Annotated in this window: 56 protein-coding genes (1 of these 56 only partly in view); 22 read left to right on the top strand and 34 right to left on the bottom strand. The window is 63.4% G+C overall.

All coding sequences use genetic code 11. The features are described from left to right. A protein-coding gene (locus tag DL237_RS05435; RefSeq protein ID WP_233544879.1) for a DUF6456 domain-containing protein crosses the window boundary here: on the top strand, positions 1–92 show its 3' portion. 991 nt of this gene lie to the left of the window's left edge; only the last 92 of its 1083 coding nucleotides appear in the window; the start codon falls outside the window, past its left edge; the stop codon is at positions 90–92. A gap of 156 nt (positions 93–248) precedes the next feature. On the opposite strand, the gene DL237_RS05430 is transcribed toward DL237_RS05435, so the two are convergent. After that, positions 249–974 (bottom strand): VIT1/CCC1 transporter family protein, encoded by a 726-nt coding sequence (locus DL237_RS05430; RefSeq protein WP_119398034.1) that lies wholly within the window; start codon positions 972–974, stop codon positions 249–251. Between the two features lie 79 nt (positions 975–1053). Then, entirely contained in the window at positions 1054–2556 is a 1503-nt protein-coding gene (locus DL237_RS05425; RefSeq protein WP_119398033.1) for a catalase, read from the bottom strand. 94 nt (positions 2557–2650) lie between these two features. On the opposite strand from DL237_RS05425, the gene DL237_RS05420 reads away from it, so the two are divergent. Continuing rightward, positions 2651–3583, top strand: a complete 933-nt coding sequence (locus tag DL237_RS05420) for a LysR substrate-binding domain-containing protein (RefSeq protein WP_119398032.1) — start codon at positions 2651–2653, stop codon at positions 3581–3583. A 261-nt stretch (positions 3584–3844) separates the two neighbouring features. Here the strand turns inward: DL237_RS05420 and DL237_RS05415 are convergent, their stop codons facing one another. After that, on the bottom strand, positions 3845–4390 hold the full coding sequence (locus tag DL237_RS05415; protein WP_119398031.1) for a peroxiredoxin: 546 nt from the start codon (positions 4388–4390) through the stop codon (positions 3845–3847). A 259-nt stretch (positions 4391–4649) separates the two neighbouring features. Between DL237_RS05415 and lipA the strand changes: the two genes are divergently transcribed. Next, positions 4650–5600: a lipoyl synthase gene (lipA, locus tag DL237_RS05410; protein WP_119398030.1), complete on the top strand. Its 951-nt coding sequence runs from the start codon at positions 4650–4652 to the stop codon at positions 5598–5600. An 89-nt stretch (positions 5601–5689) separates the two neighbouring features. On the opposite strand, the gene DL237_RS05405 is transcribed toward lipA, so the two are convergent. The 3 genes from DL237_RS05405 to hpt all read right to left on the bottom strand — a co-directional run bounded on the left by DL237_RS05405 (position 5690) and on the right by hpt (position 7431). Beyond that, positions 5690–6583 carry a cytochrome c gene (locus DL237_RS05405; protein WP_119398029.1) on the bottom strand — a complete coding sequence of 298 codons (894 nt, stop codon included), beginning with the start codon at positions 6581–6583 and terminating at the stop codon, positions 5690–5692. Positions 6584–6715: 132 nt separating this feature from the next. Then, positions 6716–6892 (bottom strand): hypothetical protein, encoded by a 177-nt coding sequence (locus tag DL237_RS20700; RefSeq protein WP_199671986.1) that lies wholly within the window; start codon positions 6890–6892, stop codon positions 6716–6718. After that, a complete protein-coding gene (hpt, locus tag DL237_RS05400; protein WP_119398028.1) occupies positions 6889–7431 on the bottom strand; it encodes a hypoxanthine phosphoribosyltransferase in 543 nt (180 codons plus the stop codon). The genes DL237_RS20700 and hpt overlap by 4 nt, the downstream gene beginning before the upstream one ends. Positions 7432–7512: 81 nt before the next feature. On the opposite strand from hpt, the gene DL237_RS05395 reads away from it, so the two are divergent. After that, positions 7513–7956: a type II toxin-antitoxin system RatA family toxin gene (locus tag DL237_RS05395; RefSeq protein WP_119398027.1), complete on the top strand. Its 444-nt coding sequence runs from the start codon at positions 7513–7515 to the stop codon at positions 7954–7956. Between the two features lie 11 nt (positions 7957–7967). Here DL237_RS05395 and DL237_RS05390 read toward each other — a convergent pair whose 3' ends face one another. Genes DL237_RS05390 through DL237_RS05380 form a run of 3 tightly spaced genes read right to left on the bottom strand, consistent with a single transcriptional unit; the run spans position 7968 to position 10107 of the window. Beyond that, positions 7968–8477 carry a CinA family protein gene (locus DL237_RS05390; RefSeq protein WP_233544878.1) on the bottom strand — a complete coding sequence of 170 codons (510 nt, stop codon included), beginning with the start codon at positions 8475–8477 and terminating at the stop codon, positions 7968–7970. After that, positions 8474–8968 carry a phosphatidylglycerophosphatase A family protein gene (locus DL237_RS05385; RefSeq protein WP_119398026.1) on the bottom strand — a complete coding sequence of 165 codons (495 nt, stop codon included), beginning with the start codon at positions 8966–8968 and terminating at the stop codon, positions 8474–8476. The genes DL237_RS05390 and DL237_RS05385 overlap by 4 nt, the downstream gene beginning before the upstream one ends. After that, on the bottom strand, positions 8965–10107 hold the full coding sequence (locus tag DL237_RS05380) for a bifunctional 2-C-methyl-D-erythritol 4-phosphate cytidylyltransferase/2-C-methyl-D-erythritol 2,4-cyclodiphosphate synthase (RefSeq protein WP_119398025.1): 1143 nt from the start codon (positions 10105–10107) through the stop codon (positions 8965–8967). Before DL237_RS05380 ends, DL237_RS05385 begins: the two co-directional genes overlap by 4 nt. 186 nt (positions 10108–10293) lie before the next feature. Between DL237_RS05380 and dusB the strand changes: the two genes are divergently transcribed. From dusB to ntrX, 5 genes are all read left to right on the top strand, one after another. Beyond that, entirely contained in the window at positions 10294–11322 is a 1029-nt protein-coding gene (gene dusB / locus DL237_RS05375; RefSeq protein ID WP_119398024.1) for a tRNA dihydrouridine synthase DusB, read from the top strand. 32 nt (positions 11323–11354) lie between these two features. Further along, a complete protein-coding gene (locus DL237_RS05370) occupies positions 11355–12455 on the top strand; it encodes a two-component system sensor histidine kinase NtrB (RefSeq protein ID WP_119398225.1) in 1101 nt (366 codons plus the stop codon). Further along, positions 12455–13828, top strand: coding sequence for a response regulator (locus DL237_RS05365; protein ID WP_119398023.1), 1374 nt, complete (start codon positions 12455–12457; stop codon positions 13826–13828). The genes DL237_RS05370 and DL237_RS05365 overlap by 1 nt, the downstream gene beginning before the upstream one ends. Positions 13829–13981: 153 nt before the next feature. Beyond that, on the top strand, positions 13982–16201 hold the full coding sequence (locus tag DL237_RS05360) for a sensor histidine kinase NtrY-like (protein WP_119398022.1): 2220 nt from the start codon (positions 13982–13984) through the stop codon (positions 16199–16201). Between the two features lie 7 nt (positions 16202–16208). Continuing rightward, a complete protein-coding gene (ntrX, locus tag DL237_RS05355; RefSeq protein WP_119398021.1) occupies positions 16209–17636 on the top strand; it encodes a nitrogen assimilation response regulator NtrX in 1428 nt (475 codons plus the stop codon). Between the two features lie 31 nt (positions 17637–17667). Here the strand turns inward: ntrX and DL237_RS05350 are convergent, their stop codons facing one another. From DL237_RS05350 to DL237_RS05340, 3 genes are all read right to left on the bottom strand, one after another. Continuing rightward, positions 17668–18249, bottom strand: a complete 582-nt coding sequence (locus DL237_RS05350; protein WP_119398020.1) for a retropepsin-like aspartic protease family protein — start codon at positions 18247–18249, stop codon at positions 17668–17670. A 77-nt stretch (positions 18250–18326) separates the two neighbouring features. Then, entirely contained in the window at positions 18327–18944 is a 618-nt protein-coding gene (locus DL237_RS05345) for a MarC family protein (protein ID WP_119398019.1), read from the bottom strand. Positions 18945–19008: 64 nt separating this feature from the next. Beyond that, positions 19009–20868: an ABC-F family ATP-binding cassette domain-containing protein gene (locus tag DL237_RS05340; protein ID WP_119398224.1), complete on the bottom strand. Its 1860-nt coding sequence runs from the start codon at positions 20866–20868 to the stop codon at positions 19009–19011. A gap of 434 nt (positions 20869–21302) precedes the next feature. Between DL237_RS05340 and ndk the strand changes: the two genes are divergently transcribed. Then, the gene (ndk, locus tag DL237_RS05335; protein WP_119398018.1) at positions 21303–21725 is read left to right on the top strand and encodes a nucleoside-diphosphate kinase; all 423 of its coding nucleotides are present in this window, start codon (positions 21303–21305) and stop codon (positions 21723–21725) included. 530 nt (positions 21726–22255) lie between these two features. On the opposite strand, the gene DL237_RS05330 is transcribed toward ndk, so the two are convergent. From DL237_RS05330 to DL237_RS05320, 3 genes are all read right to left on the bottom strand, one after another. Further along, on the bottom strand, positions 22256–22738 hold the full coding sequence (locus tag DL237_RS05330; protein WP_233544877.1) for a DUF4112 domain-containing protein: 483 nt from the start codon (positions 22736–22738) through the stop codon (positions 22256–22258). Positions 22739–22913: 175 nt separating this feature from the next. After that, entirely contained in the window at positions 22914–23099 is a 186-nt protein-coding gene (locus DL237_RS05325; RefSeq protein WP_119398016.1) for a YqaE/Pmp3 family membrane protein, read from the bottom strand. Positions 23100–23208: 109 nt separating this feature from the next. Next, the gene (locus tag DL237_RS05320) at positions 23209–23667 is read right to left on the bottom strand and encodes a TfoX/Sxy family protein (protein WP_325048629.1); all 459 of its coding nucleotides are present in this window, start codon (positions 23665–23667) and stop codon (positions 23209–23211) included. Between the two features lie 251 nt (positions 23668–23918). On the opposite strand from DL237_RS05320, the gene hydA reads away from it, so the two are divergent. From hydA to DL237_RS05305, 3 genes are read left to right on the top strand one after another with little or no spacing between them, the layout of a single operon-like run. Then, positions 23919–25373, top strand: a complete 1455-nt coding sequence (gene hydA / locus DL237_RS05315) for a dihydropyrimidinase (protein ID WP_119398015.1) — start codon at positions 23919–23921, stop codon at positions 25371–25373. Next, positions 25370–26011 carry an aspartate/glutamate racemase family protein gene (locus tag DL237_RS05310; protein ID WP_119398014.1) on the top strand — a complete coding sequence of 214 codons (642 nt, stop codon included), beginning with the start codon at positions 25370–25372 and terminating at the stop codon, positions 26009–26011. The genes hydA and DL237_RS05310 overlap by 4 nt, the downstream gene beginning before the upstream one ends. Beyond that, on the top strand, positions 26008–26934 hold the full coding sequence (locus DL237_RS05305; RefSeq protein WP_233544876.1) for a LysR family transcriptional regulator: 927 nt from the start codon (positions 26008–26010) through the stop codon (positions 26932–26934). Before DL237_RS05310 ends, DL237_RS05305 begins: the two co-directional genes overlap by 4 nt. A 23-nt stretch (positions 26935–26957) precedes the next feature. Here the strand turns inward: DL237_RS05305 and DL237_RS05300 are convergent, their stop codons facing one another. From DL237_RS05300 to DL237_RS05290, 3 genes are all read right to left on the bottom strand, one after another. Then, complete coding sequence (locus tag DL237_RS05300; RefSeq protein ID WP_119398013.1) at positions 26958–27419, bottom strand: RidA family protein; 462 nt, start codon at positions 27417–27419, stop codon at positions 26958–26960. Beyond that, a complete protein-coding gene (locus DL237_RS05295; RefSeq protein ID WP_119398012.1) occupies positions 27416–28030 on the bottom strand; it encodes an NIPSNAP family protein in 615 nt (204 codons plus the stop codon). The genes DL237_RS05300 and DL237_RS05295 overlap by 4 nt, the downstream gene beginning before the upstream one ends. A 363-nt stretch (positions 28031–28393) precedes the next feature. Beyond that, a complete protein-coding gene (locus tag DL237_RS05290; RefSeq protein WP_119398011.1) occupies positions 28394–29071 on the bottom strand; it encodes a GntR family transcriptional regulator in 678 nt (225 codons plus the stop codon). Between the two features lie 272 nt (positions 29072–29343). Here DL237_RS05290 and DL237_RS05285 point away from each other — a divergent pair, with 272 nt between their 5' ends. From DL237_RS05285 to DL237_RS05275, 3 genes are read left to right on the top strand one after another with little or no spacing between them, the layout of a single operon-like run. After that, positions 29344–30411 carry a nitrilase-related carbon-nitrogen hydrolase gene (locus DL237_RS05285; RefSeq protein WP_119398010.1) on the top strand — a complete coding sequence of 356 codons (1068 nt, stop codon included), beginning with the start codon at positions 29344–29346 and terminating at the stop codon, positions 30409–30411. Positions 30412–30420: 9 nt separating this feature from the next. Further along, the gene (locus DL237_RS05280) at positions 30421–31755 is read left to right on the top strand and encodes a Rieske 2Fe-2S domain-containing protein (RefSeq protein WP_119398009.1); all 1335 of its coding nucleotides are present in this window, start codon (positions 30421–30423) and stop codon (positions 31753–31755) included. Then, positions 31752–32783, top strand: coding sequence for a PDR/VanB family oxidoreductase (locus DL237_RS05275; RefSeq protein WP_119398008.1), 1032 nt, complete (start codon positions 31752–31754; stop codon positions 32781–32783). Before DL237_RS05280 ends, DL237_RS05275 begins: the two co-directional genes overlap by 4 nt. Positions 32784–33036: 253 nt before the next feature. On the opposite strand, the gene DL237_RS05270 is transcribed toward DL237_RS05275, so the two are convergent. The 5 genes from DL237_RS05270 to DL237_RS05250 all read right to left on the bottom strand — a co-directional run bounded on the left by DL237_RS05270 (position 33037) and on the right by DL237_RS05250 (position 38210). Then, the gene (locus DL237_RS05270; RefSeq protein ID WP_119398007.1) at positions 33037–33864 is read right to left on the bottom strand and encodes an ABC transporter permease; all 828 of its coding nucleotides are present in this window, start codon (positions 33862–33864) and stop codon (positions 33037–33039) included. A 3-nt stretch (positions 33865–33867) separates the two neighbouring features. Continuing rightward, positions 33868–34722 (bottom strand): ABC transporter ATP-binding protein, encoded by an 855-nt coding sequence (locus DL237_RS05265; RefSeq protein WP_199671985.1) that lies wholly within the window; start codon positions 34720–34722, stop codon positions 33868–33870. 64 nt (positions 34723–34786) lie between these two features. Then, entirely contained in the window at positions 34787–35575 is a 789-nt protein-coding gene (locus DL237_RS05260; RefSeq protein WP_119398006.1) for an SDR family oxidoreductase, read from the bottom strand. A gap of 162 nt (positions 35576–35737) precedes the next feature. Then, positions 35738–36745: an ABC transporter substrate-binding protein gene (locus DL237_RS05255; RefSeq protein ID WP_158585588.1), complete on the bottom strand. Its 1008-nt coding sequence runs from the start codon at positions 36743–36745 to the stop codon at positions 35738–35740. 445 nt (positions 36746–37190) lie between these two features. After that, entirely contained in the window at positions 37191–38210 is a 1020-nt protein-coding gene (locus tag DL237_RS05250) for a nitrilase-related carbon-nitrogen hydrolase (protein WP_119398004.1), read from the bottom strand. Between the two features lie 248 nt (positions 38211–38458). On the opposite strand from DL237_RS05250, the gene DL237_RS05245 reads away from it, so the two are divergent. Together DL237_RS05245 and DL237_RS05240 are read left to right on the top strand one after the other, a co-directional pair. Further along, entirely contained in the window at positions 38459–39157 is a 699-nt protein-coding gene (locus tag DL237_RS05245) for a GntR family transcriptional regulator (RefSeq protein ID WP_158585587.1), read from the top strand. A gap of 73 nt (positions 39158–39230) precedes the next feature. Further along, on the top strand, positions 39231–40706 hold the full coding sequence (locus tag DL237_RS05240) for an MFS transporter (protein WP_119398002.1): 1476 nt from the start codon (positions 39231–39233) through the stop codon (positions 40704–40706). A gap of 45 nt (positions 40707–40751) precedes the next feature. Here DL237_RS05240 and DL237_RS05235 read toward each other — a convergent pair whose 3' ends face one another. Then, positions 40752–41678: a dihydrodipicolinate synthase family protein gene (locus DL237_RS05235; protein ID WP_119398001.1), complete on the bottom strand. Its 927-nt coding sequence runs from the start codon at positions 41676–41678 to the stop codon at positions 40752–40754. Positions 41679–41744: 66 nt separating this feature from the next. Beyond that, the gene (locus DL237_RS05230) at positions 41745–42737 is read right to left on the bottom strand and encodes an ABC transporter substrate-binding protein (RefSeq protein WP_233544875.1); all 993 of its coding nucleotides are present in this window, start codon (positions 42735–42737) and stop codon (positions 41745–41747) included. Between the two features lie 142 nt (positions 42738–42879). On the opposite strand from DL237_RS05230, the gene DL237_RS05225 reads away from it, so the two are divergent. Next, a complete protein-coding gene (locus tag DL237_RS05225) occupies positions 42880–44085 on the top strand; it encodes a M20 aminoacylase family protein (protein ID WP_119397999.1) in 1206 nt (401 codons plus the stop codon). A 71-nt stretch (positions 44086–44156) separates the two neighbouring features. On the opposite strand, the gene DL237_RS05220 is transcribed toward DL237_RS05225, so the two are convergent. Together DL237_RS05220 and DL237_RS05215 are read right to left on the bottom strand one after the other, a co-directional pair. Beyond that, positions 44157–44924 carry an ABC transporter permease gene (locus DL237_RS05220; RefSeq protein WP_119397998.1) on the bottom strand — a complete coding sequence of 256 codons (768 nt, stop codon included), beginning with the start codon at positions 44922–44924 and terminating at the stop codon, positions 44157–44159. Beyond that, positions 44921–45802 carry an ABC transporter ATP-binding protein gene (locus DL237_RS05215; protein ID WP_233544874.1) on the bottom strand — a complete coding sequence of 294 codons (882 nt, stop codon included), beginning with the start codon at positions 45800–45802 and terminating at the stop codon, positions 44921–44923. Before DL237_RS05215 ends, DL237_RS05220 begins: the two co-directional genes overlap by 4 nt. Before the next feature lie 270 nt (positions 45803–46072). Between DL237_RS05215 and DL237_RS05210 the strand changes: the two genes are divergently transcribed. Both DL237_RS05210 and DL237_RS05205 read left to right on the top strand, forming a co-directional pair. Further along, a complete protein-coding gene (locus tag DL237_RS05210; protein WP_119397996.1) occupies positions 46073–46747 on the top strand; it encodes an SDR family oxidoreductase in 675 nt (224 codons plus the stop codon). A gap of 32 nt (positions 46748–46779) precedes the next feature. Next, positions 46780–47457 (top strand): SDR family NAD(P)-dependent oxidoreductase, encoded by a 678-nt coding sequence (locus tag DL237_RS05205; RefSeq protein WP_158585586.1) that lies wholly within the window; start codon positions 46780–46782, stop codon positions 47455–47457. A gap of 27 nt (positions 47458–47484) precedes the next feature. Here the strand turns inward: DL237_RS05205 and DL237_RS05200 are convergent, their stop codons facing one another. Then, a complete protein-coding gene (locus tag DL237_RS05200; RefSeq protein ID WP_119398220.1) occupies positions 47485–48135 on the bottom strand; it encodes a phosphoribosyltransferase in 651 nt (216 codons plus the stop codon). A gap of 84 nt (positions 48136–48219) precedes the next feature. On the opposite strand from DL237_RS05200, the gene DL237_RS05195 reads away from it, so the two are divergent. Further along, entirely contained in the window at positions 48220–49392 is a 1173-nt protein-coding gene (locus tag DL237_RS05195; protein ID WP_119397994.1) for an amidohydrolase, read from the top strand. On the opposite strand, the gene DL237_RS05190 is transcribed toward DL237_RS05195, so the two are convergent. The 6 genes from DL237_RS05190 to DL237_RS05165 all read right to left on the bottom strand — a co-directional run bounded on the left by DL237_RS05190 (position 49389) and on the right by DL237_RS05165 (position 55416). Then, entirely contained in the window at positions 49389–50273 is an 885-nt protein-coding gene (locus DL237_RS05190) for a nucleoside hydrolase (protein ID WP_119397993.1), read from the bottom strand. The genes DL237_RS05195 and DL237_RS05190 overlap by 4 nt on opposite strands. A gap of 24 nt (positions 50274–50297) precedes the next feature. Further along, on the bottom strand, positions 50298–51614 hold the full coding sequence (locus DL237_RS05185) for an amidohydrolase family protein (protein ID WP_119397992.1): 1317 nt from the start codon (positions 51612–51614) through the stop codon (positions 50298–50300). Then, positions 51611–52672 (bottom strand): ABC transporter ATP-binding protein, encoded by a 1062-nt coding sequence (locus DL237_RS05180; protein WP_119397991.1) that lies wholly within the window; start codon positions 52670–52672, stop codon positions 51611–51613. The genes DL237_RS05185 and DL237_RS05180 overlap by 4 nt, the downstream gene beginning before the upstream one ends. Before the next feature lie 12 nt (positions 52673–52684). Continuing rightward, on the bottom strand, positions 52685–53473 hold the full coding sequence (locus tag DL237_RS05175) for an ABC transporter permease (RefSeq protein WP_119397990.1): 789 nt from the start codon (positions 53471–53473) through the stop codon (positions 52685–52687). A 4-nt stretch (positions 53474–53477) separates the two neighbouring features. Then, complete coding sequence (locus DL237_RS05170; RefSeq protein ID WP_119397989.1) at positions 53478–54305, bottom strand: ABC transporter permease; 828 nt, start codon at positions 54303–54305, stop codon at positions 53478–53480. A gap of 94 nt (positions 54306–54399) precedes the next feature. Continuing rightward, positions 54400–55416 carry an ABC transporter substrate-binding protein gene (locus DL237_RS05165; RefSeq protein WP_119397988.1) on the bottom strand — a complete coding sequence of 339 codons (1017 nt, stop codon included), beginning with the start codon at positions 55414–55416 and terminating at the stop codon, positions 54400–54402. Positions 55417–55674 lie beyond the last annotated feature (258 nt).

Raw genomic sequence — 55674 nt, 5'->3', positions numbered from 1 at the left:
CACGCTCGGCCAAGATCGTCCTGCGCATCGCACTGCAACGGCTGCACCGCCACTATGGCAGCCTGCCGGGCGACAGCGGCCTGCTGGGCTGAAGTAGCGCTAATTTTAGTAAAATTGCGCGGACCGGTCCAAGCCTCCGGTACGCGTCAAATCTCCGTCCGACCCCGCCGCGGAACTGGTTAACGGGTGGCAGGGCACGTCTATCGTCGGGCCGGGTACTGTTTCGCAGCGATGCACAATGCTCGGCCTCAGCCGCTGACCAGCACCCCCACACCATAGGCGACAACCGCGCAGATCGCCCCCACCGTGACGGTTTCGCCCACGGCGCGCCAGACGTTTTCGCGCGTTGTACGCCAGCGCAGCAGACCAAGCGCACTCAGCGCGCCGAACGTGCAGGCCACCGAAGACCAGAACACCCCGTCCGACGGCGCAAACAGGAAATACGGCACCAGAGGCACCGCCCCGAAGGTCACGAAGCTGGCAAATGTGAACAGCCCGTTGATCGCCGGATTGTCCTCGGCCGGGTCGTGCATCCCGAATTCATAGGTCATCATCAGGTCGGCCATGATCGAGGGGTGATGCACCATGATATCGGCGGTGGCGCGTGCATCCGCATTGCCCAGACCGCGCTGCTTCAGAATCACTTCCAGCTCGTCACGCTCATGATCGGGGTTCACCGCGATCTCGTTCAGCTCCATCTGGCGGCGGGCGTGGTACAGATCGTGCTGTGCGCGTCCCGACAGGAATTCGCCCAGCCCCATCGACACCGCGTCGGCAAACAGGTTGGCCAGCCCGAACACCAGAACCGCCACGCCCCCGATGGCCGCAACACCATCGGCGGCGGCGCCGGCGAATCCGGCAACGATGGCAAAGGTGGTGACGATACCGTCGTTGCCACCATAGACGATCTGCTTCAGAAACTCCTGCATCCGCCCCAAGGCATGTGCTTCGCGCCGGTGTTGCGCCCAATCCATGGCAGACCCTTTCAAACCAAAACGCCCCGAACCTAACGGCCCGGGGCGGTCTGCGAAACGCGATAATTGGCGCTCTGGTTTACTCGGCGGCTTCGACGGGCGTGTCGTCGGTGACGGAAATGGCGTTCACGTCATCCTCGACCGCGCGGCGGACCCCCGCTTCGTAGTCGGGGTGCACGCGGCCCAGGACGGCATACCACCGCTCCTTCACCGGATCCGAGCATGGCCCCATGGCCGAGGCCATGTTGGAATGCAGGCGCGCACGTTCCTCGTCGTTCAGAACCTCGGCATACAGCGCGCGGGGCTGGACGTAATCGGCATCCGGGTCCGCCGGGTCATAGCGGGCCGCGTCACCGTCGATCCGCAGCGGCGGCTCGGCCACGCTGGGGTCTGCCTTGGCCGATTCCGCGTATTGGTTCGGCTCGTAATAGGCATCGACATGGCCGGTTTTCGGCGGAAAGAACCGCATCGACCCGTCTTTGTGATAGAAATTCACATCGGCATTCTTCGCGTGGTTTGCCGGCAGCTGCTCATAGTGGGTGCCCAGGCGATAGCGGTGCGCATCGGCATAGGAAAACAGCCGACCCTGCAACATCTTGTCCGGGCTGAACCCGATCCCCGGCACAACGTTCGACGGGCTGTAGGCCGCGTTTTCGATGTACATGAAGTAGTTCTCGGGGTTCTCGTTCATCTCCAGCTCACCGACCTCGATCAGCGGGAAGTCACCGTGCGGCCAGACCTTGGTCAGGTCGAAGGGGTTGAACGGCTGGTTCATCGCCTCTTCCTCGGGCATGACCTGGATCATCATCTTCCACTTGGGGAAATTGCCCTCGTCGATCGCGTTGAACAGGTCCTCCTGATAGCTTTCTCGGGTCTTCCCGATCAGCTTTTCGGCCTCTGCGTTGGTATAATGCTTGTGGCCCTGCTGAACCTTGAAGTGGAACTTGACCCAGAACCGTTCACCGGCTGCATTCCACAGGCTGAAGGTGTGGCTGCCGTAGCCGTTCATGTGCATCGGGTTGGTCGGGATGCCGCGATCGGACATCAGGATGGTGACCTGGTGGACGGATTCGGGCTGGGCCGCCCAGAAATCGAACATCGCCTCGGGGCTGCGCAGGTTGGTGACCGGGTGACGCTTCTGCGTCCGGATAAAGTCGGGAAATTTGTAGGGGTCGCGCACGAAAAAGATCGGCGTGTTGTTCCCGACCAGATCCCAGTTGCCTTCCTCGGTGTAGAATTTCAGCGAAAAACCACGCACGTCGCGCTCGGCGTCCGCTGCGCCCTGTTCCCCGGCCACGGTGGACCAACGGCTCAGCACTTCGGTTTTCTTGCCGACTTCGGAAAAGATCTTGGCGCAGGAATACTGCGAAATATCGTTGGTAATGGTCAGCGTGCCCTTGGCACCCCAGCCCTTGGCATGCACCACCCGTTCGGGGATGCGTTCGCGGTTCTGGTGCGCCAGCTTTTCGATCAGCTGGTAATCCTGCATCAACACCGGACCGCGCTTGCCTGCGGTCAGGGAAAATTCATTTGTCGGCATCGGTGCGCCGGCGGTTGTCGTCAGTCGCTTCTTGTCACTCATCAGTGGCTCCCTCCAAGGCTTTGCTGGAACACTATGTAGAAGAAATGCGATAAGATCCAATTGCAGTTTCTTGTCGTTTCTATAATCTGCCCCTATGGCTTTGACCCTCAAACAGCTCGGTTACTTTAAATCTCTGGCCCAGCAGCGCAATTTTGGCCGCGCGGCCGAGGCGGTGCATGTGTCGCAGCCTGCTCTTTCGGTGCAGATCCGCGATATGGAACAGACTCTCGGCGCGCCCCTGGTCGAACGCCGCAGCCGTGACGTGGTGCTGACGCCCTTTGGCCGGCTGGTGTTGGCGCAGGCGGAAAAGGTGCTTGAGGAAATGCAGGTGCTGGGCGAAATCGCCCGCTGGAACCAGGGGCTGTCCGGCGAATTGCGCCTGGGGCTGATCCCGACCATCGCGCCCTACCTGTTGCCCGCCGCCCTGGCCGCGATCCGCCAGCGCGACATCGGCCTGAATGTGCAGGTGCAGGAGGGCAAGACAAATCGCCTGATCGAGGATCTGCGCGCCGGTCGTCTGGATGCCGCTGTCGTCGCCCTGCCGCTGGAGGGCGGTGAAGATCTGATCAGCCGCGACCTGTTCGAGGATCGGTTCCTGCTGGCAGGGTCTGCCGCGCGCCTTGCCGCGCTTGGCGAACGCCGCGAAAGCCTGCGCCCCGATCAGATTGGCCCCGCCCAGTTGATGCTGCTGGAGGATGGCCATTGCCTGACCGATCAGGCGCTCGATGTCTGCGGGCGGGGCAGGGGGCATGCCCAGATCAACATGGGGGCCTCCTCGCTCGCCACCTTGTCGCGCCTTGTGGCTGCCGGGTTCGGGCTGACCCTGCTGCCCGAACTGGCACTGGCAAGCGAAGGGCAGGATCTGTCCCTGCGCCGCTTTTCCGCGCCCGAACCGTCGCGCCGCATCGCCCTTGTGCGCCGATCCTCCAGCCCGGACGACGGCTGGTTCCGCGCGCTGGCCGATATCCTGTCGGATGTGGGTGAAACGCTGGTTGCGGCAACGCGGCGGGTCGATGCGCCGCTCTAGCCGGGCAAAGGTCGGCTCCGCTGTCCGGTCCGGCCCGCCGCGCCGATCCGGTTTTCCGCGATTTAGCACCGTTCGGATACCGTACAGATACCGTTCAGATACCGACGTTCGAATTTAGCGATTTCAGTGGGTTAGGTCGGATCTGGGCGGGAATGCCGACATGCGGAAGGCCCGGAGGGTATCTCCGGGCCTTTCTCTCATTCCGAGGCATCGGTCCCGGCCCCTGACCCACGCCGCGGCGCAGGTCGCAGGTCCGTCCGATCAGGCTGCCGCTTCCTTGGCGCCTTCCAGGTATTTGATCAGGTTTTCCGGGCTCGACTCGCCATAGGGGTCTTCGCCGTGGTTGTCGCAGATGCCGGGCTCTTCGAACCACTGTTCGACAACGCCGTCGTTGATGACGGCGGCATAACGCCAGGACCGCAGGCCGAAGCCGAGGTTGTCCTTGCGCACCAACATGCCGACGCGGCGGGTGAATTCGCCCGAACCGTCCGGGATAACTTTCACGTTTTCAATGCCTTGGGCTTTGGCCCATTGGTTCATCACAAAGCTGTCGTTGACCGACATGCAATAGATCGCCTCGATCCCCAGCTCCTGGAACTTCGCAAAGTTGTTCTCGAACCCGGGCAGTTGGTAGGTCGAGCAGGTCGGGGTGAACGCGCCGGGCAGAGAGAACAGGATGACGCGCTTGCCGGCGAAATAATCGGCGGTGGTCATGTCCTGCCAGCGGAACGGGTTCGATCCTTCGATGCTCTCGTCACGAATACGGGTGCGGAAGGTCAGATCGGGCAGCTTGGAACCGGCTTGCATGGCAATATCCTCGGAAGTTCATGATAAGACTCGACGGTTTTCTAGAATTGTTCCAAAAACGGTGCAAGAACGTTTCCGCAGCGCGGCAAGGTAAACAGCCCTGATAATCCCTGATTAGCCTCTATTTACAGCGATTTGCCCGGCCTCTTTCTGCATCTGCATAACGGGTTTGCGCCGCTTGCAAGGCTGACATGCGGAACTGGCCCTTCACCTCATCTGTGGCTATGATAGGCCTCGTGCCGATAGGAAAGGCCCTGATATGCGCGACCTTAAGATCCCCGACCAGCGTCACCCTGAAAAGGCGCACCGTCCGGACAACGCCCAGCCGAAAAAGCCAGACTGGATCCGTGTAAAGGCACCCACCTCCAAGGCATATGCCGAAACCCGCAAGATCATGCGTGACAACCGCCTCGTCACCGTCTGCGAAGAGGCCGGATGCCCCAACGTCGGCGAATGCTGGAGCCAGGGACACGCCACCATGATGATCATGGGCGACATCTGTACCCGTGGCTGCACCTTCTGCAATATCGCCACCGGTCGGCCCGATACGCTTGATGCATTTGAACCGGGGCGCGTGGCCCATGCCGTTGAAAAACTTGGGCTAAATCACGTCGTCATCACCTCGGTCGACCGCGATGACCTCAAGGATGGCGGCGCCGATCACTTTGCCCAGACGATCCGCGCCATCCGCCATCGCAGTCCCGACACCACGATCGAAATCCTCACGCCCGACTTTCTGAAGTGTGAACCTTCGGTTCTTGAAACGGTTGTCGAGGCCAAGCCCGACGTCTTCAACCACAACCTTGAAACCGTGCCGGGCCTCTACCCGGAAGTGCGTCCCGGTGCCCGTTACTTCCACTCGTTGCGCCTTTTGCAGCGGGTAAAGGAACTGGATCCGACCATCTTTACCAAGTCCGGCATCATGGTCGGCTTGGGCGAAGAGCGGCCTCAGGTGACGCAGGTCATGGACGACATGCGCGCCGCAGATATCGATTTTCTGACCATCGGGCAGTATCTGCAACCCACGCCAAAGCACCATGCCGTGGCCAAGTTCGTCCATCCCGATGAATTTGCCGCCTATGAAAAAGCGGCCTACGGCAAGGGGTTCCTGATGGTTTCGGCGACGCCGCTGACGCGGTCCAGCTATCACGCCGGGGATGATTTCGCCCGCCTCCGCACCGCCCGCCTGAAAAAGCTCGGGCAGGCGTAACCGACCTAATTTGCAGCTGAAAAAAGCCGCGGCGCATGATTGATGCCCGCGGCTTTTTTTATGTCAGCTCGTCAAGCCTGGGATGCCGCCTAGTTGGTCACCGCAGGGACCGCCTTCACATAGGCGGCAATGGCGGCGCGATCCGCATCATCAAGGTGGGCGATGTTGCTGACGACATCGGCCATTTCTCCGCCGACGACATCAAAGTCGGGTGTGAAGCCCGAGGTCAGGTATTCGGCGACCTCTTCCTCCGACCATCCAAGCGCGCCGGACGTGATGTTTGGGATTTCACCCTGTCCCGAGGGGTTGGGCGCACCGCCCAGCCAGCGCATGGTGTCGAGGCCGCCAATCGCGTTGCGGGGGGTATGGCATTCGGCGCAATGGCCCAGGGCCTCCACCAGGTAGCGTCCGCGCTTCAGCGCCTCCGACTCGACATCCTCCTGCACCCAATCATCATTCAGGAACAACAGCTTCCATCCGCCAAGCGCGCGGCGGATGTTGAAAGGAAAGCCGATATCGTGGGCGCGGTTCGGTGTCGCATCGGCCGGCAAGGTGCGCAGAAAAGCGTAGAGATCCGCGATATCCTGAAGGCTCGCACGGGTATAGGTCGTGTAAGGAAAGGCCGGATAAAGGTGCTGCCCCTGTGGTGAGACGCCTTGCTTCATCGCGTTGGCAAGGTCCAACGCCGACCACGACCCGATGCCATGATCCATGTCGGGTGAAATATTGGGCGCGTAGAATGTGCCGAAATCCGAGACGAGGGCGCGTCCGCCCGCAAGAACCAGCATAGCGTCGTCTGCTGCGTCGGGGGCGGCATGACAGGATGCACAGCCGCCGGCGTAGAAGACCGTTTCCCCACGGGCAGCGTCCCCGGTCAACCCGGCCATCGCATCATCGGGTAGCCTCTCTGGTCCGGTCAGCCACCAGGCGACTCCGGCAGCGATGACGCCCAGAAAAACGAGGGTGATCAATATTTTACGCACTGAATATCACATCCTGCAATATGTCTTCGTTCGGCTGACGGGCGTTGCACCACGCGCCGGCGGCTCGGCCAGGCCATTACCTGAACCCCAGCGTAACAGAGCGACCGTTGCCCTGTCCTGACGAATTCGTGATCAGCGGCTGAGATTGCGCAGATTGTTGGGGCGGAGCCATTCGGGAAATCCGAAAACCTGCTCCGCGCCCCAGATGGCCAGACAGGCGGCCACAATCACGACCACCAGGACCACGCGCTTTTGCGACGGTGGGTGCCGTACCCAGTTCACGGCGCGCAGCAGCCACATCGGGTTCATTCGATGAACCGGACCTTGCCGATGAACGGCAGGTTGCGATTGCATTGCGCATAGTCGATCCCGTAGCCCACGACGAATTCGTCGGGGATATCGAAACCGATCAGGTCCGCGCGAAAGTCGACCTCGCGGCGCGACGGTTTGTCGAGCAGCGCAATGGTCTGCAACCGTTTGGGAAGGCGCGATTTAAGCAGGTTCACGACATGGCTGAGGGTATACCCCGTGTCGACGATATCCTCGACGACCAGAACGTTACGGCCGCCGATTTCACCGCGCAGGTCCTTTAGGATACGCACCTCGCGACTGCTTTCCATGGCGTCGCCATAGGAGGACGCCTCGAGAAAATCGACCTCGACATCACGGTCGGCGAGTTCGCGGACGAGGTCGGCGATAAACACGAACGATCCTCTCAGCAGGCCGACGACGACCAGCCTTTCGTCACTGGGAAACGTCTTGCGGATTTCCCTGCACAGCGCCTCTATTCGGGCGGCGATCTCCTTGGCAGAGATCATTTCGTCGATGACATATGGACGCGAGGTCATGCTTTCCCCTTGAATATACTTGGCCAGTGTATGACATGAGACCCCCAAGCTAAACCACATCCAATTGCCCTCGGGAGCGACATGCCGACCCATTCAGAAACGCGGAACCTGCCCTACAGCGCGCAGCAGATGTACGATCTTGTGGCGGACGTCGGGTCTTATCCGAAATTCCTGCCGTGGTGCGCCGCGGCGCGCATCCGCGAGGTCAAGCCGATGGGCGATCATGAGGTGATGGAGGCCGACCTGGTCATCTCCTTCAAGGTTTTCCGCGAACGCTTTGGCAGCCGCGTGACCCTGTGGCCGCAGGACCGGAAAATCGACACCGAATATCTGGATGGTCCCTTTCGCTACATGAAGAGCACATGGGCCTTTCGCGATACCGATACGGGCTGCGAAGTGGATTTTTTCGTTGATTTTGAATTCAAGAACGCCGTCTTGCAGGGCATCATCGGCGTTGTCTTCAACGAGGCGATGCAGCGTATCGTGCGTGCCTTCGAACGGCGCGCCGCTGAACTTTACGGCTGATCAGGCCAGAGCTACAGCGTTTCCACGGCGGTCAGCAGCAGTGTCAGCGCATGTTCGACGCTACGGGCCCGAACGGCCTCGCGCCCAAGGGGGCCGAATTCCACCGTCTCGCTCGTGGTGCCCTTTGGCGTGGTGACGCCGAAGCAGACCCGCCCTTCTGGTTTGTGCTCTGATCCGCCCGGGCCGGCGATACCAGTGGTCGAGATGGCGATTTCTGCCCCCAGACGATCACTTGCGCCGCGCGCCATCTGCTGGGCGACCGGTTCGGACACGGCGCCATGTGCGTCCAGAGTATCAGCCTGCACGCCCAGCAGATTGACCTTGGCCGCGTTCGAATAGCTGATCACCCCGCCCAGAACCACGTCCGAACTGCCGGCGACATCTGTCAATGCCGCCGCGACCAGCCCGCCGGTGCAGCTTTCGGCGGTTGCGATACACACCCCTGCCGCGCGACAGGCCGCAAGAACCGCCTGTGCGAGGCTTGGATCAGGGCGCGCAGAGGGGGGCAGGGTATCGCTCACATCAGCACCAGGTGCGCGACGGCTGCCAGAAGGATAACCAGCACGGCCGCCAGAACGCCCGCGATCACGTCATCCAGCATCACGCCCATGGGGTCGTTGCGCCGGTCAGCCCAACCGACGGGGCCAGGTTTCCAGATGTCGAACAGGCGGAAGCCGAGAAAGGCCGCGACCCAACCGGGCCACAGTGCCGTCAGATCGGCCCCCACATGCGCCGCCCCGATGGAAACCGGCAGAAACGCGATCCACAGGCCGACGACCTCGTCAATCACGATCTCGGATGGATCATGATTGTCGCGTCCCTCGGTCTCCTTGCGCGTGGCCCATAGACCCGTGGCAAAAGCGATCAGTATTGCGATGACCAGCAGGACAGGGCCACCAATCAGGTGCAGCGGCCATGCGACGATCAAGGCGGCAAGCGTGCCCCAGGTTCCCGGGGCGGGCCTGAGGTGGCCGACGCCCGCCGCAGTGGCGATAAGATGTGACAGTTTCATGCGCTAACCAATGTCGCGGTGGCGATCGCCGCGATCCCTTCTTCTCTCCCCGTGAAGCCCAGCTTCTCGGATGTGGTGGCCTTGATCGAAATACGGTCTGCCTCAAGCCCCATGATCTCGGCCATCCTTGCCTGCATTGCACCGGCATGGGGGCCGACCTTGGGCTGTTCACAGATCAGCGTGCAATCGATGTTCGAAACACGGTAGCCGCTGGAGCGGGCAAGCGCCACTGCATGTGCCAGAAAGATGTGGCTTTCGGCGCCCTTCCATTGCGGGTCGGACGGGGGAAAGTGCCGCCCGATATCGCCCGCGGCCAGTGCGCCGTAGATCGCGTCGGTGACGGCGTGCATTCCGACATCGGCATCGGAATGCCCCTTCAGCGCCTTGTCATGGGGCACCTTGATGCCGCAGAGCCAGCAGCCGTCGCCGGGTTCGAAGGCGTGCACGTCAAAGCCATTGCCCAGTCGTATGTCCATGGTGTTTTTCCGCTGCTGTTGCGACAGGATCGCCTCGGCCCGCAAAAAATCGTCGGGCAGGGTGATCTTGAGGTTGGAGTCATGCCCCGGCACGATCATGACGGTCATTCCGGCGGCGCGGGCCACCTCGACATCGTCCGCCGCGCCGCCGGGATGTGCCGCGTGCGCGGCCAGGAGCGGTGCAAGGCGAAAGCCTTGTGGCGTTTGGGCGCGCATCAAGCCGTCTCGGATCTGGACCCCGGTCACCTTGCCGTCCTCTGCGCGCCAGAGCGCATCCGTGACGGCCAGACCTGGCGCTGCGGCCTCGGCCACGTTCAGCGCCTCGCGCACGGCGGCAATGACCGACTGCGGAACACAGGGACGCGCTACGTCGTGGATCAGGACGTTGCGGACGACCTGCGGGTCGAGTGCAGCCAGTCCGGCACGCACAGAGGCATCGCGCGACGCGCCGCCGGCGATCCTGATCACCTCTTTCGGAAGGCCGTCCATTGCCATATCATCGGGGTGCAGAACAACAACGATGGGCGATAACCCGGCCTCGCTGATCGCCTTCAGCGCCCAGTCGGCCACGCGACGTCCGGCCAGGGGCTGCCACTGCTTGGCGGTGTTGCCGCCGGCACGGGTTCCGCGCCCTGCGGCAACGATGATCGCGGCGTCTGTCATCCTGCTCTCTCTGCTCGTGTTGCTCTTCCCGAATAGGGTGCCTCGGGCCGGAGAGCAATGGCGGGTCTCCGGGCGGCCGCTCAAAAAACGGGCAGTGGTTCGGGTCTTCTTAGCCAATGTGGCGCGGATTTATTGTTCTCCCTCTCATTTAGGTCTAACGCATAGGCTGTTGCTCAAGGTTTAGGCATGTTCCTCTCAACACTGAACGATAAAGCTGCAAAGCCCGTCTGTCTTGCTCCCTTAGCGGGAATTACCGACCGTCCGTTCCGCGACCTCGTGTCGGGTTTCGGTGCCGATCTGGTTGTTTCCGAAATGGTGGCCAGCCAGGAAATGGTCCAGGCCAAGCCGGGCGTCCGTGAACGTGCCGAGCTGGGCTTTGGCTCGTCCCGCACGTCCGTGCAACTTGCCGGGCGCGATACCTACTGGATCGGAGAGGCGGCCAGGATGGTCGAAGCGCAAGGCGCCAGCATAATCGACATCAACATGGGTTGCCCGGCAAAGAAGGTCGTGGGCGGCTTGTCCGGATCGGCGCTGATGCGCGATCTGGATCATGCCCTGACATTGATCGAGGCGGTGGTTGCGGCCGTGGCAGTGCCCGTCACCCTCAAGATGCGGCTGGGTTGGGATGATGACACGGTGAATGCGCCGCAACTGGCGCAGCGTGCCGAGGCGGCCGGTGTTCAGATGGTCACGGTTCACGGCCGCACCCGGTGCCAGTTTTACAAGGGGCGCGCCGATTGGTCTGCCATCCGCGCCGTCAAAGATGCTGTATCCATCCCGCTCATCGCGAACGGCGACATTACCGACAGCGTGACCGCGGCAGAGGCGCTTGTCCTGTCCGGGGCCGACGGTGTGATGATCGGGCGCGGGGCCCAGGGCAGGCCCTGGTTGCTGGCGCAGGTTGCGGCGGCGCTGCGTGGTGAGACCGTGCCCGATGCCCCGGAAGGCGCAGAGCTGGTGCGGCTGGTCCGTGACCACTACGAAGCCATGCTGAGCTTTTACGGAACCGATCTGGGCACGCGCGTCGCGCGCAAGCATCTGGGGTGGTACATGGACCACACGGGCTGCACGGGGGCCTTGCGCGGCCAGATATTGCGGTCGGTGACGCCCTCCGAGGTTTTTCGGATGCTGCCGGATGCCCTTTGGCGCCGAACCGCGACGGGCGGACCGGGCGATTCCCTTTCATCTTCAGCGACCAAGGCGGCAGCTGCATGAACACCCAGGTTACCGAATTGGACGCAGAGGAAATGCAGGCTGCAATCGAGGATGTGGAAGAAACACCGGTATGGGTGTCGCTGCCGGTCCCGGCGCTTTTGCTGGACCCCGATGATCATATCGTGTCGATCAACCCCGCTGCCGAGGGATTCCTGAACACCTCGGCGAAATCCATTCGCGGGCAGAAGGTCTGGGAACGGGTCATGATCGACTCGCCCCTGGAAGAGGCGTTCGAGCGCGCCCGCGCCACAGCATCGCCCCTGTTCGTGAATGATGTAGATGTCGGTACGGGTGACCGGGCGCCGTTGCACTGCAATCTTCAGATATCGCCATTGTCGGATCGCCCAGGGTTCATGTTGTTCCTGATTTCCCCGCGCGAACTTGCGGGGCGGATGACACAGGACCACTCCGTCAAATCGGCCGCAAAATCCGCGATCGGCATGGCCGAGATGCTGGCGCACGAGATCAAGAACCCCCTGGCAGGCATCATCGGTGCGGCGCAATTGCTGTCCATGAACCTCAGCTCCGAAGATCGGGAGCTGACCGATCTGATCGTCGCCGAAAGCCGCCGTGTGGTGAAGCTGCTGGAGCAGGTCGAACAGTTCGGCAACCTGACCATGCCCGACATGAAGCCCGTGAACCTGCACGACGTGTTGGACCGGGCGCGCCGCTCGGCCTTGCTGGGATTTGGCGGCAGCATGAAGATCGTCGAGGATTACGATCCGTCGCTGCCGCTGGCCTATGGGGATCCGGACCAGTTGTTGCAGGTGGTGCTGAACCTGCTGAAGAACGCCGCACAGGCCGCCGGGGCGCAGGGCGGCAAGATCCGTCTGCACACATACTTCGAACACAGTTTCCGGCTGCGCCGTGCCGACGGCAAGGGCAAGTCCCTGCCGCTGCAGATCGAGATCGAGGACGATGGCCCCGGTCTGCCCGAGGATATTGCAGGCGATATCTTTGATCCGTTCGTGTCGGGGCGTGAAAACGGCACGGGCCTCGGCCTGGCGCTGGTCAGCAAGATCATTTCGGATCACGAGGGATGGATTTCTGTCACCTCGGTTCCGGGCAAGACGGTTTTCCGAATTTCGCTGCCGCGGGCACCGAAAGAGCTTATCGATAAGGAGAAGAACTGATGGACGGCACTGTTCTCGTTGCTGATGACGACCGCACGATCCGTACTGTGCTGACGCAGGCGCTGACCCGCGCGGGCTGCAAGGTCCATGCAACCTCTTCCCTGACAACGCTGATGCGTTGGGTGGGCGAGGGCAAAGGCGATGTTGTCATTTCCGATGTCATGATGCCGGACGGCAATGGCCTGGAGATGCTGCCAAAGATCGCGCAGGATCGCCCCGGCCTGCCGGTGATCGTGATCTCGGCACAGAACACCATCATGACCGCCATTCAGGCGGCCGAAGCCGAAGCCTATGATTACCTGCCCAAGCCCTTCGACCTTCCTGACCTGATGAAGCGGACCGCCCGCGCATTGGAGCAGCGCCAGCGCACGCCGTCCGCGCAACCCAAGGCCGAAGAAAAGGAACGGCCGGACGAATTGCCACTCGTCGGACGCACCGCCGGGATGCAGGCGCTCTATCGCCTCGTCGCGCGCGTGATGAACACGGATCTGCCGGTGCTGATCGCGGGCGAAAGCGGCACGGGTAAAAGCCTGATCGCAAAGGCCATCCATGATTTCAGCGATCGGCGCAATCTGCCCTTTGTCGCCGTCTCCGCAGGTGATCTTCAGGATCTCGAAGGCCCGGCACGCGTCCTGGCGCGCTCGAAAGGTGGGACGATCCTGTTTGATGAAATCGCGGATATCGACGGAGAGGTGCAGGCCCGCATTGTGCGCATGATGGATGGGCCGCAGGACATGCTGCCACGCTTCATGGCCACGTCGCAGACCGACCTCAACCGCGCCATGGAAGACGGCGATCTGCGGCAGGATCTGTTTTATCGGCTGACGGGGGCGACCATCAACGTGCCGGCGCTGCGCGAGCGGGTCGACGACATCCCGCTGCTGGTCGAGCATTTCCTGCACCGCGCAGAGCGCGAGGGCGCGATGCGGCGCTACCTCGCCGAAGATGCGCTGGAGATGATGCGCACCTATTCCTGGCCGGGCAACGTGCGCCAGCTGGAAAACGCCATTCGCCGTCTCGTCCTGACCGCGCGCACAGACGAGATCAGCCGCGCCGAAGTCGAAAGCGTTCTGGGCAATCAGCCTGAAACCGAGCCGTTGATGGGGGGGCAGAGCGATACCGAAAAGCTTTCGGGGTCTGTTGCGCGCCATCTGCGCCGCTACTTCGATCTGCATGGCAACATGCTGCCACCGCCGGGTCTGTACACGCGCATCCTCAAGGAAGTCGAACTGCCCTTGATCGAAATCGCTCTGGAGGCGACAGGCGGCAATCAGGCAAAATGTGCCGATCTGCTGGGTATCAACCGCAATACTTTGCGCAAGAAGATCACCGATCTTGATATTCGCGTGACACGCCGCCGGAAGTTGATGTAAAATCGCCACATAACCGTGGCCGATGGGGGACATCCCATGACGAGTCACAAAATATGGCGGATGGCGCTCTAGGGCGCCACATCAAGGCGGGGGGAGCCTGTGGCGACCCGGGCACGTAAATTGAACTGGAACCGTATCGCACGGTTGCAGCGTATGAGGCGCGTTCAGAACGTGGCGACCTTGGGTCTTGTGACCCTCGGCCCGCTGCTGGTGCTGGCGACATTTCTGGTACTTGGACCGCTCGACAAGGGCAGTTCGGCGATCGCCTTGCGACTCGTCGTGCTGGCCGATCTTGTCTACATCATCGTCGTCGCGGCGCTGGTCATGCAGCGCGTGGCCCGCATGGTTGCGGCGCGCCGGGCCCAGTCGGCGGGTTCTCGCCTGCACTTGCGACTGACCGGCGTGTTCACCCTGATGGCCCTGATCCCGACGGTGTCGGTCGCCGTGTTTGCCGCGCTGACGATCAACATCGGGCTGGAGGGATGGTTTTCGGATCGGGTGCGCCAGGTGGTGGGCAGCTCTCTGGCGGCGGCGCAGGCTTACGAAAACGAACACCGCAACGACATGACGCAGGATGCCACGGCGCTGGCCAATCTGCTGGACGCCAGCCGGGATGCGGCATTCTTTGTCGGCGATGCAGAGCTGCGCCAGGTTCTGACCTCAGGTCAGTCCCAGATTCAGCGTGGCCTGCGCGAGGCTTATATCATCGATGGCGCGGGCGAGATCCGGGCCCGTGGCGAGCGTTCGTACCTGTTCGACTACGAGGAGCCGTCGCGCCCCCGGATGGCCGAGGCCCGCGACAAGGGGCTGGCGATCATCGAGGATTGGGACAACAACGAATTTCGTGCCCTGGTGGCCCTGAAACGCTTTCCTGATCGCTATCTGTACGTCAGTCGCCAGGTCGACGGGAAGATCCTGAACCTGCTCGACGACACGCAGGAGACGGTGCGGCTGTACCAACAGCTCGAAAGCGAACGGGGCAGGGTTCTGTTCGAGTTCGGCCTGTTGTACCTGGGCTTTGCCGTGATCCTGATCCTTGCGGCCATCTGGCTGGGCCTGTGGTTCGCCGAGCGGCTGTCGCGCCCCGTGGGCCGCCTGACCAGCGCGGCCCAGCAGGTGGGCGGTGGCGATCTGGATGTGCGCGTCTACGAGGAGGCCGGGAACGACGAATTCGCGATGCTCAGCCGGTATTTCAATCAGATGACCCGAGAGCTGAAGACGCAGCGCGAAGCTCTTCTGGAAAATACCGCGCATATCGAACTGCGCCGCCGCATGTTCGACAGCGTCCTCAGCTCGGTCACTTCGGGCGTTGTCGGACTCGACGCCGAGGGCCATGTCACTTTCGTCAACCGCTCGGCCGAACGGCTTCTGGACTGGCATGAGGAGAAACAGGCGTTGGCGCTGAGCGTCGCTGTGCCGGAGTTTGGCCCGATGTTCGAAGCCCTGCGCAGCGGCGGCGGCCAGGTGATCCAGGAAGAGGTCAAGGTCACACGTGGCGGGCTGCTTGAAAACCTGCTGGTACGGATGGCAACCCGACGGAACGAAGACGGCGTAAGTGAAGGGTACGTGGTGGCCTTTGATGATGTGACCGACCTGGTCACGGCGCAGCGGATGGCGGCCTGGGGCGACGTGGCACGCCGGATCGCGCACGAAATCAAGAACCCGCTTACGCCAATCAAGCTATCTGCGGAACGCATCCGGCGGAAATTCTCGCGCCACTTGGACCCCGACCTGAGCGGTGATCTGGAAAGCCTGACCGATGTGATCGTGCGTCAGACGGATGACCTGCGCCGCATCGTGGACGAGTTTTCCAAGTTCGCGCGCATGCCCACACCAGAGCGGCGCGATCAGGATATCGCTGCATTGTTGCGCGATGCCGTTTTGTTGCAGCAGGCCGGTCAGCCCGATGTCGCATTTTCGCTGAGCATACCGGCTGGCCAGGTTCCCGCTGAGCTGGACGGCACAATGATCAGCCAGGCGCTGACCAACTTGATCAAGAACGCGGGCGAAGCCACTGAAGTGATGGCCGAGCGTGGTGCCCCGGAGGGCTGGTCGCCGGAAATCCACGTTTCTCTGGAGGTGGTCGAGACAGAACGCCTCCCCGAGGCGGTCATCCGGATCTCCGACAATGGTATCGGGCTGCCCGAGGACCGGGCACGCCTGTTCGAACCCTACGTGACGACCCGTGACAAGGGCACGGGTCTGGGTCTTCCTATCGTCAAGAAAATCATCGAGGAGCATGGCGGTTCGCTGCTGCTGGATGATGCACCTGCATTTGAGGGTGCGCCGGTCACGGGGGGGCAACCCCACCGTGGCGCGATGGCCGTGATAAGGCTGGCGCTGAAACCGGTCCCCGCAAATAATGAGCTATGAGGTAAAGATGAGTGATATTCTGATTGTGGATGACGAGCGCGATATTCGCGCCTTGATTTCGGACATTCTGAAGGATGAAGGGTACACGACCCGACTGGCCGGAAACTCCGACGAATGCATGGAGCAGATCAGTGCGGAGCCGCCGGCGTTGATGATCCTCGATATCTGGCTCAAGGACAGCCAGATGGACGGGATCGACATCCTGAAGACGGTCAAGCGGGACAATCCCGAGATCCCGATCATCATCATCTCCGGGCATGGCAATATCGAAATCGCGGTCGCTGCGATCAAGCAGGGGGCGTACGACTTCATCGAAAAACCGTTCAACATCGACCAGTTGCTGGTGGTGATCGGGCGCGCCATGGAAACGAGCCGCCTGCGGCGCGAAAACAGCCAGCTGAAGAAGCGCGAAGTCAGCGCGGCGGAGATGATCGGCGGATCCGCCGGTTTCCGCGCCATGGTTTCTCAACTGGACAAGGTGACCAAGTCGAATGGCCGGGTGATGTTCAACGGTCCTTCGGGCAGCGGCAAGGAAATCGCTGCCCGCTATGTGCATTCCAACTCTCTTCGTGCCGAGGCGCCGTTCGTGGTGGTGTCCTGTGCGCAGATCGAATCCGACCGCATGGAAGAGGTCCTGTTCGGGCGTGAAAGCCCTGAGCGCGGGATCGAGCCTGGGCTGCTGGAGCAGGCCGATGGTGGTGTAATCTACTTTGATGAAGTGGCGGACATGCCGGTCGGCACACAGTCCAAGATCCTGCGGGTGCTGGTTGATCAACAGTTCCTGCGCGTCGGTGGGGCCGAGAAGGTACGGGTGGACCTGCGCGTTTTGTCCTCGACCAGCCGCGACCTGGAGCAGGAAATCCAAGCCGGCCGTTTTCGCGAGGAACTCTATCATCGCCTGAACGTCGTACCGGTTTTCGTGCCCTCGCTGTCCGAGCGTCGCGATGACATTCCGGTGCTTGCAGATCATTTCATCGAGGTTCTGAACGCGACGCAGGGCCTGCCTCGTCGTCATCTGTCGGACGAGGCGGCGGCCTTGATGCAGACGATGGCCTGGCCGGGCAACGTGCGTCAGCTGCGCAACGTGATTGAACGGATCCTGATCCTCGGGGATGGTACGGGGGAAATCGACGTGCGCGAGGTGCCAAGCGAAGAGGACCGCAGTACAGACGGCGAAGGGCGCGTGGTCCTTTCCGGGTCCCTGGCGATGTTGCCGCTGCGTGAAGCCCGCGAAGCGTTCGAGCGGGAATACCTGCTGACCCAGATCAACCGATTTGGGGGCAATATTTCGAAAACGGCGCAATTCGTCGGAATGGAACGCAGCGCCCTGCATCGCAAGTTGAAATCGCTGAACGTTGTCACGATGACCCGCGCGGGTGGTCGGATCGCACGTATCGAAGACGAAATGGATGAAAGCTCGACCGCCGCGGAATGATCGGGCGTGCATGGCCCCGGCGGCGCGGTCGCTAGCGCACGAGGGTCATCGCGCCATTCCCGATCTCGATCTTGGCATAGCGGTTCAGGTAGGACATGCCGAGCAGGGGGGTAAAGAGGTCACCGTCATTGACCATGGCCCGAACATTGGTGTCGGTGACCGGGCCGAGCGCGACAGTATCCAGCGTTACCGGCGCAGTGCGCACCATGCCGTTGGCTGTTCCTGCACTGCCGGAATAGACCAGCGCATTCGGGTCTATTCCGATGTTTTGCGCAGCGGCGCGGGTCAGCACGATATCCGTGGCCCCCGTGTCGATCAGAAAGGGCTGGGCGGTGCCGTTGACCTCAAGCGTGACATAGTAATGCCCATCGGCTGACTGGGGGATGCGAACGCTGGCGCCATCCGCGCTGAGGTGCTGCATCGGTGTCAGCGTGGTTCGGATGTTGTCCCACATGCCGACGGCGGCAATGACCCCGACGAAGATAAGCGCCCAAAGCAGCGCGTGCCGTGCCATCTGCCCGACACGATCGCGGTTGGACACAAAGAAGTACCCCGCCACGACTAGCAGCAGCACCAGCAGATAGCTTAATTGTCCGATCTCATTCCCACTCATACCAGCGGATATAAGCGGCGGGGCAGGGGATGTCATCGTCCACGGTGCAAACCATTGCGTGAAAGACGGTGAAGCGGTCAGGCGGCAAACCCGAATGCCTTCAGTCCATCAAGGACGAATTGCACCGACAGCGCAGCCAGGAGCATCCCCAGCAGCCGGGTCACCACGTTGATCCCGGTGCGCCCCAAAGCGTTTTCCAACGGACTCGCGGTCAGGAACAGGGCAAAGACCACCGCAAGTACCAGGGCCGTGACCGCCAGCACCAGGGCCAACCCGCTGATCCCAGGGCTCTGACCTGCCAGCAGGATGACGGTTGCAATGGCGCCCGGACCGGCGATCAGCGGAATGGCCAGGGGAAAGACGGACGGATCAGGTGCTTCGGCCTGGTCGCTCTGATCTTCGCGCCGCTTGGTCCGCCGTTCGAACAGCATGTCCAGCGCGGTCAGAAACAGCAACAGGCCACCGGCGATACGAAAGGCCGGCATCGAAATGCCAACAAACCCAAGCACCTGTTCGCCGAACAGCGCAAAGGCGGCCAGGATCCCGAAGGCAAGGACGCAGGCACGTACGGCGATGGCGCGCCGCTGCTGGCGGCCTTGCCCCTGGGTCAGCGCGATGAAGAGCGGGGTCATACCGATCGGATCGATGATCACGAACAGGGTGACGAATGCGGTGATCAGGAAAGCTGTATCCATATGCCATCTATGCCCCGCTGGCGGGCCAGTTGCCAAGCCCGCCGTGGCGATTTGCGGACTGCGCCTAGTTCGCCTGGGCTTTTTCCAGCTTTTCCTGAGCCGCGATCCACATGGCCTCGGCGCGCTCGGTGGCCTCGCGCACTTCCGCGTACTTGCGGTTCCAGACGGCCAGCTCGCCGACTTTCTCGGATTCGTAAAGCGCCGGATCCGCCAGACGCGATGACAGCTTGTCACCCATGTCGTTCAGCTTAGAGAGCCGTTCTTCGCATTTGCGAACGTCCGCGCGCAATGCCATCAGGACTTCTCGCGTGGCACGCTTCGGTTTCTCCGCAACCTTGGCCTTGTCCTTGCCCACGTTGGGTTTTTCGGGCGTCAGCAACATCTGGCGATAGGATTCCAGGTCGCCCTCATACGGGTTGACCCGGCCATCCTTGACCAGCCACAGCCGGTCGGCGACCAGGCTGAGCAGGTGCATGTCATGGCTGACGAGGATCACGGCGCCGCTATAGGCGGTCAGGGCCTCGACCAGCGCCTCGCGGCTCTCGATGTCGAGGTGGTTTGTCGGTTCATCGAGGATCAGCATATGGGGCGCATCCAGCGTCGCCAGCAGCAGCGACAGCCGTGCCTTCTGGCCACCAGACAGCCGGCCCACTTCGGTCTCGGCCTGATCGGCGCCCAGTCCGAATCCGGCAAGGCGTGCGCGCAACTTGGCCTGTTGTTCACCCGGACGCGCGCTGATCAGGTGCTGCAAGGGGGTCTCGTTGACGATCAGCTCATCGACCTGGTGCTGGGCAAAGAACCCGATGCGCAGCTTGTTCGACCGGATCATCTTGCCGTCGATCAGCGCAAGGCGGTCGGACAGCATCTTCGACAGGGTCGACTTGCCCTCGCCGTTGCGCCCCAGCAGCGCGATGCGGTCGTCCTGATCGATCCGCAGGTTCATGCCCCGCAGGATGACCGTTTCGCCATATCCGGTCGAGGCCGCCTCGACCGAAATGATCGGCGGCGACAGCTCCTCTGGCTCGGGAAAGGTGAAAACCGTGCGCGCCTCATCCTCGGGCGCGGTGATTTTCTCCATCTTTTCCAACATCTTGACGCGCGATTGGGCCTGTTTCGCCTTGCTGGCCTTGGCCTTGAACCGGTCGACGAAGGCTTGCAGGTGCTCGCGCTTGGCATCCTGTTTCTTGGCCGCCGCGGCCAGCAGGGCCCGCTTCTCTGCCCGCTGGCGCACGAACTGATCGTAGGGTCCGGCGTAAAGCGTCAGTTTCTTGGCATCCAGGTGCATGATGTGGTTGACGGCCCGGTTCAACAGACCGCGATCGTGAGAGATGATCAGAACGGTATGCGGATACCGCACCAGATAGCTCTCCAGCCACAGCGCCCCCTCCAGGTCGAGATAGTTGGTCGGCTCGTCCAGAAGCAGGATGTCGGGCGCCGAAAACAGCACCGCGGCAAGGGCCACGCGCATCCGCCAGCCCCCGGAAAAGGCTGAGCAGGGTTGCTGCTGCTCCTCGTAGGTGAACCCCAAACCCTTCAGGATCGAGCTCGCCCGCGCATCCGCCGACCATGCATCGATATCGGCCAGCCGCGTCTGGATTTCCGCGATCCTGTTGGGATCGCGCGCTGTTTCGGCCTCCTCGAGCAACGAGGCACGCTCGGTGTCGGCGGCAAGGACGGTGTTCAGCAGGCTGACCTCGTTGCCGGGAACCTCCTGGGCGACGCCGCCGATGCGCGCGCCTGCGGGCAGCGTGACCTCGCCGTTATCAAGCGGCATTTCTCCCCGGATCAGCTTGAACAAGGTCGATTTGCCGGCGCCGTTGCGCCCGACGATACCGACCTTGTGGCCTTCGGGAATGGTTGCGGAGGCCTCTACGATGAGGGGGCGGCCGGCGACGGAGTAGGTGATGTTCTGGATGCGTAACATGCACGCTCTCTGCCCGAAGCGGAGGGGGGCGTCAATCGGGCGTTGTCGGTGCGCGCAGACCGTCGGTGCGGCAGCGCAGCAAATCCGCACAACACCGCCGTGAAACAAGGCCGATGCGCGAAATTGCAACGTCGGTGCCTGCGTCGGTATCTTGGCGGTATCCGGGCGGTGCAGTTCGCCATCGCGATCGGTGACGATGCCGCCGATGCCGCGCCCGCGCGCCCCGGGATCTCGCCCGAAACGGGGCACCCTGCGGCTCTCTCATCTGGCCTGAAATACCCCGGGGGGCCGCAGGCGGGGGCAGCGCCCCCTCCCGGTGGCGAGATCGCGCACCACATCCCGGCTTTTCAAGCGGCCCGCCTCATGTTAGGCGGGCGCGGATTATTCCGCTGCCCCGGATTTTCGGCGCGGCCCACGACAGAGAGAGATTTACCATGGCCCTCGAACGCACCCTTTCGATCATCAAGCCCGACGCAACCCGCCGCAACCTGACCGGCAAGATCGCCGCCAAATTCGAAGATGCCGGCCTGCGCATCGTCGCCTCCAAGCGCATCCAGATGACCCCGGCACAGGCGGGCGTCTTCTACGAAGTGCACAAGGAACGTCCCTTCTACGGCGAGCTGTGCGAATTCATGGCGTCCGGCCCGGTCGTCGTGCAGGTGCTGGAAGGCGAAGGCGCCATCGCGAAAAACCGCGAAGTGATGGGGGCCACCAACCCCAAGGACGCCGCGCCCGGAACCGTGCGTGCCGATTTCGCGGAATCGGTCGGTGAAAACTCGGTCCACGGTTCGGATGCGCCCGAAACCGCTGCGGTCGAGATCGCGTTCTTCTTCTCCGGCCTCGAACTGGTCGGCTGAACCGGCCCGACGTGGTCCCGCGACCGGCAGGATGGTCGCGGGACCACGTTCAACCCGCCCGAGTACACGCCGCTCGACTGCAAGCTGGGCGAGGACTGGCTCTGCCTTGACCGGTCCGCGCTGACAAGCCTCTCCGACTATCGCAGGGAAGATAGGGCAGAGAAGGCAGGGTAGAGAGGCGCGAAGGTTGATGTCTGGACCGATGGCTCCGTGACGTGCCAATGAAAAAGGCCGCCCCTTGGGGCGGCCTTTTCCATTCTCCTTGTCGGCGGTTTGCTCAGGCAATCATACAAAGGTGGCAATCATACACAGGTGGCAAAGACCGAGTACAGGTGACAAAGAACGAGGCTCGCAGCCGTTGAACGAGGGGGCCGGTGTGTGCAAAGTCTCTGCGCACCATCGCTGCCCACCGTCTCTTCGCGCCGACTCGCGCAATCGGATAAGACAGCTTCGGTGTGTTTCGGTGAAGGGTTGTCAGCAGCCAGCGTTTGGCGCGTGCCGCCCCTTTCTGGCCCTTTCTGGCCGATGCGTCAGCGGCGGGATGAGCGTCCCATCTCGCGCTCAAGCTCACGGCGTATCACCGCGACATTGCGCAGATTGCCTTTCCAGCCGATGTCGAAGATATCGCCCAGCAGGGGAACGCTGCCCATCAGCCAGTCGGCACCGGTATTGAATGCCATGCGGCTGAGGGCCCGCTTGCGCACCCCCATGCGCCACCCCTCCATCACGATCCAGAGCGCAGGCAGCAGCATCACCGTATCGCCGACACCGGGGATGATGCCAACGATCGAATCCCAGCCAAAGCGAATGGGCGTGCCGGGCAGGCGCAGGGCGCTGTCGAGGTTCCGCGCCAGTCTTTCCAGACGCAGCAGTCGCGCGTGGCGTTCGGCGGATTCGGGACTGGTCGCGGCGCCTGCGTGAGTAGGGCCCGCTTGGGAAGGGCCTGAGCCTGAAGGATCCGCGCGGGACGCGGTGCCTGCCTTTCCACGTTCCGATCCTGAGCGCGCCCTCAACGATGCTGTCACGGCGGACGACGCGCGCGCTCGGCGCGATGGATCTACGGGCGCCTTGCCCGTCGCATCCGGGGCGGGCGACGTCTTTGCTGACGTCTGTGCCAGGCCCGGGGTTGCGCCGTTTTGGGGCAGATCCTGTGTCGTGTCCTGTGTCGTGTCGCGCGCGACCATGTTGTCAGTCTCTCAGGATCACGTAGAGGGCGTGGATGATGCCCGGGATATAGCCAAGCAGGGTGAGTACAAGGTTGATCCAGAAATGCTTGCCGAAGCCGACCTGAAGCAAAACGCCGACGGGCGGCAGAAAGATGGCGATGAGGACGCGGAGCAGGTCGGCGCCGATCGGGTCACGTGTACGTTCCATTGTGGGTCGTCCTTTCCGTTTTCAGTTACCACTTTAACGGAGAAGGCCGGGCGATAGTTCCGTTGCGCTTTCCCTGACCCTGCTTTGGCCTTTGCCGGGGCGCGGGCCGTCAGTCCAGCGACTGGCCCGGCGACTGGCCCTGTGACTGGCCCAGCGACTGGCCCTGTGACTGGCCCGGCGTGCCGACCCCGATCTGGTCCAGAAAGGTGGCAAGCGCATCGGGCAGGCCGTCGCTGGCGGCGGCACGCGGTGTCGTCAGGCCCTGCCTGCAAAGGGCATCGAATTGCTTGCGCAGCGCGGTCTTTTCCGAGCCGGTGCAATCGGTCCAGGGGCGGCCTTGCAGCCCGAGGACGAGGGCGTAGTAGCCGATGAAATGGGGCCGCATCCCGGCGCGCATCGCGGCCAGGTAGGCCTGGTCGGCGCCCATGCTGCGCAGTTCCTCGGCCGAGGTGATCCCGGCGCGGGCGAAGGTGGCTTCGGACTTGGGGCCCAGGTTGCGAATGGTGCGAATGGCGCTCATGCCGGACAGGCTGCGGGCTTGGCGCGCGGCGGTCAAGCCCGTTGGCACAGGGCATATCTCGGGGTCCTGTTGCCCGTCTGTTTGGCAATATAAGTTCTGGTTATATTAATACCTGACCAATGCTCTGGAATTATATTGTCATCGCTTTTTCCGCGCCTATCAAGGGGGCGGCACCCTCCCTGACGCGCCGCGCGTGGGCGTGGGTGCAGGCGGGGCAGGGGCAGGCGCCAATTGGTCGGTCTGACAACCAGCCGCCACCAGATAGCCAGGATGCAGCCATTCAGGAACCGGAGAGCAGGATGGAATTCGATACAGTGATCCACGGCGGCCAGATCGCCACGGCGGATTTTCTCTTTGATGGCGACATCGGGATCTGCGATGGCCGCATCGCCGCGGTGGCCGAACGCCTGAGCGGCGGCACGCGGCGCATCGATGCGGGGGGGCGGATCGTGATGCCCGGCGGGATCGAGGCCCATGCCCATATCGCGCAGGAGAGCGCGACAGGGCTGATGACGGCGGACGATTACTATTCCGGGTCGGTTTCTGCGGCATTCGGCGGCAATTCCAGCTTTATCCCCTTTGCGGCCCAGCACAGGGGGCAGTCGATCGAGCACGTGATCGAGACCTACGACGCGCGGGCGCAGCGCTCGGTGCTGGATTTCAGCTATCATCTGATCGTATCGGATCCGACGGAAGAGGTCCTGGCCGAGCAACTGCCCCGCGCGTTCAAGCGGGGGATCACCAGCTTCAAGGTGTTTACCACCTATGATGCGCTGGTGCTGCCGGATGCGGCCATGCTGGATATCCTGACGGTGGCGAGGGCGCATGGCGCCATCACCATGGTCCATGCCGAAAACGACGGCATGGTGAAATGGATGAACAAGCAACTGGCGCAACGGGGGCTGAGCGCGCCGAAATACCACCCCGTCAGTCGCCCGGAAATTGCCGAGGAAGAGGCGATCAACCGGATGATTGCCCTGGCCAAGCTGGCCGATGCCCCCTTGTTCATCGTGCATGTCAGCACCGCTGGCGGCGCCGAGATCGTGCGGCGGGAAAAGGCCGCTGGCGTCAAGCTGTTCGCGGAAACCTGCCCGCAATATCTGGCCCTGACGCGCGACGACCTGGACCGCGACGGGATGGAGGGCGCGAAATACATCTGTTCGCCACCGCTGCGTGACCACGCCACGCAAGAGGCGCTGTGGGCCCATGCGCGCAGCGGAACATTCGAGAGCGTATCGTCGGACCATGCCCCGTATCGCTTTGACGATACGGGCAAGTTCGCAAATGGGGCGCATGCGGCCTATCCCAGGATCGCCAACGGAATGCCGGGGATCGCGGCGCGCCTGCCGTACCTGTTTTCCGAAGGCGTCGCCAAGGGCCGGATCACGCTGGAACAGTTCGTGGCCCTGTCCTCGACCAACGCCGCCAAGACATTTGGCTGTACCACCAAGGGGCGGATTGCGCCGGGAATGGACGCGGATATCGCGATCTGGAACCCGGAGACACGCAAAACGCTGCGCGCAAGCGATCAGCATGACAACATGGATTATTCGCCGTTCGAGGGGATGGAGATGACCGGCGCGCCCGAAATCGTGATGAACCGCGGCGACTGCATTGTCGAGCATGGCGTGCTGAAAGCAACGGAGGGACGTGGCCGCTTTATCCGCCGTGCCCCGGCCGATCTGCGCGCCAGGCCGGGGTATGCCGCCAAGGAGTTCGACCCGGCGCAGAACTTTGGTGCAGTGCTGCGATGAAGACGATCCTGATCATCAATCCCAATTCATCGACGGAGGTGACGCAGGGCATTGCACAGGCCGTTGCGCCCCTGGCGCCTGCCGGGGTGCGGTTCGCGGTCGAGGATCTGCCGGATGGCCCAGCCACCATTTCCAGCGAAGAGGACGTGGCGCGCGCCGGACTGGGGTTCGCGGCGCGTGTCGGGCAAGGCGGGGCGGATGCCTATGTCAGTGCCTGCTTTTCCGACCCCGGCCTGGATCTGGCGCGGGCCGCGCAGGCCCGCCCGGTGATCGGCATACAGGAGGCCGGTATCCTTACGGCGCTTGGGCGCGCCGACCTCTTTGGCATCATCGCACTGGCCCCCGGGCCGATGGTGCGGCACCGGCGCAAGATCCGCCTGATGGGGGTCGAGAGCCGCTTTGCCGGAGAGCTGGCGTTGCCCGGCGTGTCTGCCGCAGCATCGGGGCGGGACGCTGAGGTATTCGCGATGTGCGTCGATCTGGGCAGGCAGCTGCGTGCCCTTGGGGCGGGCGCAGTCGTACTGGGATGTGCCGGGATGGCGCCCATACGGGCCCGTCTGGAGGCGGAGATCGGCGTGGCCGTGATCGACCCGGTGGTCGCAGCGGCCGCGATGGCAATGGGCGCGGTCACCGGATGAGCCAGCATGATCTGCCGGACATTCCACTGCGCCTGCTGGAGATATTTGCCGCCATGATGGGCAGCGCCACGACCGTGGATGCCGCCGCCGAGCTGGGGATATCGCAGCCTGCCGTTTCGGCATCGCTGAAGCAGCTGGAGGATTTGCTGGGGCTGGTTCTGTTCGAGAGGACGGGCCGCCGCCTGCGCCCGACGCCCGAGGCACAGGCCCTGTTCGACGAGATCCGGCCGGTTTTTGCAATGATGCGCACCGTCAGCCAGCGCGCGCGTGACATGGCGCAGGGCAAACGCGGCCGCCTGCGCATCGTGTCGACGCCGCCGTTGGGATATTCGGTGGCCCCGATGGCGCTGAAGCATTTCCTGGAGGCGCGCCCGGATGCCTCGGTCGCCTACGATGTGCGGCGGCTGTCCAGCGTGATCGAGGCGGTGCAGAGCGGGCAGGCCGATGTCGGTCTGGCGCTGGCCGAGGATGATCATCGCGGCGTGGTGAACCTGACGCCCCTGCGACGCACGCAGATGGTGGCGCTGGTGCCCGGGGACGGGCCGCTGGCCCTGCGCGGGCACGTCCGGGCGCGCGATCTTGCCGGGCTGCCGTTCATCGCGCTGGAGCTTGAATCGCACCTGGGGCGCAAGGTGAAGGCGGCATTCGAGGCGGACGAGGCACCGTTTTCGCCACGCATCGAGGTGCGCTATTGTGCCACGGCGGCGGCGCTGGCCGGGCAGGGGATGGGGGTGACGGTGGTCGATCCATGGTCGGCCGCCGCGAGCCGCTGCGACGCTCTGGTGGTTCGCCGTTTCGTGCCGGATACATCGGTTACGGCCTGTGTGATCACGCGGCGCGGCATGCCGCAAACCGGGCTGGTGGCGCGCTATGTCGACGATCTGCGCGCGGCGCTGGAGGCGACGCGTTTGCCCGGAACCTGAGGGCGGCACCGGGCCGCAAAATTTCACCTTAGCGCGACGATCAGTTCGACCTCGCACGAAATATTGCCGGGCAGGGACGCGACACCCATGGAGGTGCGGGCGTGGCGCCCGGCATCCGGGCCGAACGCCTCGAAAAACACTTCGGAGCAGCCGTCGATGACCTGCGGATGCCCGGTGAAATCAGGTGTGGCGTTCACGAGGCCCAGCATCTTGACCACGCGATCGACCCGGTTCAGGTCCCCCACCTCGGCCCGCAAATTCGCCAGCAGGGCGAGGCCGACGCGACGTGCCCTCAGGCGCGCCTCGTGGGGCGTTACCTCGGCCCCGACCTTGCCCGTCATCGGCTGGCCATCATCATCCAGCGGGGCGAGGCCCGACAGATAGACCAACCCGCCCGAGGTCCGTGCGGGCATGAACATCCCCACCGGCGCCGGGGGCGGCGGCAGGGTGTCGAGCAGGCTTTGCGGCAGGGGAAAGCCCGTCATTTCAGATCGGAGCAGGCGGCGGCGACAGCCAGTTCGGACTGCAACGAGGTAAGATGCGCGGACCCGCCGGCCGGTGGCCAGATGCCGCGTTTAGACCCCTCGGCGCGGGCGGCGGCGCGCGCATCAAGCGACGCGTAGGGCCAGATGTGCATCATCTTTTTCGGCGCGCCCTCGACCGAGCCCATGATGCTGAGCAGGGGAGAAAGCTCTTCTCGCAGCGGAATGCCCTTGGCCCAGGCCTGTTCCGTTTCAGGCAGGCCGCCGGGGGCGATGGTGTAGATGCGAAATTCGTAAAACGGTCCGTAGGTGCCGGGCTTGAGGGGGCGGGCAAAGCTGAGCGGTTTGAACGCGGTGCGTTCGATACCGCCGAGGTGTTCGGACAGCCCGTAGGGGTCGTCATGTTCAAGGCAGCGGGCGCGTTCGGCCTGAAGGGCATCGGTGTTTTCGTATTCGGTCAGGAAATGAAAGCGATTAAGCGCGCCGAATTCGATCGAAAAGCAGCCGAGCGGCGTGCCTGTGGACGAGAAATTGGCATAGACATCCGCAAGTTTCGGCATCACGGCGCCGAGCCTGTTCGGCAGCAGGGCGAGGGTGGTCAGATCGTAGATCATGTCTCTCTTTCGGGTTTGGCAAATGGGGCCGGTCTGGCATGGGGAGCGTCAGGTGTGTGCTGAATGTGTTCCGTCGGTATACCAATTAAGTTCCACAAGAAACAGGACATGGCAAGGCACGAGAGACCCGGGAATTGCAAAAATTACCGTGCGGGGCGTGGCGCGGCGCAAAAGGTTGCGTCATGCGCTGGCGCCCGGCGGGCTGCGTGGAGCCGGGCCAGTGAGGAGTGGCCAAGTGACGACAGGCCGCGGGATGTCAGGCCGCGGTACGACCGTAGGGATCAGGGGGGGGGGTGGCGCCCGGGATGCGGGGCGCGTCCTGCCGGGGACGCGCCAGAGCCTGCGGAGGAGGCGGCCCAGGGATCAGCGCGAGATGCCGGTCAGACGGTTGATGATGGCGATCTTGACGTTGGTGATGTGGGTTTCCATGGCCGCGCGGGCGCTTTCGCTGTCGCCGCTTTCGATCGTGTCGAGCAGCTTGGTATTCTCGGCGAGGTCGAAGGTCGATTCATGCGGGCTGCGAAACGCGTTCAGCACGTGGGTGCGTCGGCGCAGGTCGCGGATCATGCCTGCCAGCAATTCGTTGCCGGAGGCGTCGGCGATTTCACCGTGCAGCATGTCGTCGACATCCCAGATATCGGCAAGGGTGGCATCGGATTTGTCGGCCAGTGTCTGCATTGCCTGGCGGATCACCTCGATCCGAGCCTTGGGCAGACGGCCCGCAGCCAGGCGCGCGGCCTCGGCCTCCAGCAGCTGCCGGACGTTGAGGATCTCGATCAGGGCCTCGGTCGAGAAGGGAGAGACGGTCACGCCGCGATTGGCCTGCTTGTAGACCAGGCGTTCAGCTTCGAGTCGCCCGAGGGCCTCTCGAATCGGGGTGCGCGAGGCGTTCAGACGTTCGGCCATCCGGCGTTCGACGATCACGTCACCGGGGCGCAACTCTCCGTTGATCAGGATCTGGATCAACTGCTCATAGACCTGTTCGGTCAGGTTCGGCCTCGCATCGTTCGCCTTGGCGGGCAGAGTCGCAGCAACAGTCATCCGGGGGCCTCCATTCGCATAACGTGTGCTGTTCTTTATACTTAATGGCGTACGGTTGGAAGGCCCGAGGTATTGTGGCTGTATTCCAGCAGTTTTTTTCACCGCGCGTATGCCGCATTTCTGCACCCGCGCCTGTGGCGATCCCGAAAATCGGCGGCTTTGAGGAAAGAAGGCTTGAAATCACCGGGTTCTTCCGTGAATGTCAGTGGTATACCATTGGTGGGCAATGAAGAGATGCCGACCAACTGACGCACAGCAACCGGGAGCGAGACATGAAACCTTGGCGAGCCACTTGTATCCAGATGCGCGCCGAACGGGCCTGCGAGGCTGAGGACGCAGAGGCGGCGCGTGCCGTCATCACCCGCAACCGGGACCGGCTGGTCGGGTTGATCGAGGCGGCCTGTGACACGGCCGACAAACCCGCGCTGGTTGTCTTCCCTGAGTTCGCAATGCAGGGGCCACCCCTGGGAATGCCGGTAGCGGAGTGGATCGCGCGCGCCTGCATCACCATTCCCGGACCCGTTGTCGCGCCCTTGCAGGCACTGGCGCGGCGGCAGGGCATCTATATCGCCGGCAATGCCTTTGAAGCCCCGCAGGAGTGGCAGGGGCGGTATTTCAACACCTCTTTCATCATCGACCCGGCGGGTGAGGTGATCCTGAATTATCGTCGCATCAATACTGCGGCTTTCCCGAGCGTGCATGATTTCCGCACCGATTACCTGGCGGCGACCCCGCAGAGCCAGGTGTTCCCGGTGGTCGATACGCCGCTGGGGCGGCTGGGCGTGATTCCGTGCGGCGAAATCAACGTGCCCGAGGTGGCGCGCGTGATGATGATGCAGGGGGCCGAGGTCATCCTGCACCCGACCAATTCGCGTTTCAGCGAGGCGCAGGAGGCCGCCAAACTGTGCCGCGTGTCGGAAAACATGGTTGCCATGGTGTCGGCCAATATCGCGGGGCCGATCGGATTTTCGCCTGACGGCACCCATGTCGGCGGGCGGTCGCATATCATCGACCACCTTGGCCAGACGCTGGCCTTTCAGGAGGACGCCGAAGAGAGCATCGCCGTAAGCGCGTTGATCGACATCGACGCGCTGCGCCGCGACCGGCGCGCCGACACCGGCCTGTCAAACCCGCACCTGCGTGCCCGGTACGAAATGTACGTGCCGTTCTACGAACAGGCGCGCTTTTATCCCGCTGACCACTTTCTGAACGCGCCGATGGCCGACGTTGCCGAGACGGCCGCCGCCATCGCCGTTGCCCGCGCCAACCTTGAGCGCAGCGGCGTTCTGACCCCCTTGCCGGCCGGAGCCTCCGAGCCGCTGTCGACTGTTGAACACTAGGAGATTGAGATGATTACAGCAGAGGAAAACGTCGATCTGTGCGCCGTCGGGCGCGGGACATTGATGGGTGACTTCTTTCGCCAGTTCTGGACGCCGGTCTGCCTGTCGTCGGAGCTGAAGGCCGACGGTGACCCGATGCGCCTGATGATCCTCGGTGAAAAGCTGGTCGCGTTCCGCGATACCGAGGGGCGCGTCGGCGTCTTTGATCACCGCTGCCCGCACCGCTGCGCCAGTCTGTTCTTTGGCCGCAACGAATTGGGCGGCATCCGCTGTGCCTATCACGGCTGGAAGTTCGACGTGGAGGGCAAATGCCTGGACCAGCCGAACCTCGAGGACAAGTCGAAATACCCGGCGGGCACCCCGGCCTATGCCTACAAGGTGCGTGAATCCGGCGGGCTGGTGTTTGCCTATTTCGGCGAGCGCCAGGACAATCCGCCCGAGCTGCCCGAGATCGACGCGATCATGGGCGAGGGGGATGACCGAAACATCGCCCTGACCCACCGCGACTGCAACTACATGCAGGCGCTGGAGGGGGATGTGGATACCTCTCACCTCGGGTTCCTGCACATGGGCGGGATCGACGGAGAAAAGCTGGACCTGGACGACCCGGAGGTCTTTACGGTCACCGAGAAGGCCCCCAAGATCAACGTCACGACGACGAACTTCGGCACCATGTATTCCGCGCAGCGTGACGCGATGGAGGGGCATGAGCATCAGCGCTATGCCTGCTATCTGTTCCCGTTCTGGGTGACCTATCCCGGTGGCGGCGATCTGGGCGAGGCCAAGACGGTCAATGCCTGGGTGCCGATCGATGACGACAGCACCATGATTTTCAACATCGACCTGTCGCGCGCGACGGGGGGTGGTCGCAAGGGTTTGAAATACAAGGATGGCCAGCCCGTCGGCGGCCTTGCCCGCCCTGTCGAATACCTGCCCACCACGACGGACTGGAAGGGCCGTTGGCGCCCGGTCAAGGATGTCACCAACGATTATGGCATCGACCGGGAATGGCAGCGCAATGGCGACAGCTATACCGGCATCGTCGGCGTGCCGTTGCAGGACCAGGCCATTCAGGAAAGCATGGGGCACGTCGTGGACCGCACGATGGAGCACCTGGCCGCATCCGATCGCATGGTGATCCTGACCCGTCGGGTCATGCTGGACGCGGCGCAGGACTGGCGGGACAACAAGGTCTTGCCCGATTTCGTCGATCATCCCGAATATGCCCGTGCGGCGCGCGGAGGTGACATCGTGCTGCCCAAGGGCACCGACTGGCTGGACGGATACGAGGAACAGATGGCAAAGGCCAAGGGCTATGTCGCTCCGAAGGATGCCGCCGAATGACGGCACATTTTGCCACGGGCATCGGCGCAGGGGATGCGCCGGTGCCACGTTTGAAAGGGGGCGCCGTGGGGTTTCAGGCAGAGACACTGGCCATGCGGGTACAGGCCATCCGCTACGAGGCCGAGACCATCCGATCGGTCGAGCTGCACCCCGTGACGGGCGACCGGGTGCCGGCGTTCGAGGCCGGCGCGCATGTCGATCTGGCGCTGCCGGGCGATCTGATCCGCAGTTATTCGCTGATCAACGGGCCTGAACAACGCAACGCCTACGTGGTCGCGGTGAACCGCGATGCCGAGAGTACGGGCGGGTCGCAATACATCTGCGAGCGCCTGCGCGTGGGCGATATCCTGGAGGTCACGACGGCCCGGAATACCTTTGCACTGGCCGACACGGGTGCGCCTGTAGTGCTGTTCGCGGGGGGCATCGGGATCACCCCGATCCTGTCGATGATCCGCCATCTTGAGGCGAGACAGGCCGACTGGTCATTGGTTTACGCGGTGCGTGCGCGCGCCAACGCCGCGTTTCTGGATGTGCTGGCGGAGCTGGATGCGGGCCGGGGGCGGGTGCATCTGCATGTCGATGACGAGGCCGGTGCGCTGCTGGATCTGGCGGCGCAGTTCGCCCGGGTCCCTGCCGATGCGCATGTCTATTGCTGCGGTCCGGTGCCGATGATCGACGCCTTCGAGGTTCTGGGGCGCGGCCGCGCGGCGGAACTGGTGCATGTCGAACGCTTTGTCGGGGCCGACGTTGCAGGTGCCGAAACGGGATTTACCGTGGTGCTGAAACGTTCGGGGCGCGAAGTGGTCGTTCCGGCCGGAAAAACCATCATGGAGGTGCTGAAGGAAGAGGGTATCCGCGTTGCCTATTCCTGTCAGTCGGGCGTCTGTGGCACCTGCGAGACGCGGGTCATCGAGGGGGTACCGGATCACCGCGACAACGTGCTGAGCGCGCGGGAACGCGAGCGCGGCAATGTCATGATGATCTGCTGTTCACTGGCGCAGAGCGACAGGCTGGTGCTGGATCTCTGATCCTGCTGCACGATCCAAGGCAGACTGAAACGCGATGGCCCCTGACGGGGCCATTTGCGTTTGCGGTGTTCCACCCGGTCGCGGCAACGAAAGGCGCGGCGAGGGCGGCCCGGTCGCTGCCGCCCCATGAAAATTCGCCCCGACACGATGCCGGGGCGATGAAGTTGGGGAAAGCTGAAAAGGGGGGAGCACCCCTGACACCTTGCCCTGGGAGCCAGCCAGCGCACGGGGATGCGCCGGCTGGTAAGGGGTGTCAGCCCTCGCCCGCGAGGTCGGACCCCTGGCGCCAGGGCACGACGATCCGTTCAACGCGCGACAGCACTGCAAAGAACACCATGCCCATGATCGAGATCAGGATGATCGAGGCGAACTGGCGGGCGATGTCGAAGTTGGCGCCCGCGATCAGGATCAGATAGCCGAGGCCTTTGTCGGCGCCGATGAATTCGGCCACGATGGCCCCGATGACAGAAAGCACGGTGGCGAGTTTCAGCCCGGCAAAGATGCTGGGCAATGCCTTGGGCAGGCGGAATTTCCAGAAGGTCTGCCAGCCGTTCGCGCCCATGGATTTCGCCAGGTGCAGCATTTCGGGCGTCGTTGCCTTGAGACCCATGACCGAGTTGATGACGATGGGAAAGAAGGACAGCAGAACGACGATGACGATCTTTGGCGTCACGCCATAGCCGAACCAGGTCAGCAGCAGCGGTGCAATCGCGACCTTGGGGATGGTCTGGCTCATCACGATCAGCGGATAGATGGCGCGCTGCATGAAATGGGAATAGACGATGGCGACGGCCAGCGGCACACCGATGCAGACGGCGCAGAAGAAGCCGAAGACGATTTCACCCAGGGTCACCAGTGCATTCGGCCAGAGGCGATGCCAGTAGGAGATCATGACCTCGACGATGGCCGATGGCGCGGGCAGGATATATTCGGGGATGTTGCGCCATTGTACCATCGTTTCCCAGAAGACCAGCAGCGCGATCAGTGTCAGCAGCGATGGTGGGATGGAATCGAAGGCGCGCCGCAGGGGCGTGCGCGTATCCTCGAACCGGTCGAGGTTGGTGTCGGGAATGGCAGCCATGTCTCAATACTCCTCTCGGAACACACCGAGGTTCTTGAAGATGTCCGTCAGCTCGTGCACGTAGCCGGTGAATTTCGGGTCTTCGCGCATGGCCAGACGGCGGGGGCGGGGCAGGTCGATATCGATGATGCGTTCGATCCGGCCGGGTCGGGGGGTCATGACGACAACCCTGTCGCTGAGGAAGATCGCCTCGGAAATCGAGTGGGTGATGAAGAACACCGTCATGTCGCGTTCCGAACACAGCCGCAGCAGGTCGATTTGCAGTTGGTCGCGCGTCATCGCATCCAGCGCGCCGAAGGGTTCGTCCATCAGCATCAGGTCGGGTTCGTGCAGCAGCGCGCGACAGATCGAAACGCGCTGACGCATGCCACCCGACAGTTCATGCGGATAGGCGTCTTCGAAATCCTGAAGGCTGACCATGCGCAGCAGGTTGCGTGCCTTGGCCTTTGCCTCCTCCATCGGAGATTTGCGCAATTCGGCCTGGATCAGGATATTGTCGAGGGCCGAGCGCCAGTCGAGCAGAACATCCTGCTGAAAGACGATCCCGAGGTCGGAGTTCGGTTTGGTAATGTCCTTGCCGCCGACCGAGATGTTGCCTTCGGTGCGCGACAGCAGCCCCGAGAGCAGCATCAACAAGGTGGATTTGCCGCACCCCGAGGGCCCGAGCACCGAGACGAATTCACCGCGCCGGATATCCAGGTCGACGGAACGCAGGGCCTCGACCTTGCCCTTGCGCCCGTTGAACACCTTGGTAACGCCGGACATCGAGATATGCGCGGGCCGGGGCGGCGTGGCCGTTTCCGTGACGGTCGGCCCGGTGTCGGGCAGGGTGGCCGCGAGGCCTGGTGTGGCTGTCATGACATTCATCTCTCTTTGCCGGCATGTGGCCGGCCCCCTGTTGCTGGTGGATGGACGCGGCGGATCAGACCGCGCGGATCGCGCCCCCATCGACGCGGATGGTGCTGCCGGTGACGTAGCTGGCGCGTTTAGAGGCGAGGAAGGCCGCGACGGCGCCGAATTCATCGGGATCGCCGTAGCGCCCTGCGGGAATGCTGGCGGCAGAGGCGCGGGCGATGTCGGCCACGGGTTTGCCCGCCCGCTCGGCAGCGGCACCATCGAGGGCGGCGGTGCGTGCGGTGGCGATCCGGCCCGGTGCGATGACGTTGACGGTAACGCCATCGACAGCGACTTCGCCCGCCAGAGTTTTCATGAACCCGACGAGGGTGGAGCGCAGGGCGTTCGACATGGGCAGGTGCGGGATCGGCTGGACAACGCCGCTGGAGGCGACAGTCAGGATACGGCCCCAGCCACGCTCTCTCATGCCTGGAAGCAGGGCCAGCGTCAGCCTGATTACCGGGTCGACCATGGCACCGTACTGCGTGCGCATGACGTCGGGGTCGATGGTGCTGGCGATGCCCGGCGGCGGGCCGCCGGTGTTGTTGACCAGGATGTCCACCTGCCCGGTGCGCCGGGTCGCGGCCTCTGCCAGCCGGGGCGCCGCATCCGGGTCGCCAAGGTCGACAGCCGTGAAATCGCACTTGTCGCGCAGGGCCTCGGGCAGGTCGGCAATGGCTGTGCGCAGACGCTCATCCGAGCGGCCGGTCAGAGTGACGGTCGCGCCTTCGGCCAGCAGGGCGCGGGCGATGGCAAGGCCGAGCCCGGAGCTGGCGCCGGTGACGAGGGCGTGTTTCTGGGTAAGTCCGAAATCCATGCGGTCAGTTCTTTCAATGGGCCGGTTGCGGCCTGCGCCACAAGGCCAAGTCGGTGTGGTGTGCCCGGGCCGGACGGTCCGGGTCGGGGGACGTCAGGCGGTCGGCAGGGCCGCGCGAGGGGGCGCGTCCCTGCCTGTCGCTGGCGGCGATGCGGGGCCGCCTCAGTTCGTGGGGGCCTGGTAGTCCGGGGTGTAGATGTCGTCGGGGGTGAGGCCGGGCGTCATGCCGCTGTATTTTTCCAGCAGAGAAATCGTCAGCTCGATATCCTCGGGGGCGACCCAGCCGTAGGGCTTGCCTTCGCTGGCGGCGGTGTGTTCGTATTTCTGCATCACCTTGATTTCGTTCAGGATGCCGTCGGGATCGGAATCCGGGCGGGCCTCCATCACTACATTGCGGGCGGCCTCGGGATCGGCGGCAACATCGGCCTTGGCCTTGACCAGCGCCGCGAGGAACCCTTTCACCTCATCGCCATGCTCGGCCAGGTAATCCTTGCGCACGATGACCGACGATCCGATCAGGTTGACGCCGTAGTCGGCGAACAGCATCGGTTCCTCTATGGGTTTCTGCGCCGAGACCTTGTCGCCATCGGGGTTGGCCCAGCCATTGATGAAATCGACATCGCCCTTCAGCAGGGCGATCTTGTCACCGCCGCCGTTGATGACGATGATCTTGACCTTGTCCATGTCGACATCGTTCGCCTCGGCGAACGCCTTGATCATGCCGTCTTCCAGGTTGCCGGCCTCGGTTCCCAGGCGCTTGCCCTCGATATCTTTCGGAGAGGTGATGCCCGATCCCTTGAGCGAGATGATCGAGGTGGGGTCCTTTTGCAGCAGACCGGCGACGGCGATGATATCGCTTGCGCCTGCCGCCTGCTGGGCCTGTGCCAGCGCGCCGAGACCGGCAATGCCAATATCGAAGTCGCCTGAACCGATGGCCTTGATCGTGCCGGTCGAGCCGTTGCCGTCGACGATTTCGACGTCGAGGCCCTGTTCGGCAAAATAGCCCTTGGAGGCGGCCATGAACACCGGGGCATCGACGCCGCCGGCAATCCAGGCCAGCCGGAGCGTGACATCCTTGAGGTCATCGGCCAGGGCGGCAGACAGGGAAAAGCCGCTGATCACCGCGGCTGTGACAAGCGTCGACGTGGTACGCAGAAAAAGATGTTTCATTGGGAAATCCTGTTGGTGATGGTCGTTTTTTATTGTGGCATTCAGATGGTATGCCAATGGAATTTCGCGAGTCAACGAACCGGGAGGCAAACCGGAAGAGGGTAGGGACGATTGCTCAATTGTCGTGCATTCCGATTGTATACCAAGCGCGTGCGGGAGAGGTTCGTGAGTGCACGAATGACTGTTGCGACGCCATTGGGCGTCAGCGGCGGACATGCCGAGCTGTGGAAGAGGTCGGGTTGCTGGCCTGTTCGCAGACGTTCAGGCCAGGGTGCGCCAAGGCCGAGCTGCGGGACGGAATAATGCAGGCGTGATTTTTGGCCGTCGCGGCGGGCCAGGAGGATGGCCGCACATGACAAAGGGGCGGACCATTTTGATCCGCCCCTGCAAATTTCGATGTCCTGGCACGTGCCCGGCGACCTGAGCCGTGGTCGAAAGGACGATCCTAGCGGACGATCCCGGCCTTCGTGAGGTTATCCAGCGCGATCTTTTGCACCGGTGCAAAATCATCATTGGATTCGACGGCCTTTTCGGCAAGGCCGTTGGCGGGATAGACCTCGGCCTTGCCGTAGTAGTCGCGGTACATCGCAAAGCGGCCGCGCAGGATGCTGTTGCCCATGCCGAGATCCTTGCGGGCATCGCGCAGCGCCTCGACGTCGATCATGGCCGAACATGCGACGGTTTCCTCGGCCGTTTCCTCAAAGGCGATACGGGTGCCGCGATAGTCGACGATCATCGAATGCCCGCCAGTCAGCGTGTCGGAGAAGCCCGCGGTGCCAGCCAGGTTGGTCGAAACCAGATACATCATGTTTTCAGCGGCGCGGCATTGCTTGGCCATGTCCGCGATCGGGGTCAGGGGTTCGTTGTTGGGGTGCAGGATCACCTCGGCGCCGCGCAACATGAACACGCGGGTGATTTCGGGCACATTGACCTCACCGCAGGGATAGATCGCCAGGCGACCGAGGGGCGTGTCTGCGACGGGGAAAATGCCGTCTTCGCCATAGGCATCGCGGTATTCATCCAGAATGTCGTGCGGCGATGTCCAGCTGCCGGTGTTGATGCGACGGTAGCGCAGGATCACCTCTCCGCTGGGATCGAGCAGGAAGGACGAGTTGAAGTAGCGGTCCGGCCATTTCGGATCGACCTCGAAGTGGTTGCCGGCGATGTAGATGTCGAATTCGCGGCACAGGTCGGCCAGCGTTTCGGTGATGGGGCCGGGGATCGTGGCGCAGGCACGTTCGATCCACTGGCTGGCAGGGGTGCCCCGTTGCGGACCCTGAAAGACAAACTCGGGCAGCACGACCAGTTTCGGGGGATTCGGTCCTTCGCAGGCGGCGCGAATCTTGCTGAGCGCGTTGGCAATGTTGGCGTTTATGATGTCCCACGCCGCGTCCTTGGTGGTCGCGTTGCACGCGATCTTGCTGGTCATCTGGATGCACGTCGCGCGCCACGGTTGAATGGCCATCTGCGTCTCCCTGTTGGTTGGAGGTTGGTGTTTTTATCTGTGTGCAAGTGGTATACCAATTGAACGCCGACGGTGTCAATGCGGCGGATTTCGGTTTGGTGCGATGGAAAATGCGCATGACCGCCATATCTTCACATGCCGGTGCGGATGCGGTATGGCTTTGGTCGACCATGGGGATGCAATTGCGCCAGCAAACCGCAAGCGGTCTGTCCCGACAGGCAAAATGACAACAGCGGAGAGTGGGCCCCTTGGAGCATATCGTTACCCTGAAAGATGCGCGGCCACGGCGCGACCCAATCGTCGCCGCAGGAGAGCGGAGCCTGTCGGAGGTCGCCTATGCGCACATCCTGGACCTGTTGCTGGCCGGTGAGGTCAAGCCGGGCGAGGCGCTGCACGAACGCAAGCTGGCGCAGAGCATGGAAATTTCCCGCACGCCGGTGCGCGAGGCGCTGTTCCGGCTGGAGGCAGAGGCGTTGATCCTGCGGGGGCCGGGGCGTAACCTCGTGGTCGCGGATATCAGCGTCGAGAGCTATGTGCGGCTGCTGGATCTGCGCCGTATCCTGGAGATGGAGGCGGCGGCGCGCGCCACGGGGCGGATCGGTGCCGACGTGCTGGCGCAGGTCGAGGCGGCGCTGGATCATCTTTTGCAGCTGAACGAGGTGACGTCGGCCCAGCATTGGGCGGTCGATGATCTGGTGCACCATTCCATCGCGGAGGCGGCGGGCAATCCGATGCTGAGCCAGTCGATCCGCGATCTGCGGCGGCGGACGCATATCTTCAACACCTCGCGCATTTCGCATCGGCTGACGCCGGGCGCAGAGGAACATCGCGCCCTGATCCGGGCCGCGGCGGGCACAGACCCTGAACTGACGCGGACCCTCATGGGGGCGCATATTGACCATGTGCGCGCGGCGATCGTGGACTACATTCTGGGAATCCGTCGCTAGACGCGCGGTTTGGTTCGACATCATTCCAGCGTTGCGCCACATCAGAGCATATTGAGCACCAGCAGGGATCACGATGACCGACTTTGAACAGACCCCGCCTGCGGGGCGCACGCGTTTGCGGTTTCTTGAACGCGGAACACCACGCCTGCTGGCTGCGGCGATGATGGCGTTGTTCGTGGCAGCACTGGACCAGACGATCGTCGGGCCGGTGCTGGCCGATATCCTGGCCGATTTCGGCGGCGGTGCGTTGCTGGCCTGGGTCGCGACGGGCTTTTTGATGGCGTCGATGGTGGCGGCACCGCTGTATGGGGCCATCGCGGACATTCGGGGCCGGCGCTACGCGTTGTTGCTGGCAAACGCGCTGTTCCTGGCGGGGTCGATCCTGTGTGCCATTGCGCCATCGCTGGAATTCCTGGTGGCGGCGCGCCTGTTGCAGGGCTGCGGCGCGGGTGGCCTGGTGTCCGTGCCCTTCGTCGTCGTGGCCGACCGGGTGCCGATGGCGCGGCGTGCGGTGTTCAGCGCCTTCATTTCGACCATCTATGCGGTGGCCGGGCTGATCGGGCCGCTGGCGGGCGGCGCGCTGGCGCAATACCTGAGCTGGCGTTGGGTCTTCTGGGTCAACCTTTTGCCCTGCCTGTTGGTGTTCTGGGGTGTCATGACGGCGCTGACGCCGCGTGCCGCCCTGAAGGGGCGCCGCATCGACTGGCCCGGCGCCGGGTTGCTGTTGGCGGCGACCGTGCCGCTGTTGCTGATCTTCAGCGCGTCGGAGACCGTGGGGGCGGGCGAAACACCGGTGCTGCCGATCTGGGCGCTGGTGGCGCTGAGCGCGGTGTTCTGGGCGGGGTTCGCCGTGCGCATGATCAAGGCCCGCGACCCGCTTATCCCGCTGGCGGTGTTCACCAATCGATCCATCGTGCTGGCGTCGCTGGGGCTGGCTGCCTGTGTGGGGACCAACCTCGGGCTGGCGATCTACCTGCCGCTGTATTTCCAGAAGGTCAATGGATTGAGCGCGGCGCAGGCGGGCCTTGGCATCCTTGCGATGATCGCGGGCGGGCTGGTCGGAGCGTTTCTGACGCCGCAGATCCTGAAACGCCGCCCGGCCTACAAGCGGCTGGTGGTCAGCGGCGCGGTGATGGGAACGGTGTTTGCCGCCGCGGTGACGGTGGTCATGGCACAAGACACGACGCTGCTGTTGCTGATCCTGCCGACCATCGGCCTTGGTATGGGGGTGGGAATGCTGTTTCCGGTGTTCGCATTGATCGTGCAGAACGCCGCCGCGCCGGGGCAGATGGGCGCCTCAATCGGTGTGCTGTCGTTCATGCGATCCATGGGGGGCACCATCGGTGTTTCCGTCGTGGGGATGATGGCGGTCGGATCGGGCTTGGCTGCGGAGACGCTGGAGGGCGCACGACTGCCGTTATGGAGCTTTGGCGCGACCCTCGGGGGGCTGATGACGCTGTGCCTGATCGCGATGGTTCTGCTGCCGAACCGGCGGCTGGAGGGATATGGCCGAGACACCCCACCGCCTGTCAGCGAACCTGTGGCGTGAAAGAGGCAGGAGCCGATGCGCGATGACAGATCAGCCCCTGCGGTATCAGCCGAGCTCGGATAGACGGCGCGCCTGGCGGGCAAGCATCGCCTCGACCTCGGCCACCGCGACGGATGGCAGGGGCGCACCCGGTTTGCGCATCGCAGCCGAGGCGATGGCGCCACGTTTGGCCAGCACGTATTTGCGCACCGCCAGCCCGAGGCCGGGTTGTTGTTCATAGCGCACCAGCGGAAGGTAGGCGTTGAAGATGTCGTTGGCCCGGTCGTGATCACCTGCGTTCGACAGGGCAACGACATCGCGCATCATCTCGGGAAAGCCGAAGCCGGTCATCGCACCATCGGCACCACGGCGCATTTCCTCGGGCAGGAACAATCCGCCGTTGCCGGTCAGGATCGCGGTACGGCGGCGACCCTTTTCCTCGGCCTCTCGCAGCGCGGTGATCTTGGCCAGACCCGGCCAGTCCTCGTGCTTGAGCATCACGATGGAGGGGTGCGCCTCGAAGATCGTGCCGAGGGTGGCGGGGGAAATATGCACGTTGGTCGACAGCGGGAAATCCTGCAGAACCATCGGCACATCGGCCCCGATCGCCTCGACCACCTGCGCGTAATAGGCGATGATCTGTTCGTTGGTCTTCAGCGACGACGGCGGGGCAACCATGACCCCCGAGGCCCCGAGGTCCATCGCGGCGGCGGACAGATCGCGGATCGCGGCCAGTCCGGGGGCCGAAACGCCGACCACCACGGGTTTGCCCGAGGCGCGGGCCAGCGTGGCACGGGTCACGGCGAGGGCTTCGCCTGGGGTCAGCTTTGGTGCTTCGCCCATCATCCCGAGGATGGTCAGACCATCGGCCCCGGCGTCGAAATAGAAATCCGTCACGCGGTCGATGCTGGCGTGGTCGATCGCGCCATTTTCGGTGAAGGGGGTGACGGCAATGACGAAGACGCCTTTGCTGGATGCGGTGATCAGGGTCATGAATTGGGATCTTTCTGGGACAGGCGGTGCCGCCACGCCGGGCGGCACCGGTCGTGCGGGATGGGGTCAGTTGGTGATGTCGTAGATGACGTCCGTGACGGCAGGCTTGTTCGTCAGCGGCGTGACCGTGTCGACCATGTCGATATTGTGGGCGACGCGATCCATGTCGAAGGCATAGCCGTTCTTGTCGAAGATGTCGTTGTCGAAGGCGAAGCTGACGGAATTGGGCACCATCGCCTCCTGGCTTTCGCGCAGCATCCCGTCGACGTGGGCGACGATGGCGTCGATGGCCGCGGTGGGGTCTTTGCGCGCGGCGTCATAGCTGCACTGCACGGCGCTGGCGAAGCGTTTCACCAAGTCGGGGTTGCTGGCGATCATCGCATCCGAGGTGAACACGGAGGCGTTGTAGAGGTTCAGCGTATCGCCGTAATAGATCGCACGCACCGATTTGCCCGCATTTTGTGCGACGGAGTTGATGCCGACAACCGAGGTCACATAGCTGGCCAGCGCATCGATCTTGCCTTGCAGCAAGAGGCCGGTCAGGGCAGAGCCGTCGGCGGTAATCTCCTCGACCTTGCTGTAATCGCCACCCGCGTCCGTCATTCCGAGGGGCAGGAAGGTCATGGCGGCATTGCCGACGGAAGAGCCGATGGAATGGCCCTCAAGGTCGGTCAGGGTCTGGATCGGGCTGTCCTCAAGCACGGCAATGGCCGAAGGGTTGTTGGAGACAATCGGCATGATCGCCTTAACGGGCGCGCCGGTTTCAGAGATGATGCCGATGATCGTGCCAAGGTCCGTGACCGAGAAATCCGACACACCGGTGGCGACCTTGGTCACGGCATCCGACGCGCCATAGCCGCGCGATATGGTCACGTCGATGTCCTGGTCCGTATAGCAGCCATTATCGAGGCCGAGGTAATAGGGTGCGGAGATGCCGCCCGGTGTCCAGTCGAGCTGAAAGTTGACCTTGTCCGCAGCCAGCGCCGGGGCAGCCAGCGACAGGGCAAGAAGAGAGGCTGTTGCCAGGCGCAGGCCCGTGCGGTTCATCGGATTAGTCATGTGCGGGAATCTCCTGTTGGGGGATGTGGTTTGTTATTGGCATACCATTAGAATACCGGTAGCATGACGTCTATAAATTTCATCGCCGAACCTGCGCAGGTCGCGAAATCGGTGACAAGACATCCAGCTGAGAGGAAAAATCATGCACTTCGAAGAGGTCTTTGCCGCGCTGAGCCAGCATGAAGATGAAATGGTCGCCCTGCGACACGATATCCATATGCACCCTGAAACCAGTTACGAAGAGCACCGCACATCGGGCATCGTGATGGACAAGCTGGCAGAATGGGGCATCGAGGCGCATAAGGGGTTGGCAGGCACCGGGGTCGTTGCCGTGATCAAGGGCAACAGGCCCGGTAACAGGTCCGTTGGGCTGCGTGCCGACATGGATGCGCTGAACATGACCGAAACGAATACGTTCGGGCATAAATCGACCATTCCGGGCAAGTTTCACGGTTGCGGCCATGATGGCCATACCACGATGCTGCTGAGCGCGGCGCGCTATCTCAAGGCCAATCCCGATTTTGCAGGCACCGTGCACTGCATCTTTCAGCCCGCAGAGGAAGGCGGCGCCGGGGGCCTGAAGATGATCGAGGACGGGCTGTTCGAGCAGTTCCCCTGCGATGCGGTCTATTCGCTGCACAACAAGCCCGGCCTGCCGGTGGGCAAATTCATCACCCGCGTCGGCGGCCAACTGGCCTGCGCCGACACCTGGGTCGTGCGCTTCAAGGGCACGGGCGGCCATGCGGGCGCGCCGGAGAAATCGACCGACACGACCATTCCGCTGGCGCATTTCATTCTGGGCGTTCAGTCGATCGTGTCGCGCAATATCGTGGCGCAGGAATCGGCCGTGCTGACCGTCGGCATGATCGAGGCGGGCACCAGCCACAATGTGATGCCATCGGAAATCGTGGTGACCGGCACGGCGCGCTGCCACAATCCGGTGATCCGCGATCTGCTGGAAAAACGTCTGGGCGAGGTGGCCGAGGCCTGCGCGGCGATGAGTGGGTGCACCGCCGAGCTGGACTATCAGCGCGGCTATCCGCCGCTGGTCAACGCGCGGGAACAGACCGACATCGCCATTGCCGCCGCCGCTGCGGTCGCGGGGGCCGAGAACGTCGATGGCAACAGCGCCCCGATCAACGCCGCCGACGATTTCGCCTACATGGCGATCGCGCGGCCCGGCTGCAACGTGATGATGGGCAATGGCGACGGGCCGGAGTGGAAGAACAACCACATGCCCGATTACGATTTCAACGATGCGATCATTCCCTGGGGTGCGGCCTACTGGGTGTCGGTCGTCAACCAGGAGCTGGGCGGGCAGGAACGGGAGACCAACGCCGCTGCCTGAAGCAAGGACACATCGCGACAAACAGGAAAGGCCGGCGCCAGCGCCGGCCTTTTTCATGGGGTCCGCTGGGGTCAGTCCCCGACGTTGGATTTGATCGACCAGCCGAAAAAGCCACGGTGGATCCAGTTCACCGCCTCGTAAAGCAGCACCGAAACGATGGCCAGCATGACCACGCAGGCGGTCGCGGTGGGGATTGCGAACTGAGCGGTCGAGGAGGTGACGAGAAAGCCCAACCCCTTGTTGGCATTGACGAACTCGGCCACGACTGCGCCCACGACGGCCACGGTCACGCCGATGCGCAAGCCGCTGAAGATGAACGTCACGGCATGGGGCAGGCGCACTGTCAGGATCTCGGTCATGGTCGAGGCCCCGGCGACGCGGGCGAGGTCGAGCATTTCCGACGGCGTGTCGAGGATACCGGAGGCGGTGGCCACCATGATGGGGAAAAAGCAGGTCAGCGTGACGATGATCAGGCGCGTCGTCATGTCGGTGCCGAAGATCACCACGAGGATCGGCGCGATGGCGATGATCGGAATGGCGTTCAGAAAGACGATCAGCGGATAGATCATTTCCGACACGGTGCGATTGACCGAGACGAGGACGCCCAGGGGAATGCCGACCAGACAGGCGCAGGCGAAGCCGATCAGGATGGTCTTCAGCGTCTCTCCGGTATTGGTCAGCATGGTCATGCCCAGTCGGGTGCCGCCATGGAAGATATCGACGGGCGAGGGCAGCAGATAGATCGGGATCTCCATCGCGTAGCTGAGGAATTGCCAGACCCCGAGAAAGGCGAGGAAGGTGGCGACGGGCAGGATGATCTTGCGCAGGGCGGGGGTCATTGGGCGCGGTCCCTTTTGGTGCGCGGGCCGAAGATATCGTCCCGGATACGTTGCGAATAGGTGTGGAAATCGGGCCGCGCGGTGGAATCCGGGCCGCGCGGTTTGGGAATGTCGACCGTGATCAGGTCTTGCAGCCGGCCGGGACGGGCGGACATGACCGCAACACGATCCGACAGCAGTACCGCCTCGGATATCGAGTGTGTAACGAGCAGGATCGTCTTGCGGGTGCGTTCGTGGATCTCCAGCAGGTCAAGTTGCAGATCCTCGCGCGTGAGGGCGTCGAGCGCGCCAAAGGGTTCGTCCATCAACAGGATCTTGGGGTCCAGGATCAGACTGCGCGCGATGGAGGCCCGTTGCTGCATGCCGCCCGACAACTCGTGCGGCATCCGGTCGGCCATCTCTTCCAACCCGACGAGGGCCAGCAACGCGCGTGCGCGGTCGCGGTCATCCTTGTCGGCGCGGCCCTTGAGCACGCGTGCAGGGTAGAGAACGTTGTCGAGCACGTTGCGCCACGGCAGCAGGGTCGGGCGTTGAAAAACGATTGCGACTTCGGAAAACCCTTGTCGCGTCTTGCCGCCACCAATCCAGAAATCACCTGTCGTCGGCTTTTGCAGCCCGGCCAGAATGCGCAGGACGGTGGATTTGCCGCATCCCGATGGCCCCACCAGCGAAACGATCTCTTCGCGGTAGATCGTCAGGTTGAAATCATCCAGTGCAACGAGGTCATTGCCCTTCCTGGTTTCGAAGGTGACGCCGGTGTGCGACAGTTCGATGATGGCTTCGCGACGGCTGTCGGGCTCGGGGGTTGCTGGCTGCCCGGCGGGGGCCTCAGGCGTCGACATAGGCACGACGCTGGCGGCAGAAGCGGCGGATTTCATGGAAAGCTCCCTGTCTTTGGTATCCCGGCGGGCAGTGCTGGCCCGGGTGAGCCATATGGCATACCGAGGGTGCACCAAATGCCAGATGCCAGCACCAATTATTGCAGGGTCAAATATCGATTGCCTTCAATATGGGCAGAGTTGGCGGCGTGGAGCCTGTTCCGAAGGCGCACGGAGCGGGTCAACAGGGAAAAAACGGGTCGGCAGTTGCGCCTTGGATTTTGAGTGGTGTACCAATTGCACACTAAAAGGATCAAAAGGGGACGCATCATGCCAAGGATGCTCATATCCGGGGCCAGCAGGGGAATCGGGCTGGAGCTGGCCCGACAGTTCATCGCCGGGGGATGGGAGGTCATCGGAACCGCCCGCACGCCTGAAACGGCGACGGACCTGGCCAGTCTGGGCGCGCGGGTTCTGCCGCTGGAGGTGACGGACCCGCAGTCTATCGAGGCGCTGGTGCAGGCGCTGGACGGTCAGGCAATCGACGTGCTGATTGCCAATGCCGGGATCGCGATCAACCTTTTGGCCGGACCGTCAGAGGTGGGGCGCGCGGAGTTCCTGAAAGTGATCCGCACGAACACCTTTGCGCCCTTTGCCCTGGCACGGGCGCTGAAACCAAATCTGCTCGCGGGCGAGTTGAGGATATGCTGTGCCATGTCCAGTCTGATGTCGTCGGTCGCGGCAAACGACTGGGGCACGCAATACAGTTATCGTGCCTCGAAAACCGGGCTGAACGCGGTCTGGTCGGCACTGGCACGGGAATGGCGCCCCGAAGGGATCACCTGCACGCTGTTGCGGCCCGGCATGGTGGCCACGGACATGACCGAGGGGCGCGGAATAAAGGTCGAAGACAGTGTCGCTGGAATGAAGCGCGTGGTCGAGGGGTTGTCGATGGCCGATGCGGGCCGGATCATCGGATACGATGGGCTGGACGTGGCCTGGTGATGGATGCGGAGCGCAAGAAAGAAGAGGGCCATATGCCAACAGTTTTGATCACGGGTGCGAACAGCGGCATCGGGCTGGAGTTTGCCCGTCAATACGCGGCGCGGGGCTGGGCGGTCATTGCCGCCAACCGGTCGCCCTTCAAACCGGCGGATTATGCACAACTGGGCTATGACGCGACCGAAATCCGCTATGATGCGCAGGACGACAAGAAAGCCGCCGAACTGGCGCTGCGCCTGAAAGGTCGCCCCATAGACGTCGTCATCCTGAACGCCGGGATCAGCGAGGAAACCGAAGCCGCCCCCGAGGAGGTGACGGCAGAGTCGTTCGAGCGGTCGATGATGGTGAACACCTATGCTCCGCTGCACCTGGCTGCGTTGCTGGAAGACAATCTGAAGATGGGCGAGGCTAAACTGCTGGTCGGCGTATCGAGCCTTGCAGCAGACACTGGTCGCTATGACGTGCCGCGCCAGTTTGCCTATCGGGCCTCCAAGGCGGCGCTGAATCAGATGTGGCGCAATCTGGCGGTCGAATGGAAAGACTGGGGTTGTACCTGCATCACGCTGCGTCCCGGACGGGTCAGGACCCGGATGACCGGTTACGCGGGTGACCTGAGCGTGGAACAGGCGGTTTCAGGCATGATCGGCGTACTGGACCGCGCAACACCCGAAGACAACGGCGCATTCATCTGGCACGGCACTGAGCTGGCCTGAACGCAAGGAAAGGCGCGGGGGCGGGGATCACTCCGCGCGCCAGCCGCCCGCGTCGGTCCTGCGCAGGATTGGCGTGGAAAAGGCCCCCTCGACCGTGATGCCTGCAACCTTGTTGCGCCATGCCGACCCCTGCAACATGGCCGCGCCAATGACGCTGGGCAGGATCCCTGCCTTGTCCATCAGCGCCAGAACCGCCGCCATCGAAGTGCCGGTCGAAAGCACATCGTCGATGATGGCAATGCGCCCCGTCAGCAGGGGTTTCATCCTTGGGTCCAGGTAGAGCCGCTTGCCCTGGCCCGGTGAGGTGATCGAGGAGAGCGGCACCGAAAGGTCCTCCTGATACCAGAACTTGCGCGATGTCCCCAGCGGCACCAGCCGGGTATGCCCGAGGCGTCGGGCCACGGCCTCGGCCAGGGGCAGGCCCAGCGTCGGCACGGCGACGATGACATCGGGGGCATGGGCGCGCAGTTGATCGCTCAGGCGGTCTGCGATGGCATCGAGAACCGAAAAGCTGGCTTGATTGAGGATCATCGAGGCGACACCGCGGTCGCCGTCCGCCAGCGCACGAATGGGCAGCAGAAGGTGGTGCGTACCCATCGGGGCGGCGTAAGTTTCCTGGTCGGGCTGAACGCCGGGGGTCAGGTCGCTGTGCAGGGCCTGCCAGACATCGGTTCTCATCACGCGCTTTCCCATTTCTTCGGGCACGTGTATCCCCGTGCCAATGCCATTGCTTGCCGCAGCACTACAGAAGGACCGCCGCCCATGAAAGACACCAGCCCGATGGAGGCGCATGTTTTACGCGATCTGACCGCATTGCGTCGTGATCTGCATGCCCACCCCGAGCTCGGGTTCGAGGAGCAGCGCACGTCGGACATCGTTGCGAAGCGTCTTGAGGCGGCGGGGCTGGAGGTGACGCGCGGGCTTGGTGATACCGGCGTGGTCGGCACGCTGCGCAAGGGGGATGGCAACCGCGCGATCCTGCTGCGCGCCGATATGGATGCCTTGGCGATGACCGAGGTGACCGGCCTCGACTATGCCTCGACAAGCCCCGGTCGGATGCATGCCTGCGGGCATGACGGCCACACGACGATGCTGTTGGGCGCGGCAGAGGCGCTGGCACAGCGCGACTTTTCCGGCACCGTGCATTTCGTCTTTCAGCCGGCAGAGGAGGGGCGCGGTGGCGGCGCCAGGATGGTTGCAGATGGCTTTTTCGAGCAGTTTCCAGTGGATGCGGCCTATGGCCTGCACAATATGCCGGGGCTGGAGCTGGGCGTCGTCGCAGCGGTCGAGGGGCCTCAGCTGGCCAGTTCGGACCACTGGCATGTCACCTTTCGCGGGCTTGGCAGCCATGGCGCCAAACCGCACCAGGGGCGCGACGCGGTGACCGCCTGCGGTGTCTTTCTGGGGCAGGTGCACAGTATCGTTGCGCGCGAAGTCGACCCGCTGGAGCCTGCGGTGATTTCGGCCTGTGCCGTTGAGGCGGGAGATTTCAACGCGCTGAACGTGATCCCGCAAGAGGTGCGCATCGGTGGCACCGCGCGGGCCTATTCGGTGGGTGTGCGGGATCAGTTGGAAGAGGCGATCGGGCGGCATGCGCGCGGTGTTGCGGCGGGGTATGGCATCGATGTCGACTATAGCTTTACCCGACGCATTCCGCCGGTGGTCAATGACGCGGTGCCGGTCGATGTGGCGCAGCGCGCCGTCGTGCGGGCCTTGGGCGAGGGGTCGCTGCGCACGGCCTTCCCGCCTTCGACCGCAGGGGACGATTTTGCCGAGTTCGGCACCCGTGTGCCCGGTGCCTATGTCTGGCTGGGCATGGGCGCGATGCGCGAGAACGGCGCGCACCACGCGACGAACTATGATTTCAACGATGATTGCATCCCCGCGGGCGTCGCATGGTGGTGCGCGGTGGTCGAGGAAGAGCTGGGGCTCTAACGCCCTAATCCGCGGCGCATCTCTTCGCGTAGCGCATCGGCATCCAGGGACATGGCGACCTGGATCTCGTGCTTGCCGGGGATCAGCGCGCCTGTCGCAAGGTCGACGCCCAGATCGTAGGTTTCGACGGTGAACAGGTCGGGGTGCAGCGCCAGAAGCGGCACGCAGGGGTCGTGCAACGGGCGGCTTTCGCGGCCCCGCGCCGCATCGAAATAGGCGTCGATCAGGTCGGCGCAGGTGGTTGCGGGGGCGGTGTTCAGGGCACGCAGACTGCTGACATAGGTGGCATCGGCGCGTATCTGACGTGTGGCATCCAGCGGAATCAGGATCAGCGGCAGTCGGGCGCGAAAGACGCGTGCGGCAGCCTCGGGGTCATGGGCGATGTTGAACTCGGCGCGGGTGCCGTGCACATTGCCCGGCTCAAAGATCGCGCCACCCATGGCGATGACGCGGCGGATGCGGGCGGCGGCCTCGGGGGCATGATCCAGCAGCAGGGCGATATTGGTCAGCGGGGCCAGGCAGAGCAGGTCGATGGTGTGCGCCTCCTCGGCCATAAGCAACGCGGCCATCGCCTCGACCGCGGGCAGGGGGCTGGGGGGCGTTGCGGCATCGGGCAGGGTGACGCCGCCAAGGCCGTCGGTGCCGTGGATTGCAAGCTCGGGGTCCGGGTCGCGGATCAGGGGGGTCGCGGCACCGGCATGTACCGGGGTCTCGATCCCTGCAAGCGTGGCGATGCGGCCCGCGTTGCGGGTCGTGACATCAAGGCCGATGTTACCCGCCACCGTTGTCATCAGCGCCACGTCGATATCCGGGTGACGCAGGGCATAAAGGATGGCGATGGCATCGTCGATGCCAGGGTCCGTGTCGATGATCACGCGCATGGGGTCGGCTTTCTTTGAGGTGGATCAGGCGGTTGCGTCGATCTCGACAATCTTGGCCTTGAAACGACGGGCGACTTGCAGCGCGTCGGACAGCGCCTTGTCGCCCTCGATCGTGGTGCAGAGGCGATCCTGCATCAGCCATTGCCCGGCGACCATGGTGGCGCGCACATCCGTCGGCATCGTCGCGAAGGTCAGCATCGAATAGATGTCGTAGATCGGGTGCAGACGCGGATCGTCCAGCGAAATGCGGATCAGGTCGGCCTGTTTGCCGGGTTCGAGCGAGCCGATGCGATGCGCCATGCCCAGGGTCGCCGCGCCTTCGATGGTGGCCATGCGGATCACGTCGATGCAGGGCAGCGGTTTGCGCGATCCACCGGCGATTTTCTGGAACATCGTCGCGGGGGCAAACTGGGAAAACAGGTCGAGCGTATTGCCCGACATCGGCCCGTCGGTGGCGATCCCGACATTGACGCCACGCGCGCGCAAGCCGGTGATCGGGGCGATGCCGCGCCCGGCCTTGCCGTTGGAGCGGGCGTTGTAGGCGACATTGACGCCGCGTTCCGCCAGCAGGTCGAGGTCGGAGTCGGTCGGGTACATCACGTGCGCGGCGATCAGGTCGGGGCGCAGCAATCCGGCGCGATCAGCCACCTCGACCGTGGTCATGTCATGGGTGTCGCGGGCCCATGCCACCTCGGGTTGCGTCTCGGCCAGGTGCATCTGCACGGGCAGGCCGGGGTGGGCGTCGGACCAGTTGGCGACGCGGGTCATCACCTCAAGCCCCGTGGAATAGGGCGCGTGGGGCGCGGCAGAGGCGGTTATTCGGGGGTGGCCGCGGTAGAGATCGGCCAGCGCATCGAGGCGGTCAAAGCCTTCGTCCATCGTGGCGTGATCGGGGGCGGCGAAATTCGCCAGGGTTTGCCCGACGACACCGCGCAGGCCGGACTGGTCCAGCACCGCGCCGATGCGATCCTCGAAATAGTACATGTCCGCGACGGTGGTGACCCCGCCCCGGATCAGCTCTAGGGCGGCAAGGCGGCTGCCGACCTCGACCACATCGGCCGTGACCAGCGCGCGTTCCAGCGGCAGGATATAGCGGAACAGGCGGTCGTCGACGTCTTCGCCCAAGCCCCGGAACAGGGTCATCGGCATGTGGCAATGGGGGTTGACCATACCCGGCATGATCAGGTCGCCACCCATGTCCTGCGCTGCGCCATAACGGGCAGGGGCCGCCCCCGCGCCGAGGCCGAGGATCGTGCTGCCCTCGACCGCGATCCAGCCGTTTTCGATCTCGGTCAGGCCCGCATCCATGGTCAGGATGCGGGCGTTGGTCAGAACGATCATGCGGCCTCGGCAGGCAGCAGGCAGCATTGTTCGGGCTGCGGGATCAGCACGGCGTTCGAGCCACTTTCGTAGGGGTGCGCCAGGGGGCCGTTGGCCTTCAGCTCGCCCGCCGCGGTGTCGCACTGGTACTGGTAGGCGCGCCCCAGATAGGTGCGCAGCCCCAGGCTGGTGGGGATGCCGTCGCCGCTAGGCGCGACCAGCAGACCCTCTGGCCGGGTGGCCAGGATGAAGTTCTGCGAGGGCACGGTAAACGTATCCTTGGGCAGGTTCAGAGTGGCACCACCGGGCATTTCGGCGCGCACGGCATCGCCGGATTCCGCAATTGCCTTCATCGGGATCATGTTCTCGAACCCGACGAAATCGGCAACAAAGGCGTTGGCGGGGCGCGAATACAGCACCTCTGGCGCGTCCAGCTGCATGATACGGCCCGCGTTCATGATCGCCACGCGGTCGGAGATCGAGAACGCCTCTTCCTGATCGTGGGTGACGTAGAGCGCGGTGGTGCCGTTGGCCTGTTGCAACCGGCGGATTTCGACCCGCATGTCGACGCGTAGCTTGGCGTCGAGGTTGGACAGGGGTTCATCGAACATCAGCAGCGGCGGTTCGATGACAAGGGCGCGGGCCAGGGCAACGCGCTGACGCTGGCCACCGGAGAGATTGGCCGGATAGCGATCCGCCAGCGCGTTCAGGCCGACGCGGTCGATCATGTCGTCGGCGCGCCTCTTGCGCTCACCTGCCGAAACGCCACGCTGTTTCAGGCCGAAGGCGACGTTGTCGCGCACGGTCAGATGCGGGAACAGCGCGTAGGTCTGGAACACCAGCCCGATGTCACGGTTGTGCGCGGGCAGGCGCGTCAGGTCACGTTCACCAAGGCGGATCTTGCCCGCCGTCGGCTCCAGAAAGCCCGCGACGAGGCGCAGCGTCGTCGTCTTGCCACAGCCAGAGGAGCCGAGCAGCGAGACCAGCTCGCCCTCGGCGATATGCAGCGACAGGTCCTCCAGCACCTTGGTGGTGCCGTAGTGGGCGGTGACGTTTTCGATGGAGAGGGATACGGTCATTCGTCAGGCCCTTTACTTGGTCAGGAATGTCAGGCCGAGCGTGCGTTCAACGATGGCCATGACGGCGACCGTGACACCCATCAGCAGAACCGAAACCGACGCGATGGTCGGATCGAAGAACTGCTCCATATGGGCGAGAAGCTGGATCGGGAGGGTGGAGACGCCGGGACCGGTCAGGAAGATCGACACCGAAACGTCATTGAGAGAGGTGATGAACGCCAGGATGAACCCGGCGATGATGCCCGCCCGCACATTGGGCAGAAGCACGGTAAAGAACGCTTTCCAACGTGGGCAACCGAGGGAAACGGCGGCCTCCTCGATGGAAAAGTCGAAGGAATTCAACGAGGCACCGACGACGCGCACGCAATAGGGCAGCACGATCAGCGCGTGACCGATCAGCAGCGACAGCATGATCGGCAGGTTGATGCCCGTGGCCAGAGATTTCATCAGCGAAAACCCAAGCACGATTTCCGGGATCAGGATTGGCAGAACGAAGATGTTGCCAAGGAAACGCGGCAGTTCGACCCGGTAGCGTGCCATGGCGTAGGCGGCGGGGATGCCAATGCACATCGACAGCGCCGTACCCCCCACCGCGAGCATCAGCGATGTGACGAAGGTGCGCTTGAAGGCCGAAATCTCGAACGCGTTCTGATACCAGTGCAGGGTCAGCCCGCGCGGCGGGAAGGTCAGGAAGGACGTGTCCGAGACGGACGCGCCGATGATGATGATCAGCGGGCCGACCAGAAAGAAGAATGTCAGTGCTGCGAAGGCGATCAGCAGGGGATGTGTCTTGCGTTGCATGTGCTTACCCCGCGACCGGATTGAGGCGATGCGCCAGTTTCGACATCACCAGAACGGTGGCCAGCGTCACGACGACCATGATGGCGGCGACGGTCGATGCGGCAACCCAGTCGAACCGCACCATGGCGTTCTGATAGAGGAATGTGCCCATCATCATCTGGCTTTCCCCACCCAGAAGTTGCGGCGTGGCATAGCTGGTGAACGACCCGGTGAAGACCAGAACCGCGCCCACGATCAGCCCCGGCACGGCCATCGGCAGCACCACCTGACGGAAGGCGGCGGCGGGCGTGGCCCCGAGCGAGGCGGCCGCATCGGTGAGGTCCTGGGGAATGCCTTCAAGCACACCCACAAGGGTCAGGATCATCAGTGGAACGAACAGGTAGATCATCGCCACGATCACCGACCCTTGGGTGTAAAGCATTGAAAACGGCTCGGTTATCGCGCCGATCCAGATCAGGAAGTTGTTCAGGATACCGTTCTTGCCCAGGATCACCAGCCAGGCGAACGAGCGCACGACAACCCCGGTCAGCAGCGGAAATACCGCCGCGATGATCAGCAGGCTTTTCAGCCGTCCGGGGGTCTTTGCGACGACCCAGGCCGTGGCAAAGCCGACAGCGACGGAGACGACGGTGGTGATCAGGGCGACCTCCATCGTGCGCCACAGCACCGTGGTGCGAAAGCGGGAATTGAAGAAGGCGGCATAGGTCGCGAAGGGGCCCTTGGGGTCGCCGAAGGTGGTGGCGAAGGTCGCGATCACGGGCAGACCAAGGAACAGCAGCACGAGCAATGTGGCCGGTGTGGCCAGCGCCCAGGCGCGCAATCGGGGGGGCATGTCAGGTGTCCTTTAACAAAGCGATACGGGGCGGCATTTCAAACCGCCCCGCGTCAAGGTCAGATCAGGGCGATGCCTGATCATAAACAATGGCTTACATGCCGAAGATTTCGTTCCAGCGGTCGATCCAGTCGGATTTGTTCGCGTTCATCTTGGCGTAATCCATGGTGTTCAGCGCGGCGATGGCATCGGCGCCATAGGTCCACATGGCGGCCTGTTCGTCGGTCAGTTCGACGTTCATGTTGATCGGGGCATCGACGCCCTGTTCGGCCTCTTTCTGCTGCACTTCGTCGGACAGCAGGAAGTTGATGAACTCATACGCCAGTTCGGTGTTTTCCGCGCCGGTGGGGATGTTGACGGTGTTCAGAACCGCGATGTCGCCATCTTCCAGTTCGGCCCATGTCATTGTGGGAACAGCATCTTTCAGGGATTTCAGGGTGAAATCCTGGGTCATGGTGACCGAGGCTTCGCCGGTCGAGATCAGGTTCACCATCTCGGAGCCGGTGTTGTAGTTCTTGGTCACGTTCGGCTCGATCGCCTTGACGGCCTCGAAGGCGCCTTCGGCATCTTCGTAGGCGTCGACACCGGCATGGGCACCGGCCTGAACGACGAACATCGGGCCGGCGGTGGTGGTGATGCCGGGCAGGGAAATGGTGCCTGCCAGATCGTCACGCCACAGGTCATCCCACTTGGTGATCGGGTCGATCTTGGCGCTGTCGTAGACCACGCCGATGCGTCCGACGGTATAGGCGGGGCCAAAGCCGCCCTGGGGGTCACGGGCAATTTCGTAAATGTTTTCAATGTTCGGCACCTTGGAGGCGTCGAATTTCTGGAAGGTGCCGGCCTCGACCCCGATCTGGGAATAGGCGTCGGTCAGGAAGATCACGTCGACGCCCTTGCCACCGCGGGCCTGCAGCTTGCCCAGGCGGTCGGCGTTGTTGCCGGTTTCGAACTGCACGTCGCAGCCACACTGGGCCTTGAAGGGTTCGATGATGTTCGCGTTCAGCTTGTCGCCGTTATAGCCCCACCAGGAGATGGTCAGCGTTTCAGCCTGGGCCGAAGCGGCGGAGGCGATAAGGGCGAGGGCGGAGATTTGCGCCAGTCTTTTCATGGGGTTTCCCTGTCTAGTTCAGAAGGTCGAGTGCAGAATCGGACGGTGATGGTGATTTATGTGATGCGTGACGTATAGCGCCGACAATCGGAAATGCACGCATTTGCCAGTTCAAAAGGCAGTCGGAAAAGTCATTTGCACACATGTTAATCGCCCTTGCGCCTGTCGGGCCGACTGGCACGCGGCCGGGGCGGCGGATCGGCGCGGGAGGGGGCGGCGCGGTGCGGGGCGCGGGCTGAGCGGGGCCGCTTGGGCGGG

Source organism: Pseudooceanicola sediminis (assembly GCF_003575965.1).
In the GTDB taxonomy this organism is placed as follows: Bacteria; Pseudomonadota; Alphaproteobacteria; order Rhodobacterales; family Rhodobacteraceae; genus Pseudooceanicola; species Pseudooceanicola sediminis.
Note: the sequence above shows the minus strand (reverse complement) of the source record. Positions and strands in the feature narration are given on the sequence as shown.

Bases quoted from the DNA above. Each gene is read 5' to 3' on its own strand.
- DL237_RS05430 (WP_119398034.1), bottom strand. From the start codon at position 974: ATGGATTGGGCGCAACACCGGCGCGAAGCACATGCCTTGGGGCGGATG.
- DL237_RS05425 (WP_119398033.1), bottom strand. From the start codon at position 2,556: ATGAGTGACAAGAAGCGACTGACGACAACCGCCGGCGCACCGATGCCG.
- DL237_RS05420 (WP_119398032.1), top strand. From the start codon at position 2,651: ATGGCTTTGACCCTCAAACAGCTCGGTTACTTTAAATCTCTGGCCCAG.
- DL237_RS05415 (WP_119398031.1), bottom strand. From the start codon at position 4,390: ATGCAAGCCGGTTCCAAGCTGCCCGATCTGACCTTCCGCACCCGTATT.
- lipA (WP_119398030.1), top strand. From the start codon at position 4,650: ATGCGCGACCTTAAGATCCCCGACCAGCGTCACCCTGAAAAGGCGCAC.
- DL237_RS20700 (WP_199671986.1), bottom strand. From the start codon at position 6,892: ATGAACCCGATGTGGCTGCTGCGCGCCGTGAACTGGGTACGGCACCCA.
- hpt (WP_119398028.1), bottom strand. From the start codon at position 7,431: ATGACCTCGCGTCCATATGTCATCGACGAAATGATCTCTGCCAAGGAG.
- DL237_RS05395 (WP_119398027.1), top strand. From the start codon at position 7,513: ATGCCGACCCATTCAGAAACGCGGAACCTGCCCTACAGCGCGCAGCAG.
- DL237_RS05385 (WP_119398026.1), bottom strand. From the start codon at position 8,968: ATGAAACTGTCACATCTTATCGCCACTGCGGCGGGCGTCGGCCACCTC.
- DL237_RS05380 (WP_119398025.1), bottom strand. From the start codon at position 10,107: ATGACAGACGCCGCGATCATCGTTGCCGCAGGGCGCGGAACCCGTGCC.
- dusB (WP_119398024.1), top strand. From the start codon at position 10,294: ATGTTCCTCTCAACACTGAACGATAAAGCTGCAAAGCCCGTCTGTCTT.
- DL237_RS05370 (WP_119398225.1), top strand. From the start codon at position 11,355: ATGCAGGCTGCAATCGAGGATGTGGAAGAAACACCGGTATGGGTGTCG.
- DL237_RS05365 (WP_119398023.1), top strand. From the start codon at position 12,455: ATGGACGGCACTGTTCTCGTTGCTGATGACGACCGCACGATCCGTACT.
- DL237_RS05360 (WP_119398022.1), top strand. From the start codon at position 13,982: ATGAGGCGCGTTCAGAACGTGGCGACCTTGGGTCTTGTGACCCTCGGC.
- ntrX (WP_119398021.1), top strand. From the start codon at position 16,209: ATGAGTGATATTCTGATTGTGGATGACGAGCGCGATATTCGCGCCTTG.
- DL237_RS05350 (WP_119398020.1), bottom strand. From the start codon at position 18,249: ATGAGTGGGAATGAGATCGGACAATTAAGCTATCTGCTGGTGCTGCTG.
- DL237_RS05345 (WP_119398019.1), bottom strand. From the start codon at position 18,944: ATGGATACAGCTTTCCTGATCACCGCATTCGTCACCCTGTTCGTGATC.
- DL237_RS05340 (WP_119398224.1), bottom strand. From the start codon at position 20,868: ATGTTACGCATCCAGAACATCACCTACTCCGTCGCCGGCCGCCCCCTC.
- ndk (WP_119398018.1), top strand. From the start codon at position 21,303: ATGGCCCTCGAACGCACCCTTTCGATCATCAAGCCCGACGCAACCCGC.
- DL237_RS05325 (WP_119398016.1), bottom strand. From the start codon at position 23,099: ATGGAACGTACACGTGACCCGATCGGCGCCGACCTGCTCCGCGTCCTC.
- hydA (WP_119398015.1), top strand. From the start codon at position 23,919: ATGGAATTCGATACAGTGATCCACGGCGGCCAGATCGCCACGGCGGAT.
- DL237_RS05310 (WP_119398014.1), top strand. From the start codon at position 25,370: ATGAAGACGATCCTGATCATCAATCCCAATTCATCGACGGAGGTGACG.
- DL237_RS05305 (WP_233544876.1), top strand. From the start codon at position 26,008: ATGAGCCAGCATGATCTGCCGGACATTCCACTGCGCCTGCTGGAGATA.
- DL237_RS05300 (WP_119398013.1), bottom strand. From the start codon at position 27,419: ATGACGGGCTTTCCCCTGCCGCAAAGCCTGCTCGACACCCTGCCGCCG.
- DL237_RS05295 (WP_119398012.1), bottom strand. From the start codon at position 28,030: ATGATCTACGATCTGACCACCCTCGCCCTGCTGCCGAACAGGCTCGGC.
- DL237_RS05290 (WP_119398011.1), bottom strand. From the start codon at position 29,071: ATGACTGTTGCTGCGACTCTGCCCGCCAAGGCGAACGATGCGAGGCCG.
- DL237_RS05285 (WP_119398010.1), top strand. From the start codon at position 29,344: ATGAAACCTTGGCGAGCCACTTGTATCCAGATGCGCGCCGAACGGGCC.
- DL237_RS05280 (WP_119398009.1), top strand. From the start codon at position 30,421: ATGATTACAGCAGAGGAAAACGTCGATCTGTGCGCCGTCGGGCGCGGG.
- DL237_RS05275 (WP_119398008.1), top strand. From the start codon at position 31,752: ATGACGGCACATTTTGCCACGGGCATCGGCGCAGGGGATGCGCCGGTG.
- DL237_RS05270 (WP_119398007.1), bottom strand. From the start codon at position 33,864: ATGGCTGCCATTCCCGACACCAACCTCGACCGGTTCGAGGATACGCGC.
- DL237_RS05265 (WP_199671985.1), bottom strand. From the start codon at position 34,722: ATGACAGCCACACCAGGCCTCGCGGCCACCCTGCCCGACACCGGGCCG.
- DL237_RS05260 (WP_119398006.1), bottom strand. From the start codon at position 35,575: ATGGATTTCGGACTTACCCAGAAACACGCCCTCGTCACCGGCGCCAGC.
- DL237_RS05255 (WP_158585588.1), bottom strand. From the start codon at position 36,745: ATGAAACATCTTTTTCTGCGTACCACGTCGACGCTTGTCACAGCCGCG.
- DL237_RS05250 (WP_119398004.1), bottom strand. From the start codon at position 38,210: ATGGCCATTCAACCGTGGCGCGCGACGTGCATCCAGATGACCAGCAAG.
- DL237_RS05240 (WP_119398002.1), top strand. From the start codon at position 39,231: ATGACCGACTTTGAACAGACCCCGCCTGCGGGGCGCACGCGTTTGCGG.
- DL237_RS05235 (WP_119398001.1), bottom strand. From the start codon at position 41,678: ATGACCCTGATCACCGCATCCAGCAAAGGCGTCTTCGTCATTGCCGTC.
- DL237_RS05230 (WP_233544875.1), bottom strand. From the start codon at position 42,737: ATGACTAATCCGATGAACCGCACGGGCCTGCGCCTGGCAACAGCCTCT.
- DL237_RS05225 (WP_119397999.1), top strand. From the start codon at position 42,880: ATGCACTTCGAAGAGGTCTTTGCCGCGCTGAGCCAGCATGAAGATGAA.
- DL237_RS05220 (WP_119397998.1), bottom strand. From the start codon at position 44,924: ATGACCCCCGCCCTGCGCAAGATCATCCTGCCCGTCGCCACCTTCCTC.
- DL237_RS05215 (WP_233544874.1), bottom strand. From the start codon at position 45,802: ATGAAATCCGCCGCTTCTGCCGCCAGCGTCGTGCCTATGTCGACGCCT.
- DL237_RS05210 (WP_119397996.1), top strand. From the start codon at position 46,073: ATGCCAAGGATGCTCATATCCGGGGCCAGCAGGGGAATCGGGCTGGAG.
- DL237_RS05205 (WP_158585586.1), top strand. From the start codon at position 46,780: ATGCCAACAGTTTTGATCACGGGTGCGAACAGCGGCATCGGGCTGGAG.
- DL237_RS05200 (WP_119398220.1), bottom strand. From the start codon at position 48,135: ATGAGAACCGATGTCTGGCAGGCCCTGCACAGCGACCTGACCCCCGGC.
- DL237_RS05195 (WP_119397994.1), top strand. From the start codon at position 48,220: ATGAAAGACACCAGCCCGATGGAGGCGCATGTTTTACGCGATCTGACC.
- DL237_RS05190 (WP_119397993.1), bottom strand. From the start codon at position 50,273: ATGCGCGTGATCATCGACACGGACCCTGGCATCGACGATGCCATCGCC.
- DL237_RS05185 (WP_119397992.1), bottom strand. From the start codon at position 51,614: ATGATCGTTCTGACCAACGCCCGCATCCTGACCATGGATGCGGGCCTG.
- DL237_RS05180 (WP_119397991.1), bottom strand. From the start codon at position 52,672: ATGACCGTATCCCTCTCCATCGAAAACGTCACCGCCCACTACGGCACC.
- DL237_RS05175 (WP_119397990.1), bottom strand. From the start codon at position 53,473: ATGCAACGCAAGACACATCCCCTGCTGATCGCCTTCGCAGCACTGACA.
- DL237_RS05170 (WP_119397989.1), bottom strand. From the start codon at position 54,305: ATGCCCCCCCGATTGCGCGCCTGGGCGCTGGCCACACCGGCCACATTG.
- DL237_RS05165 (WP_119397988.1), bottom strand. From the start codon at position 55,416: ATGAAAAGACTGGCGCAAATCTCCGCCCTCGCCCTTATCGCCTCCGCC.